This window comes from Weizmannia sp. FSL K6-3076, from assembly GCF_038007245.1.
Lineage (GTDB): Bacteria > Bacillota > Bacilli > Bacillales > Bacillaceae_C > Weizmannia > Weizmannia faecalis.
Map to the genome: position 1 here is coordinate 807401 of NZ_JBBOWU010000001.1, position 57671 is coordinate 865071.

General features: G+C 46.9%; 52 protein-coding genes and 1 riboswitch (2 of these 53 running past the window's edge). Of the genes, 45 read left to right on the forward strand and 7 right to left on the reverse strand.

Going from position 1 to position 57671, the window contains the following annotated elements; translation table 11 throughout:
• On the reverse strand, nt 1-430 hold the 5' portion of the coding sequence (locus tag NSS95_RS03540; RefSeq protein ID WP_251460342.1) for a YigZ family protein. 209 nt of this gene lie to the left of the window's left edge; the window shows 430 of its 639 coding nt (coding positions 1-430); its start codon is at nt 428-430; its stop codon lies beyond the left edge, outside the window.
• Between the two features lie 272 nt (nt 431-702).
• On the opposite strand from NSS95_RS03540, the gene NSS95_RS03545 reads away from it, so the two are divergent.
• Both NSS95_RS03545 and NSS95_RS03550 read left to right on the forward strand, forming a co-directional pair.
• On the forward strand, nt 703-1866 hold the full coding sequence (locus NSS95_RS03545) for a sensor histidine kinase (RefSeq protein WP_061564855.1): 1164 nt from the start codon (nt 703-705) through the stop codon (nt 1864-1866).
• A gap of 2 nt (nt 1867-1868) precedes the next feature.
• Nucleotides 1869-2552, forward strand: a complete 684-nt coding sequence (locus NSS95_RS03550; RefSeq protein WP_026684742.1) for a response regulator — start codon at nt 1869-1871, stop codon at nt 2550-2552.
• A 337-nt stretch (nt 2553-2889) separates the two neighbouring features.
• Here the strand turns inward: NSS95_RS03550 and NSS95_RS03555 are convergent, their stop codons facing one another.
• Nucleotides 2890-4314, reverse strand: coding sequence for an amino acid permease (locus NSS95_RS03555; RefSeq protein ID WP_340713793.1), 1425 nt, complete (start codon nt 4312-4314; stop codon nt 2890-2892).
• Nucleotides 4315-4879: 565 nt separating this feature from the next.
• On the opposite strand from NSS95_RS03555, the gene NSS95_RS03560 reads away from it, so the two are divergent.
• From NSS95_RS03560 to NSS95_RS03630, 15 genes are all read left to right on the forward strand, one after another.
• Nucleotides 4880-5722 (forward strand): DegV family protein, encoded by an 843-nt coding sequence (locus tag NSS95_RS03560; RefSeq protein ID WP_328228541.1) that lies wholly within the window; start codon nt 4880-4882, stop codon nt 5720-5722.
• A gap of 300 nt (nt 5723-6022) precedes the next feature.
• Nucleotides 6023-7408 carry a DEAD/DEAH box helicase gene (locus NSS95_RS03565; RefSeq protein ID WP_328228542.1) on the forward strand — a complete coding sequence of 462 codons (1386 nt, stop codon included), beginning with the start codon at nt 6023-6025 and terminating at the stop codon, nt 7406-7408.
• Complete coding sequence (locus NSS95_RS03570) at nt 7401-8108, forward strand: ComF family protein (protein ID WP_251460336.1); 708 nt, start codon at nt 7401-7403, stop codon at nt 8106-8108. The genes NSS95_RS03565 and NSS95_RS03570 overlap by 8 nt, the downstream gene beginning before the upstream one ends.
• Before the next feature lie 66 nt (nt 8109-8174).
• Nucleotides 8175-8570, forward strand: a complete 396-nt coding sequence (locus NSS95_RS03575; RefSeq protein ID WP_328228543.1) for a TIGR03826 family flagellar region protein — start codon at nt 8175-8177, stop codon at nt 8568-8570.
• Nucleotides 8571-8640: 70 nt separating this feature from the next.
• The gene (flgM, locus tag NSS95_RS03580; RefSeq protein WP_014095890.1) at nt 8641-8907 is read left to right on the forward strand and encodes a flagellar biosynthesis anti-sigma factor FlgM; all 267 of its coding nucleotides are present in this window, start codon (nt 8641-8643) and stop codon (nt 8905-8907) included.
• A gap of 12 nt (nt 8908-8919) precedes the next feature.
• Complete coding sequence (locus NSS95_RS03585) at nt 8920-9390, forward strand: flagellar protein FlgN (protein ID WP_014095889.1); 471 nt, start codon at nt 8920-8922, stop codon at nt 9388-9390.
• A 21-nt stretch (nt 9391-9411) separates the two neighbouring features.
• On the forward strand, nt 9412-11028 hold the full coding sequence (gene flgK / locus NSS95_RS03590; RefSeq protein WP_315958110.1) for a flagellar hook-associated protein FlgK: 1617 nt from the start codon (nt 9412-9414) through the stop codon (nt 11026-11028).
• Nucleotides 11029-11042: 14 nt separating this feature from the next.
• Nucleotides 11043-11936 carry a flagellar hook-associated protein FlgL gene (gene flgL, locus NSS95_RS03595; RefSeq protein WP_013858614.1) on the forward strand — a complete coding sequence of 298 codons (894 nt, stop codon included), beginning with the start codon at nt 11043-11045 and terminating at the stop codon, nt 11934-11936.
• A 205-nt stretch (nt 11937-12141) separates the two neighbouring features.
• Nucleotides 12142-12591, forward strand: coding sequence for a flagellar assembly protein FliW (fliW, locus tag NSS95_RS03600; RefSeq protein ID WP_014095887.1), 450 nt, complete (start codon nt 12142-12144; stop codon nt 12589-12591).
• A 4-nt stretch (nt 12592-12595) separates the two neighbouring features.
• Complete coding sequence (gene csrA, locus NSS95_RS03605; protein WP_017551637.1) at nt 12596-12850, forward strand: carbon storage regulator CsrA; 255 nt, start codon at nt 12596-12598, stop codon at nt 12848-12850.
• Nucleotides 12843-13181, forward strand: coding sequence for a type VII toxin-antitoxin system MntA family adenylyltransferase antitoxin (gene mntA / locus NSS95_RS03610; RefSeq protein WP_043052582.1), 339 nt, complete (start codon nt 12843-12845; stop codon nt 13179-13181). The genes csrA and mntA overlap by 8 nt, the downstream gene beginning before the upstream one ends.
• A gap of 201 nt (nt 13182-13382) precedes the next feature.
• Nucleotides 13383-14798: an ISLre2-like element ISBco6 family transposase gene (locus NSS95_RS03615; protein WP_048339795.1), complete on the forward strand. Its 1416-nt coding sequence runs from the start codon at nt 13383-13385 to the stop codon at nt 14796-14798.
• 433 nt (nt 14799-15231) lie between these two features.
• Entirely contained in the window at nt 15232-16365 is a 1134-nt protein-coding gene (locus NSS95_RS03620; RefSeq protein WP_035316887.1) for an SEC-C metal-binding domain-containing protein, read from the forward strand.
• 282 nt (nt 16366-16647) lie between these two features.
• Complete coding sequence (locus NSS95_RS03625; protein WP_017551640.1) at nt 16648-17892, forward strand: flagellin N-terminal helical domain-containing protein; 1245 nt, start codon at nt 16648-16650, stop codon at nt 17890-17892.
• 442 nt (nt 17893-18334) lie between these two features.
• The gene (locus tag NSS95_RS03630) at nt 18335-18898 is read left to right on the forward strand and encodes a glycerol-3-phosphate responsive antiterminator (protein ID WP_017551641.1); all 564 of its coding nucleotides are present in this window, start codon (nt 18335-18337) and stop codon (nt 18896-18898) included.
• Nucleotides 18899-18938: 40 nt separating this feature from the next.
• On the opposite strand, the gene NSS95_RS03635 is transcribed toward NSS95_RS03630, so the two are convergent.
• From NSS95_RS03635 to NSS95_RS03650, 4 genes are all read right to left on the reverse strand, one after another.
• Nucleotides 18939-19637, reverse strand: a complete 699-nt coding sequence (locus NSS95_RS03635; RefSeq protein ID WP_017551642.1) for an MgtC/SapB family protein — start codon at nt 19635-19637, stop codon at nt 18939-18941.
• On the reverse strand, nt 19630-20457 hold the full coding sequence (locus NSS95_RS03640; RefSeq protein WP_017551643.1) for an HAD-IIA family hydrolase: 828 nt from the start codon (nt 20455-20457) through the stop codon (nt 19630-19632). Before NSS95_RS03640 ends, NSS95_RS03635 begins: the two co-directional genes overlap by 8 nt.
• Before the next feature lie 95 nt (nt 20458-20552).
• Nucleotides 20553-21329, reverse strand: a complete 777-nt coding sequence (locus NSS95_RS03645; RefSeq protein WP_017551644.1) for a sugar phosphate isomerase/epimerase family protein — start codon at nt 21327-21329, stop codon at nt 20553-20555.
• Entirely contained in the window at nt 21313-22554 is a 1242-nt protein-coding gene (locus NSS95_RS03650; RefSeq protein ID WP_340714045.1) for an MFS transporter, read from the reverse strand. Before NSS95_RS03650 ends, NSS95_RS03645 begins: the two co-directional genes overlap by 17 nt.
• A 555-nt stretch (nt 22555-23109) precedes the next feature.
• On the opposite strand from NSS95_RS03650, the gene NSS95_RS03655 reads away from it, so the two are divergent.
• The 7 genes from NSS95_RS03655 (at nt 23110) to NSS95_RS03685 (ending at nt 30869) form a co-directional block, all read left to right on the forward strand.
• Nucleotides 23110-23316 (forward strand): hypothetical protein, encoded by a 207-nt coding sequence (locus NSS95_RS03655; protein ID WP_328229570.1) that lies wholly within the window; start codon nt 23110-23112, stop codon nt 23314-23316.
• On the forward strand, nt 23253-23552 hold the full coding sequence (locus NSS95_RS03660) for a hypothetical protein (protein ID WP_340713794.1): 300 nt from the start codon (nt 23253-23255) through the stop codon (nt 23550-23552). Before NSS95_RS03655 ends, NSS95_RS03660 begins: the two co-directional genes overlap by 64 nt.
• A gap of 106 nt (nt 23553-23658) precedes the next feature.
• On the forward strand, nt 23659-25179 hold the full coding sequence (locus NSS95_RS03665) for an IS5-like element ISBco3 family transposase (protein WP_340713795.1): 1521 nt from the start codon (nt 23659-23661) through the stop codon (nt 25177-25179).
• Between the two features lie 33 nt (nt 25180-25212).
• Entirely contained in the window at nt 25213-26196 is a 984-nt protein-coding gene (locus NSS95_RS03670; protein WP_340714046.1) for an amino acid permease, read from the forward strand.
• Between the two features lie 377 nt (nt 26197-26573).
• Nucleotides 26574-28994, forward strand: a complete 2421-nt coding sequence (locus NSS95_RS03675) for a Lon protease family protein (protein ID WP_035182240.1) — start codon at nt 26574-26576, stop codon at nt 28992-28994.
• Nucleotides 28995-29278: 284 nt separating this feature from the next.
• A complete protein-coding gene (locus NSS95_RS03680) occupies nt 29279-29602 on the forward strand; it encodes a hypothetical protein (protein ID WP_225620970.1) in 324 nt (107 codons plus the stop codon).
• 685 nt (nt 29603-30287) lie between these two features.
• Complete coding sequence (locus tag NSS95_RS03685) at nt 30288-30869, forward strand: DNA-3-methyladenine glycosylase (RefSeq protein WP_035182234.1); 582 nt, start codon at nt 30288-30290, stop codon at nt 30867-30869.
• 199 nt (nt 30870-31068) lie between these two features.
• Here NSS95_RS03685 and NSS95_RS03690 read toward each other — a convergent pair whose 3' ends face one another.
• On the reverse strand, nt 31069-31305 hold the full coding sequence (locus NSS95_RS03690) for a hypothetical protein (RefSeq protein WP_026684154.1): 237 nt from the start codon (nt 31303-31305) through the stop codon (nt 31069-31071).
• A gap of 268 nt (nt 31306-31573) precedes the next feature.
• Between NSS95_RS03690 and flaG the strand changes: the two genes are divergently transcribed.
• From flaG to NSS95_RS03795, 21 genes are all read left to right on the forward strand, one after another.
• Nucleotides 31574-31942 (forward strand): flagellar protein FlaG, encoded by a 369-nt coding sequence (gene flaG, locus NSS95_RS03695; RefSeq protein ID WP_017551657.1) that lies wholly within the window; start codon nt 31574-31576, stop codon nt 31940-31942.
• 12 nt (nt 31943-31954) lie between these two features.
• Complete coding sequence (gene fliD / locus NSS95_RS03700) at nt 31955-34066, forward strand: flagellar filament capping protein FliD (RefSeq protein ID WP_026684155.1); 2112 nt, start codon at nt 31955-31957, stop codon at nt 34064-34066.
• A gap of 18 nt (nt 34067-34084) precedes the next feature.
• Complete coding sequence (gene fliS / locus NSS95_RS03705; RefSeq protein ID WP_014095877.1) at nt 34085-34489, forward strand: flagellar export chaperone FliS; 405 nt, start codon at nt 34085-34087, stop codon at nt 34487-34489.
• On the forward strand, nt 34486-34833 hold the full coding sequence (locus NSS95_RS03710) for a flagellar protein FliT (protein WP_026104639.1): 348 nt from the start codon (nt 34486-34488) through the stop codon (nt 34831-34833). The genes fliS and NSS95_RS03710 overlap by 4 nt, the downstream gene beginning before the upstream one ends.
• Before the next feature lie 249 nt (nt 34834-35082).
• Nucleotides 35083-35646, forward strand: a complete 564-nt coding sequence (hpf, locus tag NSS95_RS03715) for a ribosome hibernation-promoting factor, HPF/YfiA family (protein ID WP_017551661.1) — start codon at nt 35083-35085, stop codon at nt 35644-35646.
• A gap of 311 nt (nt 35647-35957) precedes the next feature.
• Entirely contained in the window at nt 35958-37568 is a 1611-nt protein-coding gene (locus NSS95_RS03720) for a gamma-glutamyltransferase family protein (RefSeq protein WP_061564989.1), read from the forward strand.
• Between the two features lie 532 nt (nt 37569-38100).
• The gene (gene secA / locus NSS95_RS03725) at nt 38101-40617 is read left to right on the forward strand and encodes a preprotein translocase subunit SecA (RefSeq protein WP_026684157.1); all 2517 of its coding nucleotides are present in this window, start codon (nt 38101-38103) and stop codon (nt 40615-40617) included.
• Nucleotides 40618-40707: 90 nt separating this feature from the next.
• Nucleotides 40708-41809, forward strand: a protein-coding gene (prfB, locus tag NSS95_RS03730) for a peptide chain release factor 2 (RefSeq protein ID WP_100183734.1) whose coding sequence is annotated in 2 segments (ribosomal slippage) — nt 40708-40779 and nt 40781-41809 — 1101 coding nt in all. Because the reading frame shifts where the segments join, the coding sequence is not laid out codon by codon here.
• A gap of 137 nt (nt 41810-41946) precedes the next feature.
• Nucleotides 41947-42810, forward strand: coding sequence for a YitT family protein (locus NSS95_RS03735; protein ID WP_017551667.1), 864 nt, complete (start codon nt 41947-41949; stop codon nt 42808-42810).
• 93 nt (nt 42811-42903) lie between these two features.
• Nucleotides 42904-43224: a cytochrome c551 gene (gene cccB, locus NSS95_RS03740; protein ID WP_017551668.1), complete on the forward strand. Its 321-nt coding sequence runs from the start codon at nt 42904-42906 to the stop codon at nt 43222-43224.
• Between the two features lie 1173 nt (nt 43225-44397).
• Nucleotides 44398-45084, forward strand: a complete 687-nt coding sequence (gene ftsE / locus NSS95_RS03745) for a cell division ATP-binding protein FtsE (RefSeq protein WP_026684159.1) — start codon at nt 44398-44400, stop codon at nt 45082-45084.
• Nucleotides 45074-45958: a permease-like cell division protein FtsX gene (ftsX, locus tag NSS95_RS03750; protein WP_014095867.1), complete on the forward strand. Its 885-nt coding sequence runs from the start codon at nt 45074-45076 to the stop codon at nt 45956-45958. The genes ftsE and ftsX overlap by 11 nt, the downstream gene beginning before the upstream one ends.
• A gap of 144 nt (nt 45959-46102) precedes the next feature.
• Nucleotides 46103-47446 (forward strand): murein hydrolase activator EnvC family protein, encoded by a 1344-nt coding sequence (locus tag NSS95_RS03755; RefSeq protein ID WP_017551671.1) that lies wholly within the window; start codon nt 46103-46105, stop codon nt 47444-47446.
• Between the two features lie 228 nt (nt 47447-47674).
• Nucleotides 47675-49120: a cardiolipin synthase gene (gene cls / locus NSS95_RS03760; RefSeq protein ID WP_014095865.1), complete on the forward strand. Its 1446-nt coding sequence runs from the start codon at nt 47675-47677 to the stop codon at nt 49118-49120.
• Nucleotides 49121-49219: 99 nt separating this feature from the next.
• Nucleotides 49220-49327: riboswitch (SAM riboswitch) on the forward strand.
• 103 nt (nt 49328-49430) lie between these two features.
• Nucleotides 49431-50729: an O-acetylhomoserine aminocarboxypropyltransferase/cysteine synthase family protein gene (locus NSS95_RS03765; RefSeq protein WP_026684160.1), complete on the forward strand. Its 1299-nt coding sequence runs from the start codon at nt 49431-49433 to the stop codon at nt 50727-50729.
• A gap of 254 nt (nt 50730-50983) precedes the next feature.
• Entirely contained in the window at nt 50984-51967 is a 984-nt protein-coding gene (locus NSS95_RS03770) for a homoserine dehydrogenase (protein ID WP_340702388.1), read from the forward strand.
• A gap of 397 nt (nt 51968-52364) precedes the next feature.
• The gene (locus tag NSS95_RS03775) at nt 52365-53801 is read left to right on the forward strand and encodes a S41 family peptidase (protein WP_017551675.1); all 1437 of its coding nucleotides are present in this window, start codon (nt 52365-52367) and stop codon (nt 53799-53801) included.
• A gap of 249 nt (nt 53802-54050) precedes the next feature.
• Nucleotides 54051-54299: a hypothetical protein gene (locus NSS95_RS03780; protein WP_074964141.1), complete on the forward strand. Its 249-nt coding sequence runs from the start codon at nt 54051-54053 to the stop codon at nt 54297-54299.
• A 700-nt stretch (nt 54300-54999) separates the two neighbouring features.
• On the forward strand, nt 55000-56196 hold the full coding sequence (locus NSS95_RS03785; RefSeq protein WP_340714047.1) for a PDZ domain-containing protein: 1197 nt from the start codon (nt 55000-55002) through the stop codon (nt 56194-56196).
• A 259-nt stretch (nt 56197-56455) separates the two neighbouring features.
• Nucleotides 56456-57406: an ABC transporter permease gene (locus NSS95_RS03790; protein ID WP_258921829.1), complete on the forward strand. Its 951-nt coding sequence runs from the start codon at nt 56456-56458 to the stop codon at nt 57404-57406.
• On the forward strand, nt 57399-57671 hold the start of the coding sequence (locus NSS95_RS03795; RefSeq protein ID WP_340713796.1) for an iron chelate uptake ABC transporter family permease subunit. It continues 678 nt past the right edge of the window; only the first 273 of its 951 coding nucleotides appear in the window; it begins with the start codon at nt 57399-57401; its stop codon lies off the right edge, out of view. The genes NSS95_RS03790 and NSS95_RS03795 overlap by 8 nt, the downstream gene beginning before the upstream one ends.

Sequence of the window (57671 nt, forward strand, 5' to 3'; positions counted from 1 at the left end):
AATCCAGTTTGACATGGAAAGTGGCGGTAAGCGTCCTTTTGACGATGCCGCATGCGTTGATGCCTTCTGAAGCTGCTTTGCTGTACGCACGGATCAATCCGCCGGCTCCGAGTTTAATCCCGCCGAAATAGCGCGTCACCACGACTGCCGTATCCTTCAAATCCTTCTTTTTCAGCACTTCCAGCATCGGAACGCCCGCAGTTCCGGCCGGTTCGCCGTCATCCGATGCTTTCTGAATGAGATTCTGCTCACCGATCATATAAGCGGAACAGTTGTGATTGGCGTCCCGGTGCTTCTTTTTCACAGAAGCGATAAAACTGAGCGCCTCCTCTTCCGATTCCGCTCGCTTCACATGGGCGATAAACCGTGATTTCTGGATATCTATTTCATGCACAGCCTCGCCTTTGACTGTAAAATATTCTTTTAACATTGCAACCTTCCTTTAGCAAAACCTGTTTTTTCCTCATTATAACACGGTTTTGTATGGTATAATTTTAATATAAAAGAATATGTCGAAGCTGCCGTATATCGGTTTACATTTTCCTACAAAAGTACCTAGGAAAATAGTCCTGATATACGGTTATACTTTATTTTCTGATCGTTTACCGGCGGTTTTCGCGTTAAAATAACATTAGCCGCGTGTGTGCTGCGGCTTGCCCTGCTCTCGGATAAGCCTTTATTATACCTTTTGGGGGAAGTAAGATGACTTTTAAAACATTCGACTCCAAAGTATTGGATACGATTCTGGAGAAGATGATTACAACAGTTGAAGAAAGCAAACACGAAATTTTTGAAATTGGAGAAAGATGCCGCCAGGATTACGATGCGCTCATCAATGAGCTTGAGGAAGTCAAAGCAACAGTGGCTAAAGTTATTGAGCAGACAGATGAGCTGGAAACGAAGTCCAAATTTGCAAGGCGACGCCTGGCGGAAGTAAGCCAGCATTTCCGTGACTTTTCCGAACAGCAAGTGCGCGAAGCATATGAAAAGGCACATACGATCCAAATTCAGCTGTCCATGAACCGGCAGCGCGAACTTCAGCTGCGCGAAAGAAGAAATGAACTGGAACGCAGGCTGCATTCACTAAAGGATACGATTGACCGGGCCAATCATCTCGTCTCGCAAACAACGGTCGTATTAAATTATTTAACAAGCGACTTGCAAAGCATTAGCGAGGCGATTGAAGATGCAAAGCATAAACAGGAATTCGGTTTGCGTGTCATTGAAGCGCAGGAGGAAGAACGGAAGCGTATTTCCCGGGAGATACATGACGGGCCCGCACAAATGCTGGCCAATATGCTGCTCCGTTCCGACCTAGTGGAAAAAGTTTATCATGAAAATGGAATGGAAGAAGCCATTGCTGAAATGCGCACGTTAAAAGAACTGGTGCGCGATTCATTGAAAGAAGTGCGGCGCATTATTTACGATTTGCGGCCGATGGCATTAGACGATCTCGGGCTGATTCCGACGCTCAAAAAATATTTGTCTACGATTGAAAGCTATAAAGGAAGCCCGGTCATTACATACAGGCATCTCGGGGAAGAACGAAGGCTTCCGACTAATTACGAAATCGCGCTTTTCCGTCTCATCCAGGAATCCGTCCAAAATGCGTTAAAGCATGCGAAGGCGACGGAAATCCAGGTGAAATCGGAGCTGAGGAAAAACAGTTTTATCGCGACAGTCAAAGACAACGGCGTCGGTTTTGATATCCGCAGCATCCGCGAAGGGGCTTTCGGGATTGTCGGCATGAGAGAACGTGTCAGCCTTTTAAATGGTGAAATTTCCATTCATTCAAAAATAGGAGCGGGAACATTGGTGATTATCCAAATCCCGATGCAATTAGACTTGGAAAAGGAGAAAAGGTGACCATGACGGTAAAAATTGCGATTATTGACGACCATCAGTTGTTCCGAGAGGGCGTCAAGCGGATTTTGGAATTTGAAAAAACATTTGAAGTGGTAGCCGAGGGTGAAGACGGCGAAGAGGCGCTGGACATTATTGAAAAATACCATCCGGATGTTGTTCTGATGGATATCAATATGCCCCACCAAAACGGGGTAGAGGCAACAAGAAAGCTGATCGAGGCATATCCGGAAACAAAAATTATTATTCTTTCCATTCACGATGATGAATCGTATGTCACACACGCATTAAAATCAGGCGCAACCGGTTATTTGCTGAAAGAAATGGATTCCGATGCGCTGATTGAAGCTGTAAAGGTGGTTGCTGAAGGCGGCAGTTACCTGCATCCGAAAATCACCCATAATTTGGTGGAAGAATTCCGCAAATTGTCGAATCGCTATACACCGGGCGGCGCCTACCAGCAGCCGCCGGCAGTTGTCCCGCCGCTGCATTTGCTCACGCCGCGCGAATGCGAGGTTCTGCAGCTGCTCGCGGACGGAAAAAGCAACCGGGCGATTGGAGATGCTTTATACATAAGTGAAAAAACAGTGAAAAACCATGTAAGCAATATTTTGCAAAAATTAAAAGTGAAAGACCGTACCCAGGCGGTTGTGACCGCCATTAAAAACGGGTGGGTTGAAGTCCGCTAAAACAAGGCCCTGGCCGTACACTTGTGTATGCCAAGGCTTTGAATGGTGCGCAGGCGCCATGCCACAATCATGCAACACCGGCGCAGAAATGAAAATCACCAAGTGCAAATTTACAGGATAGAAAAAGATTCCCGGGCGTATGCGTGCGCCCGGGAATCTTTTTTTGACTTTATGTCTGCTTCAATTTTCCGATATGCGGCCAAGCCGGGGCAGCAATGCTTTTGAGGCGCCCATAAGCCGCTGTTCTTCTATTTCTAAGCCTGCCCGGATACCTGCCCGGCATTCTATGCAGGCGTTCTTTTGTCCGCTGGGCAGGTGTTCCTGTTGTCTCCCTATTTCAATTTTTAACCGGATCAGCCGGTGTTCTGTCATCTTTCCAATGCCCGAGTTCACTGTGCCGATACCCGTATCCGAAATAAATGGCAAGCCCGATGATGAACCATATGAGAAAGCCAATCCAGGTCACTTTCGACAGGTGGACCATTAAATAACCACACGCGATTACTGCCAGCACCGGAATAACCGGGACGAACGGCGTTTTAAAACTGCGTGGGATGTCCGGCCGTGTTTTTCTGAGCACAATGACACTGATCGAGACAACAATAAAAGCAAACAAAGTGCCGATATTCGTCAATTCTGCAAGCTGGTTCAGCGGGACAACGGCTGAGAAAACCGTTGCCATCAGCCATGTCAAGATGATGCTTCTTGTCGGCGTTTTTGTCTTTTCCGTCAGTTTTGAGATCGATTTTGGAAGCAGACCGTCGCGGCTGATCGCAAAGAAAAGGCGCGTCTGCCCGTACATCATGACAAAGAGAACGGTTGTAATGCCAAGAATTGCACCGAGTGAAACAAAGCCTGCCACCCAATTCTGGTGGACAACCCGGAGCGCAAACGCAACCGGATCGCCGACATTCAGCTTGGCATACGGAATCATCCCGGTCAGCACTGCAGATACAGCGACATAAAGGACAATGCAAATCGCAAGAGAAGAAATAATTCCGATCGGCATATCCCGCTGTGGGTTGCGGACCTCTTCAGCCGCAGACGAAACGGCATCAAATCCGATATAAGCGAGGAATGCGGTTGCCGCCCCTTTTATGATGCCGCTAAAGCCATAAGGCATAAATGGCGTCCAGTTCGCTGGTTTGACATAAAAAATGCCGACAGCGAGGAATAAAAGAATGACGCCGATTTTAATACAGACCATGACATTATTGATTTTGCTCGATTCCTTCACGCCGGTCAGCAATACAGCAGACAGGAAGAACACGATCACTACAGCCATCAGGTCAATATACGAACCTTTGGCCGGATTATAAGCGCCGCTTAAAGCGTGCGGCAAATGGATGCCAAATCCGCGTACCAGATCCTGGAAATAGGCGGACCAGCCGCTCGCTACAACTGAACAGGCCAGGCCGTATTCGAGAATTAAGTCCCATCCGAGCACCCAGGCAAACAACTCGCCAAACGTTGCATAACTATAAGTGTACGCACTTCCTGAAGCAGGGATCATAGAAGCGAATTCAGCATAGCATAAAGCTGTTAACGCACAGGCAATCCCTGAAAAAATAAAGGACAGAATGATTGCCGGGCCTGCCGCCTGCGCAGCAACAATACCGGTCAAAACAAAAATGCCTGTTCCGATGACCGCCCCCACGCCAAGCATGGTCAAATCAAAGGGGCCAAGGGCTTTTTGCAGGCTCTTTTTTCCGCGGGCCTGCTTAAGCATGTAATCCATTGATTTTTTCCTGAATAATTCCATGTCGAAAATCTCCTTCTATTTGCAGCCAACCCAGTGATGAAGATGTGATCCAATAATTTTGCCAACGGAGAATTTTCAAATATTTTAAATCTGAACGATACACCTTTTGTCTCTGAGTTGCATGCACCATTTGAGTTACCTTAGACATTCTACAAAATATGACATGATTTGTAAAGGACAGATAAAACAGAAAATTAAGTTTTGAAAAAGGCGAAAACACGAACGTTTTCTGGAAAAGATTCATTTTTCCATCAAAGAAAGCGTCATCAAGTGAATGATTGTATGCTGAACCATATGGATTCTTCCTTTTTTGGCTTCCGGACCTGGTATTATTTACAATTTTGTATAATTTGCGAAATCTTGAAGTGGAAAGGAAATTTTTGCAGTGAAGGGAATCTGCGGCAGGAATGAAAAACATTTTGCACACTTGCAGGAAATTTGAAGGGGGAATTTGGCAAAAAGCACCAGCCACAAAACAGATTTCCATATTGCAGAAAGAAGACGGCTGACAAATGGTTCCTGATTCTATAAAATAAAAATAGGAAAGCGGAAGGGAGATGGAAGAATGAGGACGGCCATTGTGACCGACAGTACCGCTTATATTCCAAAAGAAGTACGCGAAAAATATTCGATTTACATGATTCCATTGAATGTGATTTTCGGGAAGGAAGAATACCGCGAAGAAGTTGACATTACAGCAGATGCGTTTTTTGAAAAAATGCGCATGGCGGACGAGCTTCCAACATCCTCGCAGCCGTCAATCGGCCAGTTTGTCGAACTGTTTGAACAGCTTGCCAAAGACTACGATGCCGCAATCAGCATCCACTTGTCCAAAAAAATCAGCGGGACATACCAGGGTGCCGTAACCGCATCCGGGATGGTGGAAGGGATAAAAGTGTACCCTTACAATTCCGGCTGGAGCTGCATGGCACAGGGATTTTACGCGATTGATGCGGCGAAAATGGCGCTTGCCGGAAAAGAACCGGAAGACATCCTCGCCCGCCTCGATGAATTAAAAGCATCCACGAAAGCCTACTTCATGGTCGATGATCTCACCCACCTTCAGCGCGGCGGAAGGCTGTCCGGATCGCAGGCCGTTATCGGCAGCCTGTTAAAAATCAAGCCGCTATTAACTTTTGTTGATGATGAAATTGTCCCGTTTGAAAAAATCCGCACCCAGAAAAAAGCGCTCAACCGGATTTTTGACCTGCTCGGCGAGGATGCCGCCAAAGGCTTGCCACTAAAAAGCTCCATCATTCATGCCAATCGGGAAGAACAGGCGCTTGAGATCAAAGATGAATTGGAAAAACGCTTTCCAACCGTCGACTTTTCGATCAGCTACTTCGGCCCGGTCATCGCGACCCACCTTGGTGAAGGCGCGATCGGCATCGCCTGGATGCTGAAATAAGAGCCAGGCTGTTCCAAATCGCTGGAACAGCCCGGCATGATGGGATCATCCGGGACAAACTTGGCATAACACACCCGAGGACAAGTCTTGAAACCCGCCGGACAGTCAATCACTTTGGAGGATTTTACCTCTTGGGACAAGTCCAAAAACCCGCCGGACAGCCAATCCGCGATTGAATAAGCGAAAAAGCGGTTGTGATCCATTATCCGTACGGGCTTTTGCCTGCCATTTTCCCGAATCCGTTAGAACAGGGCCGCCCCCATTTTCCACCCCCGCAATTAAAACAAAGGAGTGGTCACTTTGCCTTCTGTTTTCTCCGAACAGCTTCAACGCCACCTCGCCGGGCGGATCCTGCTCGAACCGGAAATCCCTTTTTCACCGGAACTGCTCGAACAGCACTTTAAACAAGGCTGGATCCGCGCTGAACCGGCGATCCAGGGCGAATTCCCGCACTGTGTCTGCTTGCGCTGCGGCAACCGCGCGCCGCATCTTTTTGCCGAATTCCCTTGCGCCCACTGCGGGAAAACGAGCATTTATTGCCGGAACTGCCTGATGATGGGGCGGGTCACCGCATGCAAGCCGCTTATCACATGGGCAGGCCCTGCGCCCGCATTCCACCCGCCCCGGCACCCGCTCCATTGGGATGGCACCCTCTCTGAAGGGCAGCAGGCCGCATCCGAAGCGGTTAAAGCAGCCATTCTTCAAAAAAACGAGCTGTTGATTTGGGCAGTTTGCGGATCAGGAAAAACGGAGATCGTTTTCAAAGGGATTGAAGCGGCGCTTGCAAACGGCGAACGCGTCTGCATCGCAACCCCCAGAACAGATGTCGTCCTTGAACTTGCCCCCCGCATCCGCCGCGTTTTCCCGGATATTCCGATTGCCGCGCTTTATGGCGGCAGCCCTGACCGCCATAAATGGGCGCAGCTCGTCATCTCCACTACCCACCAGTTGTACCGCTTTGCATCCGCCTTTGATGTCGTGATTGTGGATGAAGTGGACGCTTTTCCGTATACTTTCGATGAAACGCTGCAGCGCGCCGTTCAAAAAGCGGCAAAAGACCGCTGCGCCCGCATTTATCTTACCGCAACACCAAGTGAAACATGGCAGCTTGAATGCAAGGCAGGTAAGCGCCCGTTTGTCACGATCCCGGCCCGCTATCACCGCAAGCCTCTCCCCGTTCCTGTATTCAAATGGGCAGGCAACTGGCGAAAAAAGTTTGAGAAAGGCAAGCTCCCGGTTCCGGTTGAAGCATGGGTAAAAAAGAGGCTTGAATCCAGAAAACAGGCGCTTCTTTTTCTCCCAAACATCCGCCTCATGAAAAAAGCAGAGCCGGTTTTTAAACAGCTGCATCCAGCGATTGAATCGGTGCACGCAGAAGACCCGGATCGGAAAGAAAAAGTGGAAAGGATGCGCGCCTGTAAAACGCCACTTTTGCTGACGACGACCATTCTTGAACGCGGCGTCACGTTTCCGAATATTGATGTCTGTGTCGTCGGGGCGGAAGATGCTATCTTTACGGAAGCTGCCCTCGTCCAGATCGCGGGCCGAGCCGGAAGAAGCGCCGATTTCCCAAGTGGGGACGTGACGTTTTTCCATTACGGAAAATCAAATGCGATGGTGAAAGCACAGCGCCATATTCTCTCCATGAATGAAGAAGCGGGAAAGCGGGGGTTGCTCGATGCATGAATATTGCCTGTTCTGCCATCAGCCGCTTACCCATAAACTGTCCTGGCGCACGCTGATTTTTCCGCAGCCCGGACCACTTCTTTGCGAAGATTGCCGCGCGCAGCTTGAAAAAATTGCACCGCCTGTCTGCCCGAAATGTTCCCGACCCCTGGCCAAGCTGGATGCTTCTTATGTGGAGGGAGCTCTGTGCCTTGACTGCGCTAGATGGGAACAAGACCCGGAATGGGCGGGCGTGCTGGATGAAAACATTTCGCTTTATACGTACAACGATTTTTGTAAAGAAATTTTTACCCGTTTCAAATTTCGCGGGGATTATGCGCTCGCCGCCATTTTTGCGGATGGCATCAAAGAGGTACTCAAGTCCCGTGCATTTGACTGCATCGTGCCGGTTCCACTCAGCCCGGAGCGCCTTTCCGAACGGCTTTTTAACCAGGCGGAGGCGCTCGCCCGTGCTGCCGGGTTCGAAACGGCTAACATTCTTCACCGCGTCCACGCCGAAAAGCAATCGAAAAAAACACGGGCTGACCGCATTCATCAAGCCCAAACTTTTTATATAGAAAAAGAAATTTCAATCGAAGGCCGTTCCGTTTTACTGGTGGATGATATTTACACGACAGGTTCGACCGTCCGCCATGCAGCAAAAGCGTTACGTGAAGCGGGCGCCCGAAAAATTGTATCGTTAACCGTGGCAAGAAGTTAAACACAACGAAATTTCTGCCGATATAGAAGATAGAAGACAAATGTGCTGGAAAAGGAGGCGGGCCGAATGGCGGAGTTGGCAAACTGCCCGAATTGCGGTAAATTGTATGTTAAAAATCCCGTCCGCGATGTGTGTGAAGACTGCTACCGCGAGGAAGAGGCTGCATTTGAACGGGTTTTTCAATTCTTGCGAAAACGTGAAAACCGGGCGGCAACAATCGAGACAATTGTTGAAAAAAATAATGTCCCGGAAAAACTGGTTTTCAAATGGGTGCGGAGCGGCCGGCTTTTGATTGCGCATTTTCCGAATCTGGCATATCCTTGCGACCGTTGCGGAAAATTAATCCAGTCCGGAAAGTTATGCGAAGAATGTGCAAAAACGATTGCAAAAGATCTTGAACGTTTTGAAAAAGAAAAGAAACGGCAGGAAGAAATAAGGGAAAAGACTTATCACATCAAGTAAACATTGCGCAGCTTTATCCGATATAATAAACATAATGGAACGGATACTGTTTGAAAAAGGGGTGAGCCGAATGAAAATCAATCCGGTCAATACTTCAGGGATCAATCCGTATCAGCAGCAAGCCAGGCGGGATGTGCAGCAAACCGCCTCCAGCACCCGGAAAACGGATAAAGTGGAAATTTCTTCAGAAGCGAAACAGTTGCAAAAAACGTCCCAGTTTGAGCAGGAACGGAGCCGGAAAATTGAGGCTTTAAAACAACAGGTACAGCACGGAACCTATCAGCCGGATGCGGAAAAAACCGCTGAAGGCATTTTGAAATATTTTACAGGCAAGTAAGGAGGGGCGTAAATGGCTGCGGAAAAATTGATCCGATGTCTTGAAAAATTGCAGAAGCTCCATGAAAGCCTGTTTATCCTTGCCACCGAAAAAACCGAAGCGGTGAAAAAGCAGGAGATAGAACGGCTGCAAAAAATTACGCAGGAAGAACAGGCCCATATCCGTGCAATCGGCGCACTTGAACAGGAACGGGAAACGCTGGCAAAGACGCTTACCGGCGGCAATGGGACGCTGTCGGACTGCATCGCGGCCGTATCGGGAGAAGCACGGTCCCAGCTCGAAACATTGAGGGACAGCCTGATTGGCATCACAAAGAAGCTGAAACAGCAAAATGAGCTGAACCAGATGCTCCTTTATCATTCCCTTCAATTTACCCAATTCATGCTGGATCTGATTTATCCGAAAAATGAACCCACCACATACGGGCCGCCGTCCGGGCAAAAAGCGGCGGCCGCCATGCCGAGGTTTGACTCAAAAGCCTGAAAGAATACGGAGGGAAGCAAGGTGTCCACTTTCTTTGGATTAGAAACAGCAAAACGGGCTTTAACGGCCCAACAGAATGCCCTGTACACCGTCGGACAGAACGTGGCCAATGCCAATACCGATGGCTACACAAGGCAGCGGGTAAACTTGCAGGCGTCAGATCCGTACCCCGCTGCTTCGATGAACCGCCCGGCCATCGCCGGACAGCTCGGTACAGGGGTGGAAGCGGGCGAAGTGCAGCGGATCCGCGACAAGTATCTCGATGTCCAATACCGGGAAAACAACAGTGCAGCTGGTTACTGGTCAGCCAAATCTGGTGCATTAAGCAAAATGGAAGCCGTCATGGATGAAACGGGAACGAAAAGCAGTTTGTCCAACACAATGGAAGCGTTCTGGGAATCCCTTCAGGACTTAAGCACGAATCCGGAAGACGTATCTGCTCGCTCGGTTGTTTTGGAACGCGGGCAGACGCTGACGGATACATTCCACTATTTAAACAGCACGCTTTCCCAATACAAAACGGATGTCGGCAGCGAAATCAGCGTAGCGGTCAACGATATCAATTCCACTTTAAAGCAAATCAGTGACTTAAATAAACAGATCGCTGAACTTGAGCCGAACGGTTATTTGCCAAACGACTTGTATGACAAAAGGGACAGCCTTGTCGATAAGTTGTCCAGTTATTTGAACGTCACCGTCGAAGTACAAAAAAGCGGGGGAAATCCAAAAGCAAACGCGGACGGCATTTACAACATTAAAATGACCGCTGCGGACGGCACAAGCGTATACCTCGTCCAAGGTTCAAATTACAATGCAGTTGAAGTACAAGGGGGAACCGACAGCAACGGCGACGGTATCCTCGACGGCCCACCGGCAAACGGGGAAATGACCGGCATCACAATCGGCGGGAAAAATTTTGCTGTCGCGGATACAACCGGCAAGGTCACGTTCCCGCAAGGCAAACTGTTGGGACTGATTGACAGCTACGGTTATCAGTATGCCGGCGCAAACGGCACAGTGGAAGCAGGGGCTTATCCGAGTTTGCTCGACAGCCTGGACAAACTCGCCTACACATTCGGAAACGTATTAAATGCTGTCCACGAAAAAGGGACAGACCTTAAAGGGAATGCCGGGACTGCCTTTTTTACGTTCGGTACCTTAACGGACTACAAAGGGGCCGCGGGTCAAATTGCCGTCAACAGCAGCCTTACATACGACAAAATCGCCGCCTCTTCAAATGGCGATTCCGGCGACGGGCTGAATGCCATTAATCTTGCAAATGTGGTTACCTTTGATTTAAGCAGCCAATCCGTGCAGCTTGAAGGGATCAGTGGCAGGCTTAACATTGCGGCACTCGGTCTGCCGCTTGCATCCGGCACCATCACCAGCAATTACGAAGGCCTCATTGGAAAGCTCGGGGTTGATGCCGAACAGGCAGGCAATATGCAGACAAATACCGCTTCCCTTTTGGATTCGGTGGATATGAACCGGAAGTCCGTCAGCTCGGTATCGGTTGATGAGGAATTAACCAATATGATCAAATACCAACAAGCCTATAATGCTGCAGCAAGGATGATTACTATGACAGACGAAATGCTCGATAAAATCATCAACGGCATGGGTGTTGTAGGCAGATAGGCAGGTGAAAAACGATGCGTGTAACCCAATCGATGCTCGCCAATAATTTCTTAAACAATTTAAACACAAGCTATAGTAAACTCGCGAAATACCAGGAACAGCTGTCTTCCGGCAAAAAGATCAACAAACTTTCGGATGACCCGCTGTCCGCGATGAAAGGCATTTCCTACCGGAGAACCGTCGCCCAGGTGAAGCAATACGAAGACAACTTCGCGGAAGCCAGCACTTGGATTGAATCGACAAATGACGCTCTTGATGAAGCCAATCAGGTGTTGCAGCGGATCCGGGAACTGACAGTGGAAGGGGCAACGGACACGAAGACTCCGACTGACAGGCAGTCGATCGCCGATGAAGTGGAACAACTTCGCGATCAGCTTGTCAATATTGCCAATACGAAAGTCAATGACAAATATATTTTTAACGGCACCCGGACGACGGAGAAGCCGATCAGTGGCGATATCAGCACGTTTGACGGCTCAACCAGCCTCGGCATGAACACCAATCCGGTAAAAATCGAACTGTCAAATGGCATTTATCTGCAAGTCAATGCGAACGGAGCAAATGCTTTTTCTGATGATCTGTTTAAAGACCTGAACCATTTAATCAGCGATTTAAAATCCGGCACATCGGCAAGCGGCTTTGACAGCTATTTGGGCAAAATTGACGGCCATATTGACAATGTGCTGAGCGAACTGTCGCAGGCCGGGGCGCGGAGCAACCGCCTTGATTTGATGAAAGACCGCGTCACCCAGCAGGAAACAACGGCAACGAAGATCATGGCCGGAAACGAAGATGTGGATATCGATAAGGCGTACACGGACTTTTCCGTTGCATCCGGCGCCTATATTGCTGCGTTAAAAGTCGGCGCACAAGTGATCCAGCCGACATTGCTCGACTTTTTGAAATAATACGGGGACACCACCCTGCTTTGCCAGGTGGTGCCGTTTTTTTATCTGAATGTTTTTGAACCGGGCGGGGCAGGAGCGGAACGCCGGTTAGCAGCAGAAACATGCATGCCCCCCCAAAGGTTTAGAAAACGCAAAAGAATATGCCCATCGAAAGGAGAGAAGGCGGTTTTCCCCGGCAGCAAAAGTCGGGGACCCCTCACTAAACATGATGAAGCTTCAAACAAAATACCACGGTGAAGTGGAAATAGAGGATGCAGCTATATGGCATTTTGAAGGCGGGATTCCGGGATTTCCGGATGAGAAATCCTTTGTTTTGCTGCCGCTTTTGGACGACGGCATTTACATGGTCCTCCAGTCAACGGCGTCACCCTATGTCGCTTTTGTCGTCACAAGCCCGTTTTTGTTTTTCCGAGATTATGAATTTAACATTGATGATGCCACGCTTGAACAGCTGTCGATTGAAAAAGAGGAAGATGTGCGGGTTTATGCCATTTTGACGGTCCGTGATCCGTTTTCGGAAACAACAGCCAATTTGCAGGCCCCGCTCATTATGAACGAAAAGAATCATAAGGCGAAACAACTGATTTTAAACGACCGGCATTACCACACAAGGCACCCGCTCTTTGCGGACGGGCCGGACAAGGAAAAGGGGTGAGAAGATGCTGATTTTATCGCGGAAAAAAGGCGAGTCGATCCAAATCGGCGATGACATTGAAATCACTATCGCCGCGATCCATGGCGACCAGGTCAAAATCGGCATCAACGCCCCAAAACATGTTGAAATTCACCGGAAAGAAGTGTACTTGGACATACAGGAAGAAAACGCGAACGCCGCAAAAAATATCGAAGGCCTGCTCCACCTGCTTGCCCAATCCAAGAAAGACAGTGGGAGCGAGAAGAAGAATGATGGATAAAAAAATTCAAAACCAGCTCGTTCAAATCGGCCTTTCAACAGAAAAGGTAAAGAAAATTATCCTTTTCGGCTCGAGAGCGGTCGGAGATAACACAGACCGGTCTGATATTGATTTAGCCATTGTGGCGCCGGAAATGTCAAAAGAAGAATGGGTATTGTTTGCTTTGGACTTGGAAGACGAGCTGGATACTTTACTTTCCTTAGACATCATTAAGTTTGAAGATGCCTCTCAACAATTGAAAAGTGAAATCTTAAAAAATGGCAAGCTTTTGTATCAGGATGACGATATCCCGAATGAGATGGAAAAAGACAATTTTATAGAAAGTCCATAAACTTCATCACATCATTCCATTTTTTACAGACATCTCAAAAAAGGACTGACACCACTTTTAAATTCTTAACGCGGTGCCAGTCCTTTTTCACGTATGTGTAAAATTTTACTCGACGGGGCATATGAGTGGAAAAAAATGGGAAGACGCTCTATCATCTAATTGTACACTTCAAGATGAACATCTAGAGAGAGAGGTCTTCCCATGGATATTATATCAATAATTGCTGGATTATTAAAGGATACAAAGAGTCTTATCGAATTTGAAGAACAGCTTAAACTTCTGATGCAGAAGGCTTTTACACAATGGGTTGGGGAAATATTTGAAGAGTTAGATAAAATAATTAAACAGGAGAAGTTAGAGGAGGGCTGGGTGTACTGCCGGAGTGATAACAGAAACATTCAGTTTCTATTTGGAAGTGTGACCTTTAAACGCTCATTAATGCATGACAAGAGAGGAAATTCCCATTATCCTCTGGATGAATGGTTAGGGCTGGTACCACACCAACGATACAGCCCGTTAGTGGAATTAAAGGTGGCAGAGTTGGCAAGTGAGAACACCTATCGGGAAGTAGCTGATATTTTAAAAGAGTGGACAGCAGTGAGTCTTAGTCACACAACTGTAGGGAACATGGTAAAACACGTAGGGAAAACTCAGGCGGAAGCCGATAAGGCACTTGTAGAAGAGCTAGAAATAGCTGTTTCCCTGCCTGAGGGGAAGAAGGTAGACTACCTGTTTTCTGAAGCAGATGGTGTATTCGTTCGGGGACTAAAAAAGAAACAGAGTATGGAAGTCCACCACGCCATTCTCTATGAGGGATGGGAAACCAATGGAAAAAGGGTCTCCCTGCGTCAGCCCACAGTCATCATGACGACGGAAGACATTCAGACATTTTGGGATGAAGTCCAAGCCACAGCTGCCAACACCTATTCCCTCGAAAAAGCGCATGTCATTACAAACAGTGATGGAGGTGCTGGGTACACAGCTGAACGGTTTCAAACAGCATTCTCACAGTCGGAATTTCCGGTGCTCAACCAGCTGGATACCTACCACGTTGCACAAGCCATCATAAGGACATTTGGGGGCGGAAAGAGCGAGATCAAGGAGCAAATTAGAAAAGCGATTAGAACGCATGACCTGGACCAATTCACGTTATATTTGGATACGCACGAAAGCACCTTGACGGATAAAAAGGCCCTCAAGAAAATCAAGGAATTCCGTTCGTATATCTTGAAAAACTGGGACCGCATTTTTGACTGGAGAGACAGGGTGAAAAACGTGCCGGAAGGTGCGAGAGGCCTAGGAGCGATGGAATCGAATCAAAGGCATATCTCCTTCAGGATGAAAAAAAGGGGCATGCATTGGAGTGAACTTGGCGCAGAAGCCATGGTGAAAATCAAACAAGGCATACTCAATGGGACATTGAGAGAAGCCTATCTGAAACACCGTTCAAGAAGCGAGAGAAAGCAACGGAACTTGAAACAATCCATCAGGATGTCTCAACTACTCAAGCAGCCTGTACGCCCGTCAGTGGGCGTAAAGCACGGATCAGTTGCCCTGCATTCAAGCAGTTCATCGGCAATGGGACATTTAAGCAAAATATTAGAGCTTTCGTTTTAAGCCTGGCTCAGTGGGGACTGATCGTTGAGGCGCGCGAAATTTACGAGACTCCTGCGGGAAAAGCGAGCCAGGAGAGACCCCGCAGCGAGGTACGAGCGAGGAGGCTCGCCGGCCGCCCGCGGAAAGCGAGTGAATTTCGCGCGCCTCAACATCCCCGTTATCCATCTTTATACGGAAATATTACATCTTTTCCGAAAATTACACCGAGCAAGTAAAGCACGGTAGCCGAAAGTGTACAAAAAGAGTGTCTTGGAATACCCGATATTTAAACCTTGTCGAGAAAAACTTGACACATACCTTTTTCACTTGGTGTTTGATCCCGGGATCGATTTATAATACAGTTATGATAGAGGTGACGACTTTGAAACATAATCGTACGGATGAACAAATATTATTGCAAGCATTAGAAACCATTCATGATGAGACGGAAAAAATGAGGGAGAAGGAAGCAAAAAAAATTTGGTCTGAGATTTCCCTTCCTTTCTCATTGCATGCCGGGCTTTTGCGATATACAAAAGATGAGTTACACGAAATCAGAAAACGGTTGAACATCCGCAATGCAAGCAGCTTAAAAAAAGCGGATTTAACGGCTGTACTAGAAGAACATATTCCGATACTCATGAAAATCATTCTCTGCCAATTAGATGAGCATTTATTTCGCTTGATTCAAAACATGATCCACAATGGGGGCTTTATATTTGCTCCTGCCATGGAAACCTATCAAATCAAGTTTTTACAATCACTTGGGTTTATCTTCACGGGGACGTACAAGGGAGAAAAAGTACTCGCTCTGCCGGCAGATTTAATCGAGCCGCTGTCTTCACTAGAAGGTGACATGAAAGTGAGATCCATTCTAAAAAGGAACACCGAATGGATTCGCCTCACACAAGGCATGCTGTATTATTATGGTGTGTTGAATTCCCAAACCATGCTGGAAAAAATCGAACAATATACAAAAAAGCCGGTTCGTCCAATCGAGTTTTTCAACGTGATGAGGCAGGCTGACGATTTTTATAAAGTGGTTTGCTTGGAATATCAGGGCCTGATACATCAACGTGTATTTGATCCTTTTAAAATTAAAGAAGAGCAGGACAGCAGAAAAGACCTGGATTACTATCCTTTTACGAAAGCACAGTTACTCCAAGCAGGCGCACCTGACTATGTTCCGGAAAATAAAATCACCAAATCATTCAGGCGCTTCCTTCTTGACAATTATCGGATTACCCGTAAAGAAACCGACCAAATCATCATGGAATGTATCTTTGCCATCAAAGTGGGCGAATCAACAAACAATCTTCTTGAATTCATGCAAACCCAGGTTGAAATCGCCGACTTCAAAACTGCAGAAGCGATGATGAACATTTTAATTCAATTAAATAATCATACAAGACAATGGATTTTAAAGGGCTATATGCCAAGCGAAATATTTAAGGAGGAAAAAGAGGCGCTGCATCCCCTCCCGTTGAAAAAAGAAAACAACAAACCTGTAACAACCAGAAAAATCGGCCGAAACGATCCATGTCCCTGTGGCAGTGGGAAGAAATATAAGAAGTGCTGTGGGAGGTAGGGTATAACCAGTAACAGGCACCAAAACAGTAAAAGAAATTTTGCTGTTTTGGTGCCTGTTACTGCAAACACCGGATAACCACAATACATCAGCTCTCCCCCCAGTCCCCCCACACCACCTCCACAGGAAAGAAAAGAAAAAAATTCAGCAAAACTATTAAATCAAAAGTCCTGCTATCCGATATATAAAGTGAGCGGGGGAACAGGGCGGCCGACCTCGAACCCCGTTGATAAATTTCGCCCACAAGGATGTGGGTGCACAACATTCAAGGAGGAAAAACAGATGATTATCAATCACAACATTGCAGCGTTAAACACGTTGAACCACTTAAATGCTGCGACAAACGCACAATCGAAAGCAATGCAAAAACTGTCTTCGGGGCTTCGTATCAACGGTGCTGCTGATGATGCAGCAGGCCTTGCCATTTCCGAAAAAATGCGTTCGCAAATTCGTGGCCTCGACCAGGCAACAAAAAATTCGCAGGATGCCACTTCCTTGCTCCAAACGGCTGAAGGCGCACTGAATGAAACGCATGATATTTTACAACGTATGCGGGAATTAGCGGTACAATCATCTAACGATACAAATACGGATGATGACCGGCAAAACATTCAAAGTGAAATGTCACAGTTGGAAAGCGAAATTGACCGGATTGGCAATACAACCCAGTTTAACACAAAAAATCTGTTAGACGGTTCAATGGGTAAAGCTGTTACGACTGCTGTGGCAAATGAAAATACAAGCGGCATTTTTAAGGATAAAGGAAATGGGAATGCGGCTGCAACAACAGATACTTTGCTTACCGATCTTACAGATAAGGACGGCAATTCACTAGGCATTACGGCTGGGGACAAAGTCACTGTCACTTATGTCAAAAATGGAACGACAACAACAAATAGTGTAACTGTGGCAGCTGATACTAAATTATCGGATATTGGAACGAATTTAGGGGGAACACTTACTGCTAACACAGACGGCTCTCTGAAATTAGCAGCTGCTGCAGCAGGAACGGCTGATGCGATTGAAGGCATCACGATTACCGTCCAAGACCAAAATGGGAATGTCAGAACAGCTGCAACCAACGCCCTTTCTTCTTTTAAAGAAACGCAAGCAGCAGCAGATGTCCGTTCCGACGGTTCTGCAACTTTCTTAATTGGGGCAAACGGAGGACAAAATTTACAAGTAGACATCAATGATATGCGTGCCCAAGCCTTAGGTGTCAGCGGATTGCAAGTGTCGACGCAGACACAGGCAAATGCAGCGATTAAAGTCATTGACAATGCTATTCAAAAAGTATCGGCTGAAAGAGGCAAACTTGGTGCTTTTGAAAACCGTTTAGACCATACAGTTAACAACCTGACAACTTCGTCAGAAAACCTGACTTCTGCTGAATCGCGTATTCGTGACGTTGACATGGCGAAAGAAATGTCTGAACAAACAAAGCAATCGATCCTTGCCCAGGCTGCTCAAGCTATGCTGGCTCAAGCCAATCAACAACCACAGCAAGTATTGCAATTGTTGCGTTAATTTTATATTTCACAAAGGAGGCCTTTTCCGGGGTCTCCTTTATATTTTTGTGTATATTTGATTCCCTTCATGATACTTCTTGATAAGCGTATGGCGTTTTTCCGGCATCTGCTGGATTGAAGTGAAAAAACCTGTTTACACCGGTAAAGATCTCACGTATAAAAGATAAGTACAGTCCAGAAGAAAAAATAGAAATAAGAGGAAAGCATTGGGGCAAATATGCTTTCCTTTTTTTAATGGCTACGGGAAAAAGACACTTTGCCATTTGCTAAAATAACGAATGGAAATCACCCCAAATCGTTAAACCATGAACACAATCGGGGTAAGAAGTATTTGCCAATTCTTTCTATTGACGGCTGAAGGAGAGTTTTTTATGAAGGAATTCCAGCAAGGTTAAAGGAATAAGTACATATAGCATGGTTATAAAAAGGGGGTAATTATTTTGAATATTGTTGATCTTGTTCAATCGCAGGTCATTGCTTCAGTGAAGAAAGAAGAAGATATTGAAAAAGCAGCTTTGAGCCGTGCTAATATTGTATTTCTCTTAACAGGGGATTTGCTGAATACGTCAGATTATCTCGAACAGTTAAGAAAGGCCGGAAAGCATATTTTTATACATATGGACTTTATTGAAGGGTTATCCAATGCAAGGAGTGCTGTCAAATTTGTCGCTCAAAAATGGAAGCCAACCGGAATTATCACCACCAAACATTCTTTAATTAAATATGCAAAAGATGAAAAACTAATGACCATTCAGCGCATCTTTCTCATTGATAAATCCGCTGTCCAGAAGGGAATTGACACGAGTAAAACCTGTAGTCCTGATGCCATTGAAGTACTTCCCGGTCTGATGCCAAACATTATCGACCAGCTGACAAGAAAGGTAAAATTTCCAATTATTGCCGGTGGTTTAATTGAATCAAAAGAGGATATTTTGCAAGGATTAGAGGCAGGTGCACTGGCGATTTCAACAGGGGATCCTTCACTTTGGAATTTTGATATTTAATTTGATAAAAAAGAAACGGCCTTTTGTGCCGTTTCTTTTTTTATCCGCTGATTTCCGACCGCTTGATTTCATTCATTTGAATGATTTCACTATAAATATAAGCAATGCTCGTTTTTTCTCTGACTTTTATTTTTAACTCAAGCTGGTATGCTGCATGTTCCAGATCTTTAATATGGGTTTGGATGATTTTCATATCTTGTTTTTCTAAGGAGCGAATGACTTTTTGGATATCACGGCTGTCCTGTAAGATAAGATTGAGAGAAATCTCTTTTGCGTACAGCTTTTCAAAACCAATTTTTTTCATCAATCCCGGAATGATCTCCACGCTAATGATGAGCAGTACGCCCCCTGCAATTGCTTCCATATAAAAGCCTGAACCGGTGGCAATTCCAATACCGGCTGCCCCCCAAACCATGGCAGCCGTTGTTAAACCGGAAATGGTATCATCTTCTTTCCGTAATATTACGCCCGCCCCAAGAAATCCGATTCCGGAAACAATCTGGGCAGCGAGCCTTAAAGGATCCATTTGAATACGGACAAAATCGGATTGCGGAAACGAATAAGCAGACTGGATGGAAACAATTGTCAATAAACAGCTGACAATTGAAATCACAAGACTTGTTTTTAATCCGAGTGGTTTTCTTTTTATTTCCCGTTCAAGCCCGATTGCCAATCCAAGTATGGAAGACATGACGAGTTTTAGGAGCATTTCGCTGTCAAACTGAAAAAATTCAATCATGCAAAGCACCTCGTCTTTCTGCTTTACAGTCCGTAATCTCGGACATTTGCATAATTTCTTTTACACTTTCAAGAATGTACTCCGGTTGTATCCCTGTTGTTTTGATCGTTTGTTGCGTGCTGATCCCTGTTAAAACCAAAATGGTATGTAAGCCATACACATTTCCCATATGAATGTCAGTTTCGAGGCGGTCACCGACAATATAGCATTGTTCCGGCTTCAGCTTTAATATATGGTTGACAATAAGATCTGTAGCAAACCTCGAGGGCTTTCCCATAATATGGTCAATCTTGATGCCGCTCACGCCTTCAAATGCTCCAATTAATGCACCACAATCCGGAACCGGTCCTTCTGCAGTAGGGCATGTACGGTCAGGATTGGTGGCAATGATCAAAGCATGATTGTTTCGCCATGCCATATATGCCTGCTTCAGTTTTTCATAAGTAAACTGGCGATCCCACCCCAGCACAATATAGTTTGCGAGATTAGCATCTTCTGTAATTAAAATTCCTTCTTTTTCTAATTCATCATACAAAGCTTTTTCTCCGATCACATAGGCAAGCTCTGATGGATTCATTTTTTGCTTTAAAAATCTTGCAGTCACATAGTTTGAATTGATAATGTCTTCAAGTGAGGTACGGATCCCCAAATGGTTCAATTTTTTTACGTAATCAGTTCTGGTGGCAATAGATTTATTGGTAAAAAAAACAACATGGTGTCCCCGATTCTGCAAGAAGTCAATCGTTTCCGCACTCCCTTTTATTAATTGATTGTCGAGATAAATGGTTCCGTCCAAATCAAAAATAAATCCCTTTTTCAATTGCTTTCCCTCCCAGTAAAAGAAAAATCCCCCAGTTTAATAAACCTTGAAAAAGGTTTACTACCAGCTGGGGGTTTCTAAAGTCTCTGCCCGTGTTATTTTTGCTTTTCTCTAAACTTTGCCATATTATCTGCTATATTTTTTAGAGTATATTGATAAGGATTAATTTCGAATACAACCGGCCCTGTAAACTGATACTTTGTCAAAATATCAATCAGTTTTTCTGTATAATGGTTCCCTTCCCCCGGCAGCAAATGCAAATCCGCTTTTCCGTCATTTTCTGATACATGTATCTCTCCCAACAATTCACCAAGCTGTTTTACAGTCTCTTCCAGTTCATTTCCCATGATCGCCAGGTGTCCCGTGTCCAGGCATGCCTTCAAATTACAGGCTTGAAGCAGGCCGGTCCATTCTTCTAAGCTAGAAGCAACATGGTGGCAGTAATTTAACCGGTCAGGGATTAGATTTTCAAGCAACAACACGATCCCCCGCTTTTGTGCCGCTTCATTTAATTTCATGAGCCGGCTTTGAACACGACACAGCGTTTCATCACGTTCTTCAGAGGACCAGGCATAGCCACCGTGCAAAACGGCATGGCTGCCTCCGTATCCCGCTAAAATATCCATCCATTCATTTAATACATGAAACGCCCTTTCATAGATAATCGTGTCCGGCGTGGCAATGTTCAAATCATGGAATGGAAGATGAATGCTCGTTCTTAAGCCAGTTTGCCGGGCATATTCAAAGGTTTCTTTTGCCCGTAAATGCTCTGCCCAAATTTCAACGCCGTCAAAGCCGGCCTTTTGAAGTATTTTAAAATCATCCAGCGTGCTCTCCTGCCCGATTGACCATATACTAAGCCAAGTTTCCATTTTTACCTCCTGCTTCAGCATTTTTTTCATCAAATTCCTGATTAATAAGTTCGAGGTTTTTCCCTTTTGTTTCCGGTGCTAAAATAGCCGAGATAAGAAGTCCCAGCAATCCGGCGGCGGCAAAAAACCAGAGGGCTTTGCTGTTACCCCATGCCACAACAAGGTTTGGGAATACCAAAATGCCCATGATTGAACCAATCCGGCTGACGGCAGTTGCCAATCCGGAAGCGCTTGCACGAATGCCGGTTGGAAATAACTCAGTTGGATATACAAAATTAAGAATGCCGCCACCCATGTTGGCAAATAGTACGGCAAAACTGAATAAGATGACAAGAAAAGCCATTGTCGGAGAAGGGTTCAGTGCTAAAATGATTAATGCAATGGATAAGCCGGTAAAAGAAGTAATGATCAACGGCCTTCTGCCAATTCTTTCAACCAAATTCATCCCGATAATTGCTCCGATTAAGCCCAACAAACTAACCGTTCCGGAACCAATATATACCATCATTTGCGATCCGTGAGTAAATGGTTTTAGAATGGTCGGTGTATACATGGAAATTCCGTAATAGGCAACGGCATAGCAAAACCAGAATCCGCAAACAAAGAAAGTGCGACGGAAAAGTCCTTTCGTGAAAAGGCTGCTAATCTTTTGTTTTGGCTTCATATTTGGCTGAATTTTGACTTTCTGTCCGGTAATTTTCAGCATAATTTCTTCTGCTTCTTTTTCACGCCCCCTTGCAGTAAGCCATCGTGGTGATTCCGGAAGCGTTACACGGAAAAAGAAGACAATGAGAGCAAAAATGGCGCCAGTAAGTAACATGTAACGCCACGCATTTTCGCCGAGTGGGACAAGCAGTATGCCAACCAGATAGGCAACAACCGCTCCGACAAACCACATGGCGCCGAGTGATGTACTGTGCCTTCCCCGGCTTTGCGTCGCACTGAATTCGGATACAAGCGTAGCGGAAATCGGATAGTCTGCCCCGATCCCTATACCAAGTAAAAATCTGAAGAGGGCCAGTTGCCAAGGTGCCTGGGCAAACGCCGTAAGTGTCGCAAAAACGACAAATGCCAACAAATCAACCACGTACATGGCTTTCCGTCCATACTTATCTGTTAAATTCCCCAGCCAGATTGCTCCGATAAAAGAGCCAATGACAGCTGAGGAAGTAATCAGTCCCTGCATGCCCGGCCCGAATTCCCAGTGATCAAGGATCAGCGGCATGGCAACAGCAATTACCGTTAAATCAAAGCCATCCAAAAAAGTACCGCCGGCAGACAAAAGTGTGACTTTCCTTTGGAAGCGCTTTAACTATGGCGAGTCTAAATGCTCAAAACTCATTTTTCTCTCCCTTTCTTTTCCGTATAATCCTGCCGAAAAATAAAAGCCATAGCCAAAAAAAAACATTTGTCATGTTTTTGGCTATGGCTTCTCATCGTCTCCAGCCATAGAGATTATACGTTTTTTGTTGTTAAATTATTTATACAAGATTTAGGCTAGGCTGTCAATACAAAAAACAAAATTTTTTATCAGTTCAGATTTTACTCCTCCTTCTTTTCCTTTCTATCCATTGTCCCGTCCGTCAGTGTTTTGTCAGCCAGCTTCTTCGTTTTCTTCTTTTCATTTTCTTCTTCGTTCTTCAACTGTTTATCGGACATGGTTTCACTCCCTTTTTGTCGTTAGTATACCCCGAGGATTGGAAGCTGAAACATCCGCCGGTTTTGTTTAAACGGTTGGGCAAAGGGTATGCAGACAAAAAAAGCGAATGGAGTTGGAAGGATGGAGAATGACAGAAAACAGGGCAATCATTTAAGCCGGTCGCTGAAAAACCGGCATATTCAGTTTTTGGCATTAGGGGGCGTCATCGGCGTCGGTCTGTTTTACGGCGCTTCGCAGGCAGTGAAGATGGCGGGACGGGCGTTTTGGCGGCGTATATTGCGGCCGGCCTGGTTGTCGCCATTGTCATGCGGGCGCTCGGGGAAATGACGGTTGAAAAACCGGTGGCCGGATCATTCAGCAAGTATGCGCATGATTTGTTCGGCGAGCGGATGGGCTTTGTTTCAGGCGGCATGTGGTGGTTTTTATGGGTGGCGACTGTGATGTCGGAGCTTGCCGCGATCGGAAAGCTGGTCCAGTTCTGGTTTCCGCATTTTCCGGCCTGGATTCCAGGATTTTTGGCACTCATTTTATTCACAGTTTCTAATTTAGGGCTTGCTGAATAAACAAAAATTCCAGATTTGACAAGGATTTTGGCCACTTTTGTCGAATATAAAGTGTAAGGATTTTATAGGAAACGTGTAAAAAACCTTGCACTTGGAGGCCGTTACGATGTACAAAAAGACTGAACATCAATTAACTTTTGTAGAAGATTTTTTTCTACCATTCGGTGGAAAATTAAATAAAGAAAATCGCTGGGTCCGTCTTGCTGAATTAATCCCTTGGTGGAAGGCTGAAGAAAAGTATGCCAAGTCCTTCAAGAAAAAATTCAAAGGTGAAAAGGCTTATTCTGTCAGAGTTGCTCTTGGGGCTCTCTATATCAAAGAACGGCTTGGGCTATCTGACCGGGAAACAGTCGAACAGATCACGGAAAACCCGTATCTTCAGTATTTTATTGGGTTGCCTGAATTCCAGGAAAAAGCCCCATTCGATCATTCTCTGATGACTCGTTTTAGAAAACGTTTGGGTGCAAACATCATCAATGAACTGAATGAATGGATTGTTCTGGAAGAACAAGAACGCCAATCGGAAGAAGCATCTAAGGAAAATGACAACGATGATGATCACCATGATGATGACGATCATAGTAGTGGTGATCATCAACCTTCCGGTCCTGCTTCGGAAGAGAATTCAACTGGATCGGCTTCTCCTAAAACGAAGAACAAAGGAAAGCTCATTCTGGACGCAACCTGTGCACCGGCTGATATTGCTTACCCTACTGACCTGGGGCTTTTGAACGAAGCCCGTGAGAAACTGGAGCATATCATTGATGTACTGCATGAACCGCACAAAGGAAAATTACGAAAGCCAAGGACCTACAGAAAAAGAGCCCGCAGGGACTATCTTTCTGTCGCTAAGCAACGCAAAGCTGGAGCCCGGAAAATCCGGAAAGCTGTCGGCAAACAACTTGGATATGTGAAACGGAATCTGGAGATCATTGGAAATCTCATTTCCCAAAGCTCCCTGTCTCTTTTGAGCAAAGATGAATACCGACAACTCCTCGTGATTCATGAACTTTACCGCCAACAGGCAGAAATGTACAAAAAGAAAACACATCGGATTGACCACCGGATTGTGAGCATTTCCCAGCCGCATGTCCGTCCAATTGTGCGTGGCAAGGCAAAAGCGAACGTGGAATTCGGCTCAAAAGTCGCCATTAGCGTTGTAGATGGCTATGCCTTGATTGAGCAACTCGACTGGGAAAATTACAATGAAGGGATCACCCTTAGAGAATCTATTGAGAACTACTACAACCGGTTCGGATTTTATCCAGAAGCGATTTTAGCAGATAAAATCTACCGAAACCGTCACAACCTGGCATACTGCAAATCTCTTGGCATTCGTCTGAGTGGGCCAAGGTTGGGACGCCCATCCAAAACGGAAGACAAAACCTTAGAACGCGTGGCAAGGCAGGATGCCTCTGAACGTAATGCCGTTGAAAGCAAATTTGGCGAAGGCAAGCGCAAGTATGGGCTAGGCCTTATTCGAGCACGCCTTCAGGAGACCAGTGAAACAGTAGTAGCCCTTCAATTCCTTATAATGAATCTGGAGCGGAAGCTCAGGGTTCTTTTTTTGAAATTTTTGTACAACACTATTTTATATTTTAATAACCGTAATTTGGCTTGTATCTGACAGAATCTGATTCGTTCAGCAAGCCCTAATTTACTGGCTGTAAAAATTTTTGGCGAGATTGAGTTTGTGTTTGCGATTTTAAAAGTCTTTGCGATTCTCGCCTTTATGGTTTTCGGCGCGCTGATGATTTTTACCGGTTTATTTAATGGTGGAAAAATCGTTGGCTTTTCGAATCTTTGGGCGCACGGCGGGTTTTTCCCGGCCGGGTGGTTCGGCGTTTTCCAGGCGGTTGCGATTGTGATTCAGGGATACGCCGGCATTGAAACGCTCGCCGTGGAAGCAGGCGAATCGGACAACCCGCGCCAGTCGATGCCGAAAGCATTCAGAAGTGTTACATACCGGATTTCCTTTTTCTATATCGGATCCATTTTGATCATGTTGTGCGCGTATCCGTGGACGCAACTTGCGGGGCATGACGGCAGCCCGTATGTTCTTCTTTTCTCGCAAGTCGGCATTCCGGTTGCGGCGGCGCTGATGAACCTGATCATTATTTTCTCCGGGCTCTCATCGTGCAATACCGGCGTTTACGGCGGCAGCCGGCAACTTTACAGTATGGCGAATGAAGGATTGCTCCCGCGTTCCCTCAACAGACTCAACAAACAGCGGATTCCGTACGCCGGCGTGTTTGCAACTGCTGTGGCCATGTCGGTTGGAACCATCATGACGTATCTTGCGCCGGATACTGTCTATGTTTGGATCACAAGCGCTTCCGCCTTTTCGGCTATTTTTATCTGGGCACTGATCCTCGTGCTGGAACTTGTGAACCGGGCCGCATCCAAAGACAAAGGCGCAAGTTTTCATTACAAAATGCCGTTCTGGCCGGTTTTGCCGATTGCCGGGCTGGTCATGCTTCTTTTAGCTTTTATCGCGATTGCCATTTCACCGTTAACCCGCATATCCGTTTTCGCCGGTGTTCTCTGGCTCGTCTTTCTGCTTGTATACTACCAAATCGTAGTCGCCCCGAAAGTGCGCGCGGAGAACACGCCACTCAGGGAAACGCCTGTAAAAGATTACTAAGCTCTGAAGTGAACTGCTCCGGATCGAACCGGAGCAGTTTTTCGTGTTTCGATATTTGGTCCTGGAAGATTGCGGCTGCTCTGCGTTTTTCCTGCCGCGAAATGCCCGGGTTCTTCGCAATGTTTGCGCGTTTTCCCTCTGCAAATTTTCGCTCTGGATGTGCTGCCATAGAATGCCAAAAAATCTTTTTCAGGATGTTCCTGCTTTGGGAAAAAACAGATTTTTCCTGTCACCTGGTGAAATGCCGGAGAAAAATGAACACAACAGATTCCGTTTTAAAAATGTTCACTTTTTGACATGCCGCCATTTTGCAGGAATTCCGAAAAAAATGTCGAAATGCTACAGGAAGAGCATTGCCTATATTGGGAGGGATTGCAATGAATCAGGAAGAATATGAAACAGTTTTATCCGTACACCGTGTGCCTGTCTCATCCTTACGTTCGGAATGCAACCCGGACGAGTTTCCGTTTGAAACGACAGATGAGTTGGAAACGCTGCCGAATGAAATGATCGGGCAACAGCGGGCGGAACAGGCGATGGATTTCGGTTTGTCTGTCGAGCAGTCCGGTTACAATTTATTCGTCGTCGGGCCGTCCGGGACGGGGAGAATGACGTATACGCAACACAGTGTCGAAAAGCTCGCATCCGAACAGCCTGTGCCGGATGACTGGTGTTATGTCAACAATTTTGAAAATCCGGACCGGCCGCTTGTCATCAATTTGCCGGCTGGAAGCGGTCTCCGTTTTCAACGCAAGATGGAAACCCTTTTGATTGATATTGAACGGGAACTCCGCGCCACTTTTTCAAATGAAGAAACGGAAAAGAAGAAGCGGAATATCATTGACGCGTCGCAAAGCCAGGTTGAGGCACTTTGGAAAGAAACGGAAACGTTCGCGTCCGGGCTGAATTTTAAATTGGAACGGACCCCGGCCGGCATTCAAACCCTTCCGCTTTTTTTCGGCCGGCCGATGGAAAAAGAAGAATACGAACGGCTTTCCGATGCTAACAAAGAAAAATTGAAAGAACGGGAAAAACAGCTTGAGGAAAAAATCAATGAAACGGTGTACCAGATCCGGAAAATTGAAGAACAGCTCCGGAAAAATCTCGATCGTTTTCATAAAGAGACGGCTGCTTTTACAATTGAAGGCCTGTTCCAGCCGCTAAAAGAAGCTTACCGTGATTTTCCAAAAGTTCTCCGCTATCTTGAAGAATACAACCATGATGTTGTCGAGCATTTTTCGCTGTTTTTAACCGACCAGGAAGAAGGAAATGCCGTCGTTCAGGCGTTAACCGGCAGCAAAGAACAGCAGCTCCAACGCTATGCCGTCAATCTCCTTGTCAGCCATAAAAACGGACAGGGTGCGCCTGTCATCTATGAAACGAACCCGACGTACCAAAACTTATTCGGAAAAATCGAGTACCGCGGCGCGTTCGGCAGCTGGACAACCAATTTTACGCTCGTCAAACCGGGCGCAATCCATCTGGCAAACGGGGGCTATTTGATTTTGCAGGCTGCTGAACTGCTTTCACAGCCGTATGCATGGACCCTTTTAAAACGCGCGCTACAAACGGGGAAAATCCAGATTGAAGACCCGTTTGCCGAAAGGGGCGCTTTCCCGACGAGCGGCCTTAAGCCTGAGCCCGTCCCGCTCAATATCAAAGTGATCATCATCGGGTCTTACTATTTATACGATTTGTTATCAAGGGTGGATGAAGATTTCCATAAGCTGTTTAAAGTGAAAGTCGAGTTTGACACGGTGATGAAGCGGGATGCGGAAAACCGCAGGAAAATGGCTTATTTTATCAAAAGCTATGCGGATCGGAAAAATCTTCTCCCGTTCCACCGGCGTGCTGTTGCGAAAATCATTGACCACAGTGCGCGCCTTGCCGAGGAACAGGAAAAGCTGACAGCGCGTTTCCAGGACCTGACAAAAATCCTCGTCGAATCGGGTTACTGGGCGAAAAAAGAAGGGAGCCCCTTTGTAGACAGCCATCATATCCGCAAAGCGTTGGAAGAGCAGGCAAACCGGACGAACCATATTTCCGAGCAATACCGTGAAATGATCCATAACGGGACGATTATGGTGGATACGGACGGTGAACGGGTGGGCCAAATTAACGGCCTGGCTGTGATGGGGACAAGGGATGCAACATTCGGCATTCCGACAAAAATTACGGCGCAAACGTTTGTCGGGAAAAGCGGCATTATGAACATTGAACGGGAAACCTCTTTAAGCGGACAGATTCATAACAAAGGGCTGCTCATTTTAACCGGATTTTTATCCGGCATGTTTGCAAAAAACAAGCCGATCCCGCTTTCGGCAAGCATCACATTTGAACAGACGTATTCGCTTATTGATGGGGACAGCGCTTCCAGTACCGAATTGTATGTGCTTCTTTCATCGCTTGCCGGAGTACCGATCAAACAGGGCATTGCCGTTACCGGTTCAGTGAACCAGTGGGGCGAGATTCAACCGATCGGCGGTGTAAATGAAAAAATAGAAGGCTTTTTCGCCATTTGCAAAGATCGCGGGCTGACAGGGCGCCAGGGCGTCATTATTCCGCAGCAAAATATTTGCAATTTGATGCTGCATGATGAAGTCGTGGATGCCGTAAAAACCGGCCAATTCCACATATGGGCTGTTCGCCATATTTCGGAAGGGATTGAAATTTTAACCGGCGAAAGCGCGGGAGCAGAACGCACTTCAGGAGACCGCTTCCCGGACGGCACCATTTTTGCAAAAGTGGAAGCCCGTTTTCAAAAAATGTATGAATCTGTAAAAGAAACGAAACAATAATGTAATCTGGCGGGCAAAGAGAGCCCGCCTTTATTATAATTTTTCGGCAAGAACTAGTCTGAAAGTATCATTTCCGTTTTACGCTCTATAATGCTTCCTTCCTTTGCGGTTATAATAATAAAACAGGCAAATGTGAAAAATTTTCATCATCCCGTTTTTAATCGTTTCAAATCCGTATTGCATAAAGGGGGAAGGGGGGGGCGCTGCTGTGGCAATGCAAAAAAAGATACAGAGCGTGCAGCCCGGCATCTGCATAGTCGTGTAGAAAGGATTTGAGTTTGAAATTGAGCAAAACATCAAGTGAAGATTTAAAAAAAATTCCGTTGAGTGAGAATCAAATCAGAGGAATTCTCCACTCTTTCATGCATTCGTTTGAATCGATTGAAGTGCAGACAAGCAAAGACAGGCACCGGGAATTGACAATCGAGCAAGCAATCGATTTGCTTGTCCGCAATATGAGCAGGGAAAGTATACTCGATTTTATCCAACAGCTTAACATCATCCGCGAGCGCCGTTCGAGCGTGCTGGCTTATGTGAAATACATTTTAACCGCATTAGTCGCACGCCTCGAACAAAGCGGAAAAAGGGATATCAATCGTTATCATTGAATTGAGATGGATGCCTTTTCCCCGTCTCTGGTAACTGCTGTAACGTAACCGTTATCGTGGCAGGGAAGATCCATTTTTTGAATGTGCAAAGGAAGCTTTGAATGGAAAACATTTTTCCATTTCGGTTTATAATAAGGGAACGGTGTATAGGTTTTAAAACGAAGGAACCATTGCTGGATGGAAAGATGCGTTTGGTTCCGGATTCCGCAATCGCAGCAGCGTAGCCGTTATCGGTGGTGGGGGTTTTTTTAAAAGCGTGCGGGATATCCATTGTTGCCATTTCATGGGAAAGATTTTCATTCCGGTTTCCGTTCGTATTGCACGTAACCGTTATCGTGGCAAGGTATGTTTAAAAATACGAAGGAACCATTGCTGAATGGAAAGATGTTTTTGTCTCCGGCTTCAGAATGGGTGGGAAGAAAGGGGCCTTCGAAGCGTTCGGGATGTCAAACGTTCATTGCATAGAAAGAGTGTTCATTCCGGTTTTCGCTTATGCTCGGCGAAACCGCTGTCGAAAAATGCATGTTTAAGCGCATGAAAGATCCTTTACTGCACGGAAAGATGCTTTTTGGCTGGATACTATAGGATATGGAGTTAAAGTGCCCTTTGCCGGGTATCATGACTGTACGGAAAGTAGCGCCCCAGATAGAAAGGAGGCATTCAGGTGAGAAAAACCCCGTTGCTTATGCCTTTACCGGCGGATTTTTTTAAAAAAGATACGTTGGAGCTGGCACGTGCCCTTCTCGGTTGCCTGCTCGTCAAAGAGACGGAAGAAGGAACGGCGGCCGGTTTTATTGTCGAAACGGAAGCATACATGGGTGCATCGGACAGGGCCGCGCACAGTTATGGAAACCGGCGGACGAAAAGAACGGAAATCATGTACCATGGCCCGGGCCACGTGTATACATACCAAATGCATACCCATTGCCTCGTGAATGTCGTCAGCGGCCGGGAAGGTACTCCGGAAGCCATCCTGATCCGCGCCTTGGAACCTTTTATGGGAACGGAGCTGATGTTTGCCCGTCGGAAAGTCAAGGAAGCAAAGCAGCTTACAAACGGTCCGGGGAAATTGGCGAAAGCGCTCGGCATTACAATGGAAGACTACGGGCGCGTATTTTACGAACGCCCGCTCTTTATTGCGGAAGGATACGAACCGGAACAAATCGAAACCGGCCCGCGCATCGGGATCGACAACACCGATGAAGCCAAACATTACCCGTACCGGTTCTGGATAAAAGAAAACCGTTATGTATCGAGGAGGGCGTAAACGGTAGGGTGGTGCGTGAAGAAAGTGCCGAAGAGAAAAAACACCGGCATGTAGCCGGTGCCGAACGATTTTATGAAAGCGGATTTTTCTCATCCCCTGGGTCCTACGATCATCGCTTATTCAAACGAGCAAATGATCCGTTTTTCTATTTTTTAATGGAGGCCGGCAAAATTGGGATAAGCCGGCCTCTTTCGCCAGTCTACCAGAAAAACCCGTAGCCGTACGGGAAGCCGTATCCGCCGTAAAAAGCCGGTCCGAGCAATGCCGATGTTGCTAGGCCGCCTGCAAACCCTCCAAGGAACGGGCCGAAACCGAATCCCCACGGTCTGAATCCCCATGGCCGGAATCCCCATGGCCGGAAACCCCACGGCCGCAATCTTACATCTTCCTGGTGAAATGTTTCATAATAAGGAACTCCCTGATAATCTGTATTCAAAGTTTTTTCCTCCTCAACCCCATTATTTTTTGTACGATAAAGCATATGTGAAAAAACCGGTGTCTGTATGGGTATCTGCCTTTTATCCCAAAAATTTGCGCTGCATCCCCCGTGCGGCTCAAGTAAGGCATTCGCCAACGTGAAATTTTAAAGCGGCGGATGTTAAAAACGGCTGGAAATATCCGATACAAATAGTAGACAAAAAAGCGGTTTTGTTCCGCCATGAAACAAGGGGCGGGACACGCCGGAAAATAAGGAGATACTTGCTATGATTGGAGCGACGCAGTGGCAGGCTGCGCATCCGCCTCTTGCAAACAGCACACCGCAGGCACAAAAGGCAACCGAGGCGGATCAGGCCAGGCCAATTGTGACAAAAGAAAACAGGGAACAAAGCCTTCCCGCCAATGAAGAAACGAAAGAAAAAGTGAAAAAAGCGGTGGACCAGCTGAACCATTTCTTGTCCGGATCATCCACCCATTTAAAATTTCAATTTCATGACCAGCTGAAAGAATATTATGTTACGATTGTCGACGACAAGACGGACCAGGTGATTAAAGAAATTCCGCCGAAAAGGATTTTGGATACGTATGCCGATATGCTGCACCATGTCGGGATTCTGGCCGATGAAAAGGTATAAGGAGGGAATTGAATGACATCCATACAAAGAATCACAGGGCTTGCGAGCGGCATGGACATCGATTCCATTGTCGAAAAAATGATGACCGCGGCAAAACAGCCTTTGGTCAAACTGCAGCAGCAAAAGCAAATTTTGGAGTGGCAGGAAGAAGACTACCGGACGCTGAACCAAAAATATTTTGACTTCCGCTCCACGCTGTCCAACATGAAATTGACAACCAAGTACAGGGTGCGTACGACAACCTCGTCAAACGAAAATAATGTGACGGCCACTGCGGCAAATAATGCTGCACTCGGATCTGCAACCATCCAAAGCGTTACGCAACTGGCAACGGCTGCGACAAAAATCAGCGGATCAGGATCTGAAACGGCAACAACGATTTCCAAATCCGGTGCCAAAATCAAAGCGGACGCAAGCCTTTACAGCCAGACCGGGAACTTTTTAAACGGCATTACTTGGAACAACGGGGTCGTGGTCTCCCAGTCTTTTTCAGGAGACGGGGATGCGACGGCATCGGTCAAACTGTCCAATCCGCCTGTTTCAACCACGACGGACGGTATTACCTATTATGCTATGAATGTGAAGGTCAATGGCAAAACCTATCAGGTTGTAAATGATAAAAGCAATATTCCTGACAATGAAAAAGGCAATTATGCCGTTTATAACGCGGAAAGCGGCGTGTTGACATTTGACAGCGCGGTATCTTCGGGATCCAGCATCAATGTGGAGTATGTCGCGGGGGCGGTGACAGAAACAAAAACATTGGCCCAGGGTACGGCAACGATGCAGCTGGGGCATGGCTTGATCGCAACGGATGCGGGCGGAGATCAGGCGTTCAGCTTAAAAATCAACAATACAAACTATGTGCTCGAAAACGACAAACTGTACGCAGAATCCGATACAGGAAAAAGCAGTCCGATCGGTACGCTGGATGCTTCAACCGGCCTGATCACGTTTACGGATTCATCTGTATTAAGCGGAGAAAGCAACACAGTTTCCGTCACTTATTCATCAAAATATGCCACCATGTCGCTCGGAAGTTATAATGAAGACGGAAGTATAAATAAAGCGACTTTTTATATTGATGGCACGGATTCTTTAAATACTGTCATGGCAGATGTAAACAACCATTCGACACTTGGGATCGGCATGTACTATGACGCAAATGCGGACAGGGTTTCGCTCACGAGAAAATCGACTGGAGACCTTAACAAAGACGGTGATGAAATCATCATTGGCGGGTCTGGCAATGATTTTTTAAATCAAACATTGCAGTTTAATGGCAGCAAAGAATCCGGCGGTGAGAATGCAAAATTTACGATGAACGGCCTGGAAACAGAACGTACGTCCAACACGTTCGCCATCAACGGCGTAACGTACACCCTTAAAAGCAAATTTGATACACCCGTCACGGTTACGGTCTCTAACGATACGGACACCATTTTCAAAAACATCAAAGATTTTGTGGACCAGTATAACAGCCTGATTGATGCCGTGCAGTCGAAGCTGAATGAAGACCGCTACCCGGATTATGCGCCGCTTACGGACGACCAACGCAAGGAATTGACGGACACGCAGCAGGACCAATGGGATAAAAAAGCGAGAAGCGGCCTTTTAAGGAATGATATGACGCTGAAAAGTTCCCTGTCGAACATGCGGTCATTGATTTATTCAAAAGTAAATAACGCCAATATTTCATCCGAATACAGCCAATTATCAAGCATCGGCATCACGACAACTTCCGACTGGCTGGAAGGCGGCAAGCTGGAAATTGATGAAGACAAGCTGAAGGCTGCGATCCAAAACGATCCGGATTCGGTTGAACTCCTGTTTCGCGCGTCCGGTAGCACAACATCGGAAAAAGGCATTGTCCAAAGGCTGTACGACAGCGTCAATCAAACGTATAACACGATCGTTGACAAAGCCGGAAAGTCCACTTATGTGAACACCCAGTTCACGATTGGGAAAAACATCAACGATTTGACGGATAAAATTAGTGACATGAATGACAAACTGGACAAGCTTGAAGACCGTTATTATGCGCAGTTTACAGCGATGGAGCAAGCGATCCAAAAATACAACAGCCAATATACTTATTTATCCAGCTTTTTCAGTCAGCAATAGTTAAAGGAGGGGCCGCAAATGGCAACACGTAATCCATACCAGGCGTATCAGAACAACTCGATTGCAACCGCATCGCCAGGCGAGCTGACATTGATGCTGTACAATGGCTGCCTGAAGTTTATCCATTTGGCGAAAAAAGCCATTGAAAACAAAAATTTTGAAGAAAAAAATAAAAACATCCAAAAAGCGCAAAACATCATCCGTGAATTGATGATGACGCTCGATACGGGCAAATTTGAAGATGCAGAAAAGATGCTTTCCCTTTACGATTTTATCCTGCGCGAACTGATCCAGGCCAATGTGAAAAATGATATGTCAAAACTCGATACAGCGGAAGAGTTGGTAACGGGTTTCCGCGACACCTGGAAGCAGGTCATCCAGGCGAACCGCCGGCAAACATACGGGCAAGGCGGCAAAGTATGATGGGCGATCTAGCCGCCTGCCTGGAGCTAACGGAAGCGCTGCTTTCGGAATTTCATAAAGAGCAGCCGAGGGATACCTTGATCCAAAACGTCCACCGGCTCCTTGACCGACGCGGCGCGCTGCTTGCTGCCATGAAACCGCCTTTTTCCGCTGAAGCGCAATTGCTTGGAAGAAAAATCATGGATCTTGACAAACAATTGAAGCCCCTGATGCAGGAAACGCTGTCCGGCATCCGGAGCGACATCCAACAAGCTGCGAAAAAGAAAACGTCCATGAAGCAGTATATTAATCCGTACCAGTCCCTGCAGTTAAATGATGGAAGGTTTTATGACCGGAAAAGATAGGAGTTCTGATCAATGCAGAACTTCTTTTTTTTTCAGGGAAAGCCGTGTAAACTGCTTTTTACAGCACCATCGGAGGGGGATGACAAATATTTCTAAGAAAAATTCGCCAAAAAAGAAGGAATTTAGACAGGCAATGTGTAAATATATAAGTGTAAGATTATTAGAGAAGGCAGCGCTTTCACTGTTCAAAGTGAAAGTACGAGCATACCGCGGTATGCAAGGGGCTGCCAGTTATGAGGAGGGGTCCACATGATGAACTACAACATTCGTGGCGAAAACATTGAGGTAACTCCGGCGATTCGGGATTATATTGAGAAAAAAGTGAACAAGTTGGATCGGTATTTCGTAGAAACGCCAGACACTTCCGTCAATGTAAAACTTAAAGTCAATCCGGATAAAACTTCCAAAGTGGAAATTACGATTCCGATGCCGCAGGTTGTATTGCGTGCGGAAGAAACCAATGAGGATATGTATGCGGCAATTGACCTGATTGCTGACAAATTGGAGCGGCAAATCCGCAAACATAAAACAAAAGTAAACCGGAAACTGCGCGAAAAAGGAAGCACGAGGGAACTGTTCACTACTCAGGACACCGGACTTAAAGAAAAACAAGCCAGGAAAGAAGAAGACTCAGAACTGCAAATTGTGCGGACCAAACATTTTAACTTAAAACCGATGGACAGTGAAGAAGCAGTGCTGCAAATGAACCTTCTGGGCCATAACTTCTTCATTTACACCGATGCGGAAACAAATCATACGAACATCGTATATCGCCGCAAAGACGGCAAATACGGGCTGATTGAAACAAAATAAGGAACGGACGAAACAAGCACCCGCGGTGAATCCGCGGGTGCTTTTGCAGCGTGGGCCCATCCGGTGAATGCAAAACGGGCCCGGTAAAGCCGGGGGCAGTTTTTAAGCAAACAACGCAAGCCGAAAAGGAACGCGGCATCGGCAGAAGGATGAAAATCAGCCGGCGCATAGGTTTAGGGATAAAGAAAATGGCAAGGTAGGCAGGAGAAAAGCCCGGATGACAGACTGAAAACCGGAGCGGACGAGCAGCCGGCAAGGCCTACACTTGCGAACAGGAAAAAAGAGTGCATTTTATACGAGGGGGGAAAATGATGAACCTGGATTACTTGTATCATCCTTATGTATCCACCAGAAATGCCATTTTTGCCAAAAAAGGAATGGTTGCCACTTCACAGCCGTTAGCTGCCCAGGCCGGCCTTGAAGCTTTACAAAAAGGCGGCAATGCGATTGATGCCGCTATTGCCGCAGCCGCCGCCTTAACGGTCGTGGAACCGGCTTCGAACGGCATCGGTTCAGATGCATTCGCCATGGTTTGGACGGGCGGGAAGCTGCATGGTTTAAATGCAAGCGGACCTGCCCCGCAGTCGATTTCCATTGAGGCCGTGAAAAAACAGGGGTATGAAAAAATGCCGGCTTATGGTGTGGTCCCGATTACGGTGCCGGGCGCGCCGGCAGCATGGGCGGCTCTATCGGAAAAATTCGGTCGGCTCCCTCTGACAGACGTTCTGCAACCGGCAATCCGGTATGCGGAAGAAGGGTACCCGCTGTCTCCGGTTTTGGGAAAATACTGGGAAAGGGCATTCCGCCGTTTTCAAACGATTTTTAAAGAAGAAATGTTCCGGCCATGGTTTGACACGTTTGCGCCGGACGGCACGGTGCCTGCAATAGGAGAAGTGTGGAAATCGCCCGGGCATGCCGCGGCATTGAAGGAAATTGCGGAAACGAAAGCAGAAAGTTTTTACAGGGGGCCGCTTGCAGAAAAAATCAGTGCCTTCATCCGGAAATGGGGCGGTTTTTTAAGCAGGGAAGATTTGGAAGCCTATCATCCCGAATGGGTGGAGCCGATTTCCACCAGCTACCGCGGCTATGAGGTGTGGGAAATGCCGCCGAACGGCCAGGGGCTTGTTGCGTTGATGGCGCTCAATATTGCGCGCGGATTTGAATTCCGTGAAAAAGACTGCGTGGATACCTATCATAAACAAATTGAGGCAATGAAACTCGCTTTTACGGACGGTAAAGCGTTCATTACAGATGCCGGGGAAATGAAGGCGGACATTGCACATTTGCTTTCGGAAGGCTATGCTGCAAACCGGCGCAGGTTGATCGGGGATCTGGCGCTGGATCCGGAACCGTATGAACTGCCAAAGAGCGGCACTGTCTATTTGGCGGCGGCGGACGGGGAAGGAAATATGGTTTCTTATATTCAAAGCAATTATATGGGATTCGGCTCCGGTATTGTCGTTCCGGGCACAGGCATTGCCTTGCAAAATCGGGGGCATGATTTTTCTTTGGATGAAACGCATGTGAATGCATTGAAAGCCGGCAAAAAGACGTATCATACGATTATTCCCGGCTTTTTAACAAAAGATGGGGAAGCCATCGGACCGTTTGGCGTAATGGGCGGCTATATGCAGCCGCAGGGCCACTTCCAAGTGATCATGAACACGATTGATTTTCATCTTCATCCGCAGCAGGCGCTGGATGCCCCGAGATGGCAATGGACGGAGGGGAAAAAAGTGCTGGTAGAATCCCATTTTCCGAATCACCTTGTGCAAGGGCTGATTCGAAAAGGGCATGATGTTCAAGTGGCTGCGGATACGGGCGGTTTCGGCCGCGGCCAGATCATCTGGCGGAATCCGGACACGGGCGTACTGATGGGCGGCACGGAATCGCGTGCGGACGGCATGGTTGCGGCCTGGTAAAACGCTTTTCTAATTTTAAATGAGTGCGCGCGCCGCTTCAATTTTATTCAGCACAGTGGCCTGAACATTCCAAACAGGAAAAGCCGGAATCGGTTGTCCGACCATGTAAAAGGAATCTAACCATTTGCATCAAGTCCGGGCACGATGTCTTTTTACAGCAGGCAACAGAGCAGCCATATTTTGTTCATTTTATATAATCTTAAGCACCGGCAGCATCCTCAATCCGGTCTCTTCCGCCCGGGCCTGCTGCCCACCCCGGGTTCTTTTGTTGTATGCGCTCCGTTTCAGTGTTAAAATACAATAAGGTATATTTCAGGAAACAAAATACACGCACCCGGCCGCATCCGGGGCTGTATCATCGGAACTTTCCTCAAAAAGCATGGAAACCCTGGTTTGACACGGCCGGGAAAACCCGGCGAAAAAAGAGACGCAGAAAAGAAACTGTGCTATAATTAAAATTTAAAAGTCATGGCAATTACAACGATAGGGCCGAAAAGTCCTGTTTTGATACTGAAATAAAGGAGCGTTTTGAATGGTGGCTTTTTTGGACAAAGTTTTTGATGCCAACAAACGTGAACTGAAACATCTTGAGAAGATCGCAAACCAGATTGAGGAATTGGCGTCGGATATGGAAAAGCTGTCGGATGAGCAGCTGCGCGACAAGACGGAAGAGTTTAAGCAGCGTTACCAAAACGGCGAGAGCCTTGATGACCTGCTTGTGGAAGCTTTTGCGGTTGTCCGGGAAGGCGCCAGACGTGTGCTCGGGCTTTATCCTTATCATGTCCAGCTGATGGGCGGTATTACGCTCCATGAAGGAAATATTGCCGAAATGAAAACCGGTGAAGGAAAAACGCTGACCGCGACGATGCCGGTTTATTTGAACGCCCTGTCCGGAAAAGGCGTCCATGTCGTCACAGTGAACGAATACTTGGCGAAGCGGGATGCCGAGGAAATGGGCAAGCTGTACCAATTTCTTGGGCTTACTGTCGGCCTGAATTTAACCAATATGTCGAACGAAGAAAAACAGGCCGCATATGCAGCAGATATCACATACGGGACGAACAATGAATTCGGCTTCGATTATTTGCGCGACAATATGGTGCTCTACCAAGAACAAAAAGTGCAGCGGCCGCTTTATTTTGCGGTCATCGATGAAGTCGACTCGATTTTAATCGATGAAGCGCGGACGCCGCTTATTATTTCCGGACAAGCCGAAAAATCGACGGCACTGTATACACAAGCGAACGCATTTGTGCGTACATTGGAAAAAGAAAAAGATTACACTTATGACGTGAAAACGAAGAGCGTGCTGCTGACGGAAGATGGCATCACGAAAGCCGAAAAATATTTTCATATCGACAACCTGTACGATATCCGCAATGTGACAATCAACCACCATATTAACCAGGCGCTGAAAGCCAATGTTGCGATGCACCGGGATGTCGACTATGTTGTGCAGGACGGGGAAATCATCATCGTCGACCAGTTCACCGGCCGCCTGATGAAAGGCCGCCGTTTCAGTGAAGGGCTCCATCAGGCGATTGAAGCAAAAGAGGGCGTGGAGATCCAGAACGAAAGCATGACGATGGCCACGATCACATTCCAGAACTATTTCCGGATGTATGCGAAGCTGGCCGGGATGACCGGTACAGCGAAAACGGAAGAAGAAGAATTCCGCAACATTTATAACATGCGTGTTGTCGTGATCCCGACAAACCGCCCGATCATCCGCGATGACCGGCCGGATTTGATTTACAAAACGATGGAAGGCAAGTTCAGAGCCGTTGTTGAGGATATAAAGCAGCGGCACGACCTTGGCCAGCCGATACTTGTCGGGACGGTTGCGATCGAAACGTCTGAATTGATTTCCCGAATGCTGAAAAAGAAAGGCGTCCCGCATAACGTGTTGAACGCGAAAAACCATGCGCGTGAAGCGGAGATCATCAAACAGGCCGGGCAAAAAGGCGCGGTCACGATCGCGACGAACATGGCCGGGCGCGGTACCGATATCAAGCTTGGCGACGGTGTCGTGGAACTGGGCGGCCTTGCCGTTATCGGAACTGAACGCCATGAATCAAGGCGGATCGACAACCAGTTGCGTGGGCGTTCCGGACGCCAAGGAGATCCCGGGATCACACAGTTTTATCTGTCAATGGAAGATGAACTGATGCGTCGTTTCGGATCGGATAATATGAAGAGCATGATGGAACGGCTCGGCATGGATGATACGCAGCCGATCCAGAGCAAAATGGTGTCGCGCGCCGTTGAATCTGCACAAAAACGGGTGGAAGGCAATAACTTCGATGCCCGGAAACAACTGCTCCAATATGATGATGTCCTCCGGCAACAGCGTGAGATCATCTATAAGCAGCGCGATGAAGTACTGACGGCGGATAATTTGCGTGAAATCGTTGAAAAAATGATCCGCTCGGTCGTAGAACGCGTTGTCAACGCTAATGCACCGCTTCATGAAGATGAGGAAGAATGGAACTTGCAGGGCATTGTCGATTATGTCTTGACCAATCTGCTTCGTGAAGGCGACATCTCGCGGGAAGACTTGCTCGGAAAAGAACCGGACGAAATGGTTGACTTGATCATGGCAAAAGTGAAGATGCGCTATGATGAAAAAGAAGAAGCATTCGGGCCGGAACAGATGCGCGAATTTGAAAAAGTCATTTTGCTGCGCTCTGTTGACTCAAAATGGATCGACCATATTGATGCGATGGACCATCTCCGCGAAGGGATCCACTTGCGCGCGTACGGCCAGATCGACCCGCTGCGCGAATACCAGTCGGAAGGCTTTGCCATGTTTGAAAATATGGTTGCATCCATCGAGGAAGATACGGCAAAATATATTATGAAAGCAGAAATCCAAACCAATCTGGAGCGCCAGGAAGTGGCAAAGGGCCAGGCTGTCGTGCCGGGCGGGGAAGAAACAACTGTGAAGAAAAAACCGATCCGCAAAAAAGTGCGCATCGGCCGGAATGACCCTTGCCCGTGCGGTAGCGGCAAAAAGTATAAAAACTGCCACGGCCGGCTTGAGGCTTAAAATCAGGCAGGCATACGCAAAAAAGGAGGGGCAAAACGCCGCCCTTCTTTTTTGCGGAAAACAGCAGAAAAATTTAATGAGGTGAATGGAATGGAGTTATCAGAAATTAGAGCGGAATTGGAAAATACAGCTAAGAAATTAGCGGGTTTCAGGGGGTCTCTTTGAATTAGAAGAAAAAGAGACACGTATTGCTGAACTGGAAGAAAGAATGCTGGAACCGAACTTTTGGGACGACCAGCAGGAAGCACAAAAAATTATTAATGAATCCAATGCTTTAAAAGAAATGGTAAACGGCTACCGTGAACTCGAGTCGCAACAGGAGGATCTCGAAGTCACGCACGAACTGGCCAAAGAAGAAAATGACTCGGAACTGAAAGAAGAGCTCGAGGCTGAGCTTGAAGCGTTCACGGAAAAATTAAATGAATACGAGCTGCAGCTGCTTTTAAACGGACCGTATGATGCGAACAATGCGATTTTGGAACTGCACCCTGGCGCGGGCGGTACAGAATCCCAGGACTGGTGTTCCATGCTGCTCAGAATGTATACACGCTGGGGCGAGAAAAAAGGCTTTAAAGTCGAAACCCTTGATTACCTCCCGGGCGACGAAGCCGGTGTGAAAAGTGTCACCCTTCTTTTCAAAGGGCATAATGCGTATGGTTATCTTAAAGCGGAAAAAGGCATTCACCGTCTTGTCCGGATCTCGCCGTTTGATGCAGCCGGCCGGCGCCACACTTCGTTCGTCTCGTGCGAAGTGATGCCGGAAATAGACGACAATATTGAAGTGGAAATCCGGCCGGAAGATTTGCGTGTCGACACATACCGGGCAAGTGGTGCAGGCGGCCAGCACATTAACAAAACATCTTCAGCTGTCCGGATGACCCATATTCCGACCGGGATTGTCGTCTCCTGCCAATCGGAACGTTCGCAAATTCAGAACCGCGAACAAGCCATGAAAATGCTGAAAGCGAAATTGTACCAAAAAGAAGTAGAAGAAAAAGAGAAACAATTGGCAGAAATCCGCGGTGAACAGAAAGAGATCGGATGGGGCAGCCAAATTCGTTCTTATGTGTTCCATCCCTATTCGATGGTAAAAGATCACCGCACAAATGTTGAAACAGGGAATGTCCAGGCGGTGATGGATGGCGAAATTGATCCGTTCATTGACGCTTACCTGCGTGCGCATATTTCGTAATGAGAAAAAGTTTTTCTGAAAAATTGAACGCATGACAGGCCGGATGCCACAATGCCAGAAAATATAGAGGGGTGCGAAACAAGCGGTCCTGTATATTGGTGTGTGGCATCCGTTTTTTTATGAAAAGGGGGAGGGAAATGGCAAAGAAAAGGAGAAAGCCGGAGAACAAATACTGGACGATGCTGAAAGAATACATTTATATCCTTGCTGGATCAGCGATCGTTGCCATTACATTTAATGTTTTCCTGCTTCCAAATAATATTGCGTCCGGCGGCGTCAGCGGGATCAGCACGATTTTGCACGGGGTGTTCGGATGGAAGCCGGCTTACGTGCAATGGGGGCTCAACATTCCGCTATTTATTGCCGGCCTCATTTTTTTAGGTTACCAATTTGGCATTAAAACACTTGTTGGCACCGTGTTTTTGCCGTTTGTTGTTTTTTTAACGGAAGATTGGCAGCCGTGGACGCATGACGCATTGCTGGCCGCACTTTTTGGCGGAATCGGCGTCGGGGCTGGGCTCGGGATTGTGTTTCTTGGCAGGGCTTCAACCGGCGGAACCGATCTGGCCGCGCAAATTATCCATAAATTTACCGGCATCTCACTCGGGAAATGTGTACTTGGCATTGACGGGCTTGTTGTCCTGTCAGCAGCTGCCGTTTTTGATATTGAAAAGGGTTTGTATGCAATCATCGGGCTGTTTGTCACAAGCAAGACCATTGACCTCGTCCAGGTCGGCCTGAACCGTTCGAAAAATGTACTGATCATTTCTGACAAACACGAGGATATCCGGAAAGAGATTTTGTTCCAGATCGACCGGGGGGTTACAAGGCTCCATGCATATGGCGGATTTACCGACCATGAAAAACCGATTCTCATGTGTGTCGTCGATCAGTCTGAATTTATTAAGTTAAGAAACCTTGTTAAAACCATTGACGGGAAGGCATTTGTTGTTGTGATGGATGCCGCCGAAGTGCTGGGCGAAGGTTTTAACATGCCGTAGCCGCCGGTTTACGCGTTTTTCGTATTTCTTTCCCTACCTAGGCGGACATTCGGTATAATGGAAGAAGAATGTGCACAGGAGGGAGGGCTTCGTATGAAATGGCGCGCAGCTTTGGCGGCGGTTCTGCTTGCAGCTGGACTTTCCGCCTGCGGGAACGGATCTCCATCGTCAGACGGCGGGAAAAACACGGCAAGTGGCGGCGATGCCGAAAAACTGGTAGACCAAAAATGTTCTGCCTGCCATGGCGATCAATTGCAAGGAAATGTCGGGCCGAATTTGCAGCATATCGGTTCTAAGCTCAGCGAAAAACAGATTTTAAATGTCATTGAAAACGGAAAAGGAGACATGCCAAAAGGGCTTTTAAAGGGAGACGATGCCCAAAAAGTCGCGAAATGGCTTTCCAAGAAAAAATGACAAAAACGGACCGGAAAACCGGCCCGTTTTTTGGTAAAGGTGGAAAGTTTTTTCTACAGCAACTGCAAAAATACCGGCTCAGTAAGGGATAAAAAGGCGAGCGTTACGCGACCTTTTTGAAAAAAACGAAAAAAATAAAATTAAACGTTTACAAATATAAAAGTCATGTGTTATAATGTAAAAAAATTTCCAATAGGTTGTAATACAGGAAATAAATTCACATCATGTTTCTGTTATTCGTTTGTACCTTTGTACTACTTCTAACCATACGGAGATGGGTTTACAAAAACGGGAAGCCAAAGAGATAATGGATCTTTATGGAAGAATGGGGGAGAAAAATCATGGGGTTTTGGGTCATGCTTTTTTGCTTTGTTGTCGGAATTGTTCTTCTTGTGAACAGCTTTAAGTACAGGAAAAACAAGACAGCCAGATTTGGGATTGAACTTGTAGTCGGGTTCATTTTTTTGGCAATATCAGTATATATGGCACTGCCAAAATGAGAATGCTTATGATATAAAGGAATCATTTGTAACCATGCTATCTATATTACAATTGATTAGTAGTGGTTAGGTTCAGGCATTATTATGATCTTCGTACCAACTAACATTACAGGTCAAGGATATAATGAAAATAGATGAATAGGGACATTTTTAGTGGCGGACTGTGTTGTAAGCGTAATTTCTTTTATTACCGGGTTTTTTTCGAAAAAGTGAATGCGAGGACACAGTGAATGAAAATAGGGATTCCCATACGACGGGAATCCCTATTTTTTGTCGAGGGAGGGAGAATGATGGGGAAGTGTCAACGGTATTCATTTATAGTTTCAGACAAGGCTTAAAAAGTTCCAAAATGCGAAGCGATCCTCAAAAAAATGTTCACCCCCATTAGAAAATTTGAAACAAAACTGTAATGTCGCTCAAGGGTAGGGATGCTATAATAGTTAATGTGCGAATTTCGAGCAATTATGCGAATTCTCGCGCGTGAAAAAAAGAAAAAGTCAAATTTTATGCAGAAAGGCTTTAACGCAGCCTTTTCTTACAGCAAATAACCCACCTGTACGGATCTTTTACAGGGACGGTTGTATGGGTATTGCAAAAATTGGCGTTTTTTGCCGGTGCCGTTGACACATTTTTCATTCCGGCACGTTACATTGAAAAAAAGCTAGGTGAGGAAATGATAGAATTAAAGGACGTCTATAAAAAGTACCCGAACGGCGTCATGGCTGTGAGCGGGTTAAATATAAAAATCAACCAGGGCGAATTTGTTTATATCGTTGGCCCGAGCGGCGCGGGTAAGTCCACGCTCGTCAAACTGATTTACCGCGAAGAAAAGCCGACAGCAGGGACCGTCACTGTAAACGGCATCAATCTTTCAAAACTCCGGGACAAACGAATCCCTTATTTCCGACGGCAGATCGGTGTCGTATTCCAGGATTTTAAGCTGCTACCGACATTGACTGTATATGAAAATATCGCGTTTGCTCTCGAAGTGATCGAGCAGGAACCTTCTTATATCCGGAGCCGCGTCATGGAAGTACTCGACCAGGTCGGGTTGAAAAATAAAGCAAGAATGCTGCCTTCTGAGTTGTCCGGCGGTGAACAGCAGCGGGTTTCCATCGCGCGTTCCATCGTCAACATGCCGAAAGTGGTCATTGCCGACGAGCCGACAGGAAACCTCGACCCGGAAACTTCATGGGACATTATGAAAATCCTCGAAGACATCAACGTAACCGGGACAACGGTTGTCATGGCTACCCATAACCGTGATATTGTAAACACAAACAAGCACCGCGTCATTGCCATTGAAGGCGGGAAAGTGGTGCGCGATGAGCAGCTGGGAGGTTACGGTTATGAAGATTAATACGCTTAAACGCCACTTCCGGGAAAGTTTTAAAAGCCTTGGCCGGAATGGCTGGATGATGTTTGCATCGGCAAGTGCCGTAACGATTACCCTGCTTCTTGTCGGCGTATTTTTCGTGATCATCCTGAACATGAATAAATTTGCTTCCGATATTGAAAACGACGTGGAAATTCGCGTCCATATCGACTTAGCGGCGAAGGCTGCCGACAGGGAAAAACTGGAAAGCGAGATTGAGAGTCTGAATGCCGTCAATTCCGTCAAGTTTTCTTCTAAACAACAGGAACTAAAAGAATTGATTAAAAGAATGGGTGATGACTTTAAACTGTTCCAGCAGGACAACCCATTGTATGACGTATTTATTGTCAAAACAAAGCAGCCGACGGACACGCCAAAAGTTGCGGCGCAAATTCAAAAAATGGACCATGTCGAATCCGTCATTTATGGTAAAGGAAAAGTGGAAAAGCTGTTCCATGTTTTAAGTATCTGCCGTAATGTCGGGCTTGTGTTAATCATTGCCCTGCTGCTTACGGCGATGTTCCTTATCTCAAATACGATTAAAATTACGATTTTTGCCAGAAGAAAAGAAATCGAGATTATGAAACTGGTAGGGGCGACAAACTGGTTTATCCGCTGGCCGTTTCTTCTCGAAGGGCTCTGGCTCGGAATCCTGGGGTCCATTCTGCCGATTGTGCTGATTTCCTTCGGCTATTACTCTGTTTATAAAATCGTAGAGCCGAAGCTGCAAAACAATATTATCCATATGCTTGATATCAGCCCGTTCATTTACGGCGTAGACGGCCTGCTGCTTGTACTTGGCGTCTGCATTGGAATCTGGGGCAGTTCGATGTCGATCCGCCGTTATTTGAAAGTGTAACGGGAACGGCCGGGATGCATTCCACTCCCGTCCGCCTGATTTTTTATTCTATACCCTTTCTGTTCATTTTAAAACACAGGAAAAACGGGGCGTTGCGTCCCCGGATACATAAAACAAAAACATTTTGCTTTGAGGGGGAAAAAGATGAAGAAGCGTTCCATTCTGCCTGCTGCCGTTGTGTTCACGCTCAGCTTGGGCGGCATGCTTGGCTACCAGTCCAATGCTGCTGCGGCCGGCGATTTGCAGCAGAAAAAAAGCGAGATTGAGAGTAAACTTTCCAATGTCGAATCAGAGATGAACAAAAAAGAAAACCAGATTTCCGACATTCAAGACAAGCAGGCTTCTCTCGGCGGCCAGCTTGAGGCCATTGAATCGAAAATTCAATCGGCGAACAAAAAAATCAGCGAGCAGGAACAGAATATCAGCACAACGAAAGACCAGATTGCTGATTTGAAGAAAAATATCGCTGAAATCAAAAAGCGGATTGAAGACCGGAACGCTATTTTAAAAGATCGCGCCCGTGCCATGCAGAAAAACGGCGGCGGTTCGGTCAATTATTTGGATGTTTTTCTTGAAGCGAAAAGCGTTGGTGATTTTATTGACCGCTTTTCAGCAGTGAAGACATTGGTTGAAGCAGACCGGCAAATTTTGGAAGAACAGAAAAAAGATGAACAGGATTTAAAGGACAAACAGGCTTCAGTGGAAAAGAAACTGTCCGATTTGGAATCGATGCTGTCTGATTTACAATCATTAAAAGACAGTCTGAAACAGGATGAGAGCGAGAAATCGGCATTAATCAAAAAGCTGGAAAAACAAAAAGACAGCCTTAAAGAAGAGAAAATGTCGCTGAGTGAACAAAAGAGCATCCTGGCTGACCAAAAAGCTTCCATTGAAAAAGCCATTGCGTTTGCGAAAAAGCAAGCGGAGGAAGAAAGAAAGGCTGCAGCAAAAGCAGATGCAGCAGCAAAGGCACAAACGAATGCAGGATCAACAGGATCAGCAGGATCAAACGCAGGGACAACCCGCTCTGCATCGGTCAAGTCAAGTTCCGGGAGCCATTCCGGCGGATCCCTTCCGCAAGTATCTTCCGGGTCCTTTACGCGACCGGCATCCGGATATATTTCATCTGAATTCGGCGGGCGTTCCGGCGGGTTCCATCCGGGCATTGACATTGCCAACAGCATCGGGACACCGGTTGTCGCTGCAGCCGACGGTGTCGTGTTCAGGGCGTACCACTCTTCTTCATACGGGAATTGCGTCATGATCACCCACTATATTAACGGGAAGTTGTACACAACCGTTTATGCCCATTTGAGCTCGTACAGCGTCAGCACCGGGCAGCACGTCAGCAAAGGGCAGCAGATCGGAGCAATGGGAAATACCGGGGAATCAACAGGACCGCATCTTCACTTTGAAATTTATAACGGCCGCTGGACACCACCGCCACATACCGGTGCCCAAAACCCGAGAAACTATGTTAACTTTTAATAAGGACGAAAAAAAGAACCGTATCCATTGGTGCGGTTCTTTTTGCATGCAATGGCAGGGAAAGTGCTGTACGATAGGTAAGGCGCAAATATTATGGTATGATACAATTGTTATTTTTGCTGCGCAAACATATCCTATATCAATTCCAAAACACTTCACCGTGTTCCCGGATACCGGCCGGGAACAAACCTCAAGCAGGAACAAAGGGTGTACGAAAAGGAGAACGCAATGATTATAACGGTACTACTGGTTATCTTGTTTCTTTTGAATTTTATTCTGGCGGGAACCGTTATTTTCCTGGAACGGCGAGATGTCGGCGCAACTTGGGCATGGCTTTTGGTGCTATTATTCCTGCCGATTGCCGGCTTTATCCTGTATTTGGTATTCGGGCAAAATTTAAGCCGCCGGAAAATTTTTGACTGGAAGGTACAGGAGAAGATCGGCATTAAAGAAATTTCCCAGCAGCAAATTGAACTGCTGCGCGAAAACCGGTTTCCGTTTCATGATGAGCGGACAATCCAGTACAAGGATCTCGTTTATATGCTGCTGATGAATGACGGGGCAATCCTTTCCCAGGACAATCACGTCGATATATTTACAGACGGCAGGAAAAAATTCGAGGCTTTATTTGAAGACATCCGGAATGCAAAAGACAGTATTCATCTTGTATATTATATTTTCCGGAATGACCGCCTCGGCCATGAATTGATTGAACTGCTGTCGCAAAAAGCAAGAGAAGGCGTAAAGGTGCGGCTGCTTTATGATGATATGGGGTCGCGGATGCTGTTCCGCCGCAAATTTTTCCGGCCGCTTGTTGTTGCTGGTGGGGAAGTGGCGTCCTTTTTTCCTGCCCGGATCCCGCTCGTCAATTTGCGCGTCAATTTCAGGAATCACCGGAAATTGGCGATTATTGATGGGCAGATCGGATATATCGGCGGTTTTAATGTCGGGGATGAGTATCTTGGCCTGAATAAGAAATTCGGTTACTGGCGGGATACGCATCTACGGATTGTAGGGAGTGCTGTTTATGCCATGCAGACCCGCTTTATTTTGGACTGGAATCAGGCGTCACCGCATGATGTAAGAGATGAAGAACGTTATTTCCCGGTCATCCCATCGCAGGGTGAAACCGATATCCAAATCGTCTCAAGCGGCCCCGATTCTGAATGGGAGCAGATTAAAAACAGCTATATTAAAATGATCAATTCCGCCAAAAAATATATTTATTTGCAAACACCGTATTTTATTCCGGATGACAGCCTCCTGAATGCGCTGACGCTTGCCGCCTTATCCGGAGTGGATGTTCGGATTATGATTCCAAATAAACCGGATCATATGTTTGTCTATTGGGCGACGCTTTCCAACATCGGCCAGCTGTTAAAAACGGGCGTCAAAGTGTACATTTATCAAAAAGGGTTCATCCATGCGAAAATGATTGTCGTAGACGGGAAAATTGCTTCCGTTGGGACGGCCAATATCGATGTGCGCAGTTTCCGTCTCAATTTTGAAGTGAACGCCGTGCTGTACGACCGTGAGCTTTCCGGCACACTTGCCGGCGTTTTCCGGGACGATATGGCCGAATCAACCGAATTAACGCTCCATGATTACCAGAACCGGCCGCTTTATGTGCGGTTTAAAGAGTCCATTTCCCGGCTATTGTCGCCAATATTGTAGAAGAAAAAGAAAATTTTTTCAAAAAAAGGTTGACGGTTTGCCATTGTTCTTCTATAATCTTAAACAATAAGTCATTCAAAATTGAATTATGAAAAGAAACTCTTATCGAGAGCGGCGGAGGGACTAGGCCCTGCGAAGCCCGGCAACCTTCAGGCATTTGCCTGAAAAGGTGCTAATTCCTACAGACATGCGTCTGAAAGATAAGGGAGGAACTTACATACATTGTAACCCTCTTCCCTTACGAAGAGGGTTTTTTCATTTCCTCTTCCATCTTTCACGAAAAAATTTTAAAAAATCAGGAGGCTTTAAAATGACACAACCATCATTCCAACCGGAAACTTTATTGTTGCACGGCGGCCAGGAACCGGACCCGGCGACAGGATCGCGCGCCGTACCGGTATACCGGACGACTTCTTACGTTTTTCCGGATACAGAACATGCGGAGGGCGTCTTCAATTTATCAAAAGAAGGTTTCATTTATTCCCGTCTCGGCAATCCGACTGTGGATGTTTTTGAAAAACGTGTTGCTGCACTGGAAGGCGGAACAGCGGCTGTCGGTTTATCATCCGGCGCATCGGCCATTGCCTTTTCCATTTTGAACATCGTGCGTGCGGGTGATGACATCGTATCCGCCAGCAATCTTTACGGCGGCACCTATAATTTGTTTGCTGTGACATTGCCGAAATACGGCATTAACGTCAAGTTTGTGGACGGGTCCGACCCTGAAGCGTTCCGCCAGGCGATCACCCCGAAAACAAAAGCATTGTACGCGGAAATTATCGGCAACCCAAGCCTGCAGGTGCTCGACGTGGAAAAAGTGGCGGAAGTGGCCCATGAAAACGGTATTCCTTTGATTGTCGACAACACGTTTGCTTCTCCGTATGGTGCGAATCCGATCAAATGGGGCGCGGACGTGGTTGTCCATTCGGCGACAAAATGGATCGGCGGGCACGGAACGGCGATCGGCGGTGTTGCCGTTGACGGCGGGTGTTTTGACTGGAACACAGACAAATTCCCGGACTTTAGCGAACCGGATCCGAGCTATCACGGCTTGCGCTACGGCGTCGACACGGCACAGGCTGCGTTCGCCACAAAACTTCGCGTTCAGCTTTTGCGCGACTTCGGGCCTGCTTTAAGCCCGGACAACGCCTTTTTATTCCTGCAAGGGCTTGAAACGCTGCATCTGCGTGTGGAAAGGCATAACGAAAATGCATTGAAAGTCGCGGAATTTCTGAAAAACCATCCAGATGTTGCTTGGGTCAATTACCCGGGCCTTGAAGACCATCCGTCCCATGAGCTGGCGCAAAAATATTTGAACGGCGGTTACGGCTCCATTGTCAACTTTGGTGTGAAAGGCGGCCGGGAAACAGGAAGACGCGTGATCGACAATATTAAGCTGTGGTCGCATGTAGCGAATGTCGGCGACGCGAAATCGCTGATCATCCACCCGGCAACGACTACGCATTCGCAGCTGAGCGATGAAGAACTGGAAAAATCAGGGGTCACAGGCGATTTGATCCGCCTGTCCGTCGGGCTTGAAGCCGTCGAAGATTTGACAGCCGACCTCGATCAGGCCATTACAAAAGCAACAGCCGTTACAGCCCGGTAAAAGCGGGGAGCGGGTCCGGCAGATTCGTGCGAAGGCCGCCATGCGAATGCCAACAGGCGATCCGGAAAACTTATACGATGTTCTGGGCTGATCCCATTGAACAATGTTGCGGCCCGGACGGTCTGCATACCTGATCCAGATCGGGAGCTTCTGGATACCGGCTGCACCGAATACTGTCGGACCGCTTGACCGTTTTAAATGAACAAAACGCTTCAGAGGCGAAAGAGCGCTAGATGTAGGGAGGAGTTTGGATAATGAGAGTGATTAAAGCAGCGCTGCTCGGCTTTGGGACGGTCGGCCAGGGCGTGTACGAAGCGGTCCGGACCCACCGGGAGCAGCTGAAAGAAAAGCTGCATGCCGAGGTAGAGATTGCAGCGGTTCTGATCAAAAACCCCCGAAAAAAGCGGAACATTGACAGTTCTGTACTCGTTACGACGGACTTCCGGGAAATTCTTGCCATTCCCGGCCTTGAAGTCGTGTTTGAAGCGATTGTCGGGGAAGAACCAGGCTTTTCTTACTGTTTACAAGCGATTGAAAAAGGCTGCCACGTCATTACTGCCAATAAAGTCATGTTTGCAAGATATGGGAATGTGCTGCTTGAAAAAGCGAAAGAAAAAGGCGTGTTTGTCGGTTATGAAGCGACAACCGCAGGCGGCATCCCTGTGATTCGGACGATTTCCCAGCAGCTTCAGGTCAATGACATCCAGCGTGTGCAGGCGATTTTAAACGGCACATCCAATTTTATTTTATCGGAAATGCGCGAAAAACATCTTCCGTTTGAAGAAGCGTTGGAAATCGCCAGGCAGCACGGCTATGCAGAAGCTGACCCGGGCAATGATGTGGAAGGGCAGGACGCTTTTTGCAAGCTGATGATCTTAAGCCGGCTCGTATTCGGAACCCAGCCGGACTGGGAGAAAGTAGAAGTTGAAGGTATAGGCGGGCTCTCGCTTGCGGATATTGAAAAAGCGGATCGGAAGGGGTTCCGTTATAAGCATATTGCGGACATATACCGTGACGGCGGCACGCTGAAAGCATCCGTTAAGCCTGTCCTTATTCCTTCCGAACATGCCCTTTATGCGGTGGAAGGCGTCAACAACGCCGTCACAATTTACGGCAGCCTGGTTGGAAAAATTACCCTTACCGGACCGGGTGCCGGAAAATTTCCGACAGCCAGCGCCATGATTGAAGACTTTGCAGCAGGTTACCGGCCTGTTCCGCAATTGGATGCCGTTTCGTGAACCGGTTATCCGGGCGGATTTAAGTTCCTTTGTGATTCTAAGATAGCATTTCAGCGAGGGGAGAACCCCTCAACCTCTTTTCGGCTTCTTCCGTTTTTGCTTTGCCGGCTTAGCGGAAGAGGCTTCTTTTTTACATGTTGTGATGGTGGCTCCGTCCCGTTCGTGCTGTTTTGTGAACAGCATGGTCATGGCCGGATCGCGTATCCCCTAAAGAAACCAGAGCCCGTTTTGCATTACGCATTTTTTAGCTTCACGGCAGCCTGTTTGCATCCTCGGCGGGACTTTCGCCGTCTTTTTCCGCTTCCCGGCATATGCCCCCCGGCTTGTACATATATTGAATTATCGAGATGAAGAACCCCGCTTTTGGCGGCGCTTCTTGTACAAGGAGGGCATCACCATGAAACGAAAATGGCTGGCGCTTGCGATTTCGGGATCGCTGCTTGCCGGTGCAGGCGGCGGCTATACGGCAGGCCAATGGTTTTCACAAAAGGACAAGGCAGCCCCCACCCGCCAGGAAACAACCGGTGGGACAAGCAATATGCCGGATCTCACAAAAATTGCCCAGGCATACCAATTAATTAAAAGTTCCTATGTCCGGAAAGTTGACGAAAAAACACTCGTGGAAGGCGCAATCAAAGGCATGGTCAGTACATTGGACGATCCGTATTCCGTCTACATGGACAAAGAGACAGCCGCGCAATTCAATGACACGCTGGATTCCTCTTTTCAAGGCATCGGCGCCGAAATTACCAAAAAAAACGGAAAAATACTGATTGTTTCTCCTTATAGAAACTCCCCGGCGGAAAAAGCGGGACTGCGCCCGGAAGACGTGATTACAACAATTAACGGAAAAAGTACGGCAGGCATGGACTTATACGAAGTGACAACACGAATCAGAGGAAAAAAAGGCTCCAATGTGAAGCTGGGTATTTCAAGGGCCGGATCCGGCAAACAGATGACAGTGACGGTCAAACGTGATGAAATCCCGCTTGACACGGTCTACTCGAAAATGAAAAAGGCAAACGGGAAAAAAATCGGTTATATCGGCATTACCCAGTTTTCAAAAGATACGGCAACAGATTTTGCACAGCAGCTCGAAAAACTTGAAAACCGCGGCATGGAAGGGCTTGTTATTGATGTACGGGGAAATCCGGGCGGCCTTCTTTCCAGTGTTGAAGCGATTCTCAAGCAGTTTGTTACAAGAAACAAGCCGTATTTGCAAATTGAGGAACGGAGCGGGCACCGTGTCCAGTATGTGTCCAAACTGAAGAAAAAGAAGGCTTACCCGGTTGCGGTTCTCGTCGATAAAGGCAGCGCGAGCGCTTCTGAAATAATGGCGGCAGCACTTCATGAAACGGAAAATTATCCGTTAATTGGCGTCCGGACATTCGGCAAAGGGACGGTGCAGGAAGCGGTGCCGATGGAAGATGAGAGCATCATCAAACTCACCATGTTTAAATGGCTTACGCCCGATGGCCATTGGATCCATCATAAAGGCATTGCCCCGACGATTGAAGTGAAACAGCCGGACTATTTTGATGCCCAGGCTTTGCAAATTGCACACATTTTGAAAAAGGATATGAACAACACCCAAATCAAAACCGCCCAGCAAATGCTAAAGAGTCTTGGTTTTTCACCGGGAAGGGAAGACGGTTATTTCGATATCCAGACGGAAAATGCCGTCAAGGCGTTCCAGTTTGACAAAGGCCTTCCGGTAACCGGCAGCATCAATCAAAAAACGGCCGATGAAATGGAAAAATCGCTGTACAAAATGGCGCACGCGGAAAAAAACGATTTGCAGCTGCAAGTCGCATTAAAGGTTGTCAGCAAGTAACACCGTTTTAGCGGACCGGGTTGCAAGCCAACGTGCAGCAACTTGCTTTTTTTGCCCTTAACTCTCATGTCTCTGTCTTACTGCCACTTTTTGCGACTCCCAGCGCAATTGTAAAAAAACGGAAAAATAAACGTGGATGCCGGTTTGGACAGAAAATCTATGAGTCTGGAAAAAATCCTTATGGTCATTGTCTTATGACGGTAATATAATAAAGAAAAGATAACTATGCCTTTGAAAAAGGGGTTAATGATGTATTGGAAATTAAGAATTCCTTTATTGTTACTTGTTTTTGGTGTTACAGCTGGTTTTTGTCAAAAGTATCCCACGCTCTTTTTGGCGAATGTAAGTAACTTTGTAGCAAGTGCAGTATATATTGGATTGGTAGCAGTCATAATTCTTATTTTAGAAAGAACAGGAATAAACGAAAAAAAGGTCCACTTCCTTTTTGCAATTCTCTTAATTTGTGTAGGATACTTATTTGACAGTTGGATGGCATAAGGGCTTGCTGAACGAATCCGCTTCTGCGTTTGTCCCCACTTTGTCAGTAAGCTCTAGAAGAACTTCGAAAATGCGATTCTGTCTTTTCTATACATTGAATCAGTTTTCAAGTGCAAGCTTTTCTTTGGATTTTTATAATCCCCTTGTATTTAAATTTTTGCCAAAGCTGTCAGCATCCTTGCCAAATCTAGGAATTTTACTTATTTAGCAAGCCCTATGTTAAGGAAGCGCGGGAAAAAGAAGGCCTTTCTTCACATAGAGTCCGTCTACGTTAAGAAAGCAAGCAAAAACGAGACTCTTCCTTCACATAGGGCGCGTCTAGTTATGCCCCTTTGAACTGTCCTCCGGAACTCTTTGAAGTCCATCCCCGCAGCGAGGCACGAGCGAGGAGGCTCGCCGGCCGCCCACGAAAAGCGAGTGGATTTCGCGCGCATTAACACCCCTGTTATCCATCTTTATACAGAAATATTACGTCACTTCGGGGCAGCTTCCTCCTGAGCCAGGAAAGCAAGCATAGCGCGGTAGCCAAAAGTGTACAAAAAGAGCGTCTTAGAATACCCGATTTTAAACCCCTGTCGCGAAAAACTTGGTACATATCCCTATCGCTGAAAAACTTGACACATACAAAATCCGGAATTTCGAAGCGCTTTTCGCCAAAATCTGCTAAAATAATACTACAAATAGGTACGTGCGGGGGATGGTGTTTCGGTTGGAACAGATTTGGCTCATTGAAGTGTTAAAAGGCATCGGAAGATTTTTTCTCCATCCGATATTCTATTATGCGCTGTTGCTCGCGCTCGTTTCTGGTGCGGCAAGAGTGAAGCGGGAAAGAAACGATTTTCATATCAGGATTTATAAAGGATCGCTTGAACTGCGGTCTTTATTTCCTGCCGGGCTCATATGCGGGTTGATCCTTTCCGCTCTCTCAGTGGCGGCGGGGGTTGAAGTGTCATGGCCTGTTCTTGCTGCGGTGGCGGCTGCGACGATTGTATTTTCGCTTGCGGGGCAGTTCCGGTTTCTCTCCCCGGCATTTACGGTGGGCATTCCGGTGCTCCTGTTTTTTGCTTTCACATGGCTGCCGGTTCAGCTGCCGGATTGGATGGGCGGCACAACCGATGCGATGGTTGCCGGGCTTTCCGTGTTGGCAGGCCTTCTTCTGTTGGCGGAGGGCGTGCTGCTGAGGACAAGCGGCACGAAGCATGTTTCCCCGAAACTACGGAAAAGCCGGCGCGGTTTGATTGTCGGCGCATTTACCGCAAAAAAACTCTGGCTTGTGCCGGCCGTTTGTTTTCTGCCCTCAGGCCCGCTTTCTGCCTCCGCTTCGTGGTGGCCTGCCGTTGACTGGGGCGGGCACACGTTTTCGCTTATGCTTGTGCCGTTTTTAATCGGGTTCCAGCACCAGATCCAAAGCACTTTGCCGCAATCTGCATTGAAACGGATCGGAACGGGGGTCATTTGGGCCGGGATCGTGACGGCCGCAATCGGAGCAGCAGGGTTCCGATTTCCCTATTTTTCTGCAGCAGCCGCCGTTTTTGCCATTGTAGCGAGAGCATGGATTTCCATCCGCCACCGGATGCGTGAAAACAATGCGCCGTATTATTTTACACAGCAGAACAATGGCATGATCATTTTGGGAATCATTCCCGGTTCAAAAGCGGAGAAGATGGGGCTTTCAATCGGTGAAGTGATTTCCAAATGCAACGGGGAGCCCGTTCGCAATACGGATGAATTCTACCGCGCCTTGCAAAAAAGCCCGGCTTATTGCAAACTGGAAGTCATGGGTACAAACGGGGAAATGCACTTTGCCCAGGGCGCGCTTTATGAAGGCGAACATCACGAACTCGGCATCCTGACCGTAGAAAATAACATCAGCTGGGATCCGGACCAGGCCGGTTGACCGGAAAATAAAAGCGACGGAAACTTCCAAAAGGAGGCCCCGCCGCTTTTTTTATGAAAAAATGGCGTACGGAAACTTTTTCAAGAGGCCGGGTGCATTTTCAATGGCCATGATGCCAACCATTCCGGATACTACGGAAAGCACAATAAAAATATTGGAAATATAATTGACAATGATTCTCACTATCAATATAATTATCATTGATAATGAAAATCAATTACAACGAGCTCACAAAAGAAACGGGGGGAGTCCGAATGCGATGAAAAAAAGATATTTAGTGCCCCTGCTTGCCGTGCTGTCCATCATTTCGATTTTTATCGGCGCGGAAAATATCAGGCCGGCGGATATGCTCCATTTAAGCAGGGAGCAGACAGAAATTTTGCTGGCAAGCCGCCTGCCGCGCCTGATCAGCATCATCATTGCGGGCGTGGGCATGAGCATCTGCGGCCTTGTGATGCAGCAGCTGACGAGAAATAAATTTGTCTCCCCGACGACAGCCGGCACGATGGACTGTGCCCGGCTCGGCATTTTGGTTGCGATCATCCTGTTTTCTGCGGCAAGCCCGCTGATCAAAATTGCGGTTGCCTTTTGCTTTGCCCTGGCCGGCACCTTGCTGTTCATGAAAATACTGGGCCGGATTAAATGGAACGATACAATTTTCATCCCGCTTGTCGGGCTGATGTTTGGCAATATCGTAAGTTCTGTATCTACTTTTTTTGCGTATAAATACGACTTAGTCCAGAGCCTTTCCTCATGGCTGCAAGGCGATTTTTCAGGCGTGCTGAAAGGGAAGTACGAGATGCTTTATTTAGCAGTTCCGGCCGTTTTGGTCGCGTATGTGTTTGCCAACCGGTTTACGGTCGCCGGCATGGGGGAAGATTTTGCCAAAAATCTTGGCCTGAATTACAAGCAGGTGGTCAACCTCGGCCTTGTCCTTGTCGCGCTGATTACTTCGGCAACGGTACTGACAGTCGGCACTATCCCGTTTCTGGGCTTAATTATTCCAAACATTGTGTCCATTTACCGCGGCGACCATATGAAAAAAAGCATTACGGTTACGGCGCTGCTTGGGGCGGTGTTCCTGCTGTTTTGCGATATTTTGGGGCGCATTGTCATTTATCCGTATGAAGTGCCGATCAGTTTAACAGCCGGCATCATCGGGAGCGGCATTTTTGTATATTTGCTGCTGAGGAGGCACGCTTATGCATAGCCGTTCCAAACTGCTTATGCTTGCCGTAATCGCATCAGGCCTCATTGCAGCATATATTTGCATCGGATCTTACTGGGATTTCAACTATATTCTCCCGTCAAGAATCCGGAAAATTTCCGCCATCATCCTGACTGGCTGTGCGATTGCCTTTTCGAGCCTTATTTTTCAGACGATTACGAACAACCGCATTTTAACGCCGAACGTGCTCGGGCTGGATTCCCTTTATCTCATGATCCAGACGGCGGTCGTTTTCGCAATGGGGGCC

Excerpts from the sequence above, each read along its gene's own strand:
- NSS95_RS03545 (WP_061564855.1), top strand. The coding sequence starts at position 703 with ATGACTTTTAAAACATTCGACTCCAAAGTATTGGATACGATTCTGGAG.
- NSS95_RS03550 (WP_026684742.1), top strand. The coding sequence starts at position 1,869 with ATGACGGTAAAAATTGCGATTATTGACGACCATCAGTTGTTCCGAGAG.
- NSS95_RS03555 (WP_340713793.1), bottom strand. The coding sequence starts at position 4,314 with ATGGAATTATTCAGGAAAAAATCAATGGATTACATGCTTAAGCAGGCC.
- NSS95_RS03560 (WP_328228541.1), top strand. The coding sequence starts at position 4,880 with ATGAGGACGGCCATTGTGACCGACAGTACCGCTTATATTCCAAAAGAA.
- NSS95_RS03570 (WP_251460336.1), top strand. The coding sequence starts at position 7,401 with ATGCATGAATATTGCCTGTTCTGCCATCAGCCGCTTACCCATAAACTG.
- NSS95_RS03575 (WP_328228543.1), top strand. The coding sequence starts at position 8,175 with ATGGCGGAGTTGGCAAACTGCCCGAATTGCGGTAAATTGTATGTTAAA.
- flgM (WP_014095890.1), top strand. The coding sequence starts at position 8,641 with ATGAAAATCAATCCGGTCAATACTTCAGGGATCAATCCGTATCAGCAG.
- NSS95_RS03585 (WP_014095889.1), top strand. The coding sequence starts at position 8,920 with ATGGCTGCGGAAAAATTGATCCGATGTCTTGAAAAATTGCAGAAGCTC.
- flgL (WP_013858614.1), top strand. The coding sequence starts at position 11,043 with ATGCGTGTAACCCAATCGATGCTCGCCAATAATTTCTTAAACAATTTA.
- fliW (WP_014095887.1), top strand. The coding sequence starts at position 12,142 with ATGATGAAGCTTCAAACAAAATACCACGGTGAAGTGGAAATAGAGGAT.
- csrA (WP_017551637.1), top strand. The coding sequence starts at position 12,596 with ATGCTGATTTTATCGCGGAAAAAAGGCGAGTCGATCCAAATCGGCGAT.
- mntA (WP_043052582.1), top strand. The coding sequence starts at position 12,843 with ATGGATAAAAAAATTCAAAACCAGCTCGTTCAAATCGGCCTTTCAACA.
- NSS95_RS03615 (WP_048339795.1), top strand. The coding sequence starts at position 13,383 with ATGGATATTATATCAATAATTGCTGGATTATTAAAGGATACAAAGAGT.
- NSS95_RS03620 (WP_035316887.1), top strand. The coding sequence starts at position 15,232 with ATGAGGGAGAAGGAAGCAAAAAAAATTTGGTCTGAGATTTCCCTTCCT.
- NSS95_RS03625 (WP_017551640.1), top strand. The coding sequence starts at position 16,648 with ATGATTATCAATCACAACATTGCAGCGTTAAACACGTTGAACCACTTA.
- NSS95_RS03635 (WP_017551642.1), bottom strand. The coding sequence starts at position 19,637 with ATGATTGAATTTTTTCAGTTTGACAGCGAAATGCTCCTAAAACTCGTC.
- NSS95_RS03645 (WP_017551644.1), bottom strand. The coding sequence starts at position 21,329 with ATGGAAACTTGGCTTAGTATATGGTCAATCGGGCAGGAGAGCACGCTG.
- NSS95_RS03650 (WP_340714045.1), bottom strand. The coding sequence starts at position 22,554 with ATGCCGCTGATCCTTGATCACTGGGAATTCGGGCCGGGCATGCAGGGA.
- NSS95_RS03655 (WP_328229570.1), top strand. The coding sequence starts at position 23,110 with ATGGAGAATGACAGAAAACAGGGCAATCATTTAAGCCGGTCGCTGAAA.
- NSS95_RS03665 (WP_340713795.1), top strand. The coding sequence starts at position 23,659 with ATGTACAAAAAGACTGAACATCAATTAACTTTTGTAGAAGATTTTTTT.
- NSS95_RS03675 (WP_035182240.1), top strand. The coding sequence starts at position 26,574 with ATGAATCAGGAAGAATATGAAACAGTTTTATCCGTACACCGTGTGCCT.
- NSS95_RS03685 (WP_035182234.1), top strand. The coding sequence starts at position 30,288 with ATGCCTTTACCGGCGGATTTTTTTAAAAAAGATACGTTGGAGCTGGCA.
- flaG (WP_017551657.1), top strand. The coding sequence starts at position 31,574 with ATGATTGGAGCGACGCAGTGGCAGGCTGCGCATCCGCCTCTTGCAAAC.
- fliD (WP_026684155.1), top strand. The coding sequence starts at position 31,955 with ATGACATCCATACAAAGAATCACAGGGCTTGCGAGCGGCATGGACATC.
- fliS (WP_014095877.1), top strand. The coding sequence starts at position 34,085 with ATGGCAACACGTAATCCATACCAGGCGTATCAGAACAACTCGATTGCA.
- NSS95_RS03710 (WP_026104639.1), top strand. The coding sequence starts at position 34,486 with ATGATGGGCGATCTAGCCGCCTGCCTGGAGCTAACGGAAGCGCTGCTT.
- hpf (WP_017551661.1), top strand. The coding sequence starts at position 35,083 with ATGATGAACTACAACATTCGTGGCGAAAACATTGAGGTAACTCCGGCG.
- NSS95_RS03720 (WP_061564989.1), top strand. The coding sequence starts at position 35,958 with ATGAACCTGGATTACTTGTATCATCCTTATGTATCCACCAGAAATGCC.
- secA (WP_026684157.1), top strand. The coding sequence starts at position 38,101 with ATGGTGGCTTTTTTGGACAAAGTTTTTGATGCCAACAAACGTGAACTG.
- NSS95_RS03735 (WP_017551667.1), top strand. The coding sequence starts at position 41,947 with ATGGCAAAGAAAAGGAGAAAGCCGGAGAACAAATACTGGACGATGCTG.
- cccB (WP_017551668.1), top strand. The coding sequence starts at position 42,904 with ATGAAATGGCGCGCAGCTTTGGCGGCGGTTCTGCTTGCAGCTGGACTT.
- ftsE (WP_026684159.1), top strand. The coding sequence starts at position 44,398 with ATGATAGAATTAAAGGACGTCTATAAAAAGTACCCGAACGGCGTCATG.
- ftsX (WP_014095867.1), top strand. The coding sequence starts at position 45,074 with ATGAAGATTAATACGCTTAAACGCCACTTCCGGGAAAGTTTTAAAAGC.
- NSS95_RS03755 (WP_017551671.1), top strand. The coding sequence starts at position 46,103 with ATGAAGAAGCGTTCCATTCTGCCTGCTGCCGTTGTGTTCACGCTCAGC.
- cls (WP_014095865.1), top strand. The coding sequence starts at position 47,675 with ATGATTATAACGGTACTACTGGTTATCTTGTTTCTTTTGAATTTTATT.
- NSS95_RS03765 (WP_026684160.1), top strand. The coding sequence starts at position 49,431 with ATGACACAACCATCATTCCAACCGGAAACTTTATTGTTGCACGGCGGC.
- NSS95_RS03770 (WP_340702388.1), top strand. The coding sequence starts at position 50,984 with ATGAGAGTGATTAAAGCAGCGCTGCTCGGCTTTGGGACGGTCGGCCAG.
- NSS95_RS03775 (WP_017551675.1), top strand. The coding sequence starts at position 52,365 with ATGAAACGAAAATGGCTGGCGCTTGCGATTTCGGGATCGCTGCTTGCC.
- NSS95_RS03780 (WP_074964141.1), top strand. The coding sequence starts at position 54,051 with ATGTATTGGAAATTAAGAATTCCTTTATTGTTACTTGTTTTTGGTGTT.
- NSS95_RS03790 (WP_258921829.1), top strand. The coding sequence starts at position 56,456 with ATGAAAAAAAGATATTTAGTGCCCCTGCTTGCCGTGCTGTCCATCATT.